This is a genomic window from Paenarthrobacter sp. FR1 (assembly GCF_051106045.1).
Lineage (GTDB): Bacteria > Actinomycetota > Actinomycetes > Actinomycetales > Micrococcaceae > Arthrobacter > Arthrobacter nitroguajacolicus_A.
Genome location: NZ_JBPFSF010000002.1, coordinates 229,937 through 286,808 on the forward strand (window position 1 = coordinate 229,937; position 56,872 = coordinate 286,808).

General features: G+C 63.2%; 52 protein-coding genes (2 of these 52 cut by a window edge). 22 read left to right on the forward strand and 30 right to left on the reverse strand.

The genetic code is table 11. The features are described from left to right. On the forward strand, positions 1–881 hold the 3' portion of the coding sequence (locus ACR30Z_RS05760; RefSeq protein WP_434371521.1) for a LuxR C-terminal-related transcriptional regulator. The gene continues 1,678 nt to the left of window position 1, outside the view; only the last 881 of its 2,559 coding nucleotides appear in the window; the start codon falls outside the window, past its left edge; it ends in the stop codon at positions 879–881. An 81-nt stretch (positions 882–962) separates the two neighbouring features. Next, positions 963–2,222: an APC family permease gene (locus ACR30Z_RS05765; protein WP_434371522.1), complete on the forward strand. Its 1,260-nt coding sequence runs from the start codon at positions 963–965 to the stop codon at positions 2,220–2,222. Here the strand turns inward: ACR30Z_RS05765 and ACR30Z_RS05770 are convergent. From ACR30Z_RS05770 to ACR30Z_RS05785, 4 genes are all read right to left on the reverse strand, one after another. Next, positions 2,185–3,444 carry an MFS transporter gene (locus ACR30Z_RS05770; RefSeq protein ID WP_434371523.1) on the reverse strand — a complete coding sequence of 420 codons (1,260 nt, stop codon included), beginning with the start codon at positions 3,442–3,444 and terminating at the stop codon, positions 2,185–2,187. The genes ACR30Z_RS05765 and ACR30Z_RS05770 overlap by 38 nt on opposite strands. A gap of 355 nt (positions 3,445–3,799) precedes the next feature. Beyond that, the gene (locus ACR30Z_RS05775; RefSeq protein WP_434371524.1) at positions 3,800–4,213 is read right to left on the reverse strand and encodes a hypothetical protein; all 414 of its coding nucleotides are present in this window, start codon (positions 4,211–4,213) and stop codon (positions 3,800–3,802) included. A 745-nt stretch (positions 4,214–4,958) separates the two neighbouring features. Continuing rightward, complete coding sequence (locus ACR30Z_RS05780; RefSeq protein WP_434371525.1) at positions 4,959–6,341, reverse strand: UDP-glucose dehydrogenase family protein; 1,383 nt, start codon at positions 6,339–6,341, stop codon at positions 4,959–4,961. Continuing rightward, positions 6,338–7,504, reverse strand: a complete 1,167-nt coding sequence (locus ACR30Z_RS05785) for a glycosyltransferase family 4 protein (protein ID WP_434371527.1) — start codon at positions 7,502–7,504, stop codon at positions 6,338–6,340. Before ACR30Z_RS05785 ends, ACR30Z_RS05780 begins: the two co-directional genes overlap by 4 nt. Before the next feature lie 158 nt (positions 7,505–7,662). Here ACR30Z_RS05785 and ACR30Z_RS05790 point away from each other — a divergent pair, with 158 nt between their 5' ends. Both ACR30Z_RS05790 and ACR30Z_RS05795 read left to right on the forward strand, forming a co-directional pair. After that, on the forward strand, positions 7,663–9,558 hold the full coding sequence (locus ACR30Z_RS05790) for an FG-GAP-like repeat-containing protein (protein ID WP_434371528.1): 1,896 nt from the start codon (positions 7,663–7,665) through the stop codon (positions 9,556–9,558). Positions 9,559–9,718: 160 nt separating this feature from the next. Then, complete coding sequence (locus ACR30Z_RS05795) at positions 9,719–10,324, forward strand: hypothetical protein (protein WP_434371530.1); 606 nt, start codon at positions 9,719–9,721, stop codon at positions 10,322–10,324. 109 nt (positions 10,325–10,433) lie between these two features. Here ACR30Z_RS05795 and ACR30Z_RS05800 read toward each other — a convergent pair whose 3' ends face one another. Further along, positions 10,434–10,916 (reverse strand): MerR family transcriptional regulator, encoded by a 483-nt coding sequence (locus ACR30Z_RS05800; RefSeq protein WP_306439352.1) that lies wholly within the window; start codon positions 10,914–10,916, stop codon positions 10,434–10,436. A gap of 140 nt (positions 10,917–11,056) precedes the next feature. Between ACR30Z_RS05800 and ACR30Z_RS05805 the strand changes: the two genes are divergently transcribed. From ACR30Z_RS05805 to ACR30Z_RS05825, 5 genes are all read left to right on the forward strand, one after another. After that, positions 11,057–11,479: an Hsp20/alpha crystallin family protein gene (locus tag ACR30Z_RS05805; RefSeq protein ID WP_144647774.1), complete on the forward strand. Its 423-nt coding sequence runs from the start codon at positions 11,057–11,059 to the stop codon at positions 11,477–11,479. A gap of 226 nt (positions 11,480–11,705) precedes the next feature. Continuing rightward, the gene (locus tag ACR30Z_RS05810; protein ID WP_434371531.1) at positions 11,706–12,107 is read left to right on the forward strand and encodes a J domain-containing protein; all 402 of its coding nucleotides are present in this window, start codon (positions 11,706–11,708) and stop codon (positions 12,105–12,107) included. Then, entirely contained in the window at positions 12,104–12,481 is a 378-nt protein-coding gene (locus ACR30Z_RS05815; protein WP_144647769.1) for a hypothetical protein, read from the forward strand. The genes ACR30Z_RS05810 and ACR30Z_RS05815 overlap by 4 nt, the downstream gene beginning before the upstream one ends. A gap of 128 nt (positions 12,482–12,609) precedes the next feature. Next, positions 12,610–13,647 (forward strand): VOC family protein, encoded by a 1,038-nt coding sequence (locus tag ACR30Z_RS05820; protein ID WP_434371532.1) that lies wholly within the window; start codon positions 12,610–12,612, stop codon positions 13,645–13,647. 301 nt (positions 13,648–13,948) lie between these two features. Next, positions 13,949–15,280, forward strand: coding sequence for a cell division protein PerM (locus ACR30Z_RS05825; RefSeq protein ID WP_434371534.1), 1,332 nt, complete (start codon positions 13,949–13,951; stop codon positions 15,278–15,280). Positions 15,281–15,290: 10 nt separating this feature from the next. On the opposite strand, the gene ACR30Z_RS05830 is transcribed toward ACR30Z_RS05825, so the two are convergent. Beyond that, complete coding sequence (locus ACR30Z_RS05830; RefSeq protein ID WP_144647763.1) at positions 15,291–15,740, reverse strand: hypothetical protein; 450 nt, start codon at positions 15,738–15,740, stop codon at positions 15,291–15,293. Between the two features lie 11 nt (positions 15,741–15,751). Here ACR30Z_RS05830 and purN point away from each other — a divergent pair, with 11 nt between their 5' ends. Continuing rightward, a complete protein-coding gene (gene purN, locus ACR30Z_RS05835; protein ID WP_434371535.1) occupies positions 15,752–16,321 on the forward strand; it encodes a phosphoribosylglycinamide formyltransferase in 570 nt (189 codons plus the stop codon). Between the two features lie 57 nt (positions 16,322–16,378). Here purN and ACR30Z_RS05840 read toward each other — a convergent pair whose 3' ends face one another. The 3 genes from ACR30Z_RS05840 to ACR30Z_RS05850 form a co-directional block, all read right to left on the reverse strand. Next, positions 16,379–17,731 carry an MFS transporter gene (locus tag ACR30Z_RS05840; protein ID WP_434371536.1) on the reverse strand — a complete coding sequence of 451 codons (1,353 nt, stop codon included), beginning with the start codon at positions 17,729–17,731 and terminating at the stop codon, positions 16,379–16,381. A 67-nt stretch (positions 17,732–17,798) separates the two neighbouring features. Further along, positions 17,799–18,758: an N-acetylmuramic acid 6-phosphate etherase gene (gene murQ, locus ACR30Z_RS05845; protein ID WP_434371537.1), complete on the reverse strand. Its 960-nt coding sequence runs from the start codon at positions 18,756–18,758 to the stop codon at positions 17,799–17,801. After that, positions 18,733–19,680 carry an N-acetylglucosamine kinase gene (locus ACR30Z_RS05850; protein WP_434371538.1) on the reverse strand — a complete coding sequence of 316 codons (948 nt, stop codon included), beginning with the start codon at positions 19,678–19,680 and terminating at the stop codon, positions 18,733–18,735. The genes murQ and ACR30Z_RS05850 overlap by 26 nt, the downstream gene beginning before the upstream one ends. Positions 19,681–19,855: 175 nt before the next feature. Between ACR30Z_RS05850 and ACR30Z_RS05855 the strand changes: the two genes are divergently transcribed. Both ACR30Z_RS05855 and purH read left to right on the forward strand, forming a co-directional pair. Further along, positions 19,856–20,779, forward strand: coding sequence for a hypothetical protein (locus tag ACR30Z_RS05855; protein ID WP_434371539.1), 924 nt, complete (start codon positions 19,856–19,858; stop codon positions 20,777–20,779). Positions 20,780–21,461: 682 nt separating this feature from the next. Then, positions 21,462–23,132 (forward strand): bifunctional phosphoribosylaminoimidazolecarboxamide formyltransferase/IMP cyclohydrolase, encoded by a 1,671-nt coding sequence (purH, locus tag ACR30Z_RS05860; RefSeq protein ID WP_434371540.1) that lies wholly within the window; start codon positions 21,462–21,464, stop codon positions 23,130–23,132. Positions 23,133–23,262: 130 nt separating this feature from the next. Here purH and ACR30Z_RS05865 read toward each other — a convergent pair whose 3' ends face one another. Together ACR30Z_RS05865 and ACR30Z_RS05870 are read right to left on the reverse strand one after the other, a co-directional pair. Beyond that, positions 23,263–24,369 carry a trypsin-like serine peptidase gene (locus ACR30Z_RS05865; protein ID WP_434371541.1) on the reverse strand — a complete coding sequence of 369 codons (1,107 nt, stop codon included), beginning with the start codon at positions 24,367–24,369 and terminating at the stop codon, positions 23,263–23,265. A 193-nt stretch (positions 24,370–24,562) separates the two neighbouring features. Then, positions 24,563–25,105 (reverse strand): hypothetical protein, encoded by a 543-nt coding sequence (locus ACR30Z_RS05870; protein WP_434371543.1) that lies wholly within the window; start codon positions 25,103–25,105, stop codon positions 24,563–24,565. 268 nt (positions 25,106–25,373) lie between these two features. Here ACR30Z_RS05870 and ACR30Z_RS05875 point away from each other — a divergent pair, with 268 nt between their 5' ends. Then, positions 25,374–27,593, forward strand: coding sequence for an NADP-dependent isocitrate dehydrogenase (locus tag ACR30Z_RS05875; RefSeq protein ID WP_434371544.1), 2,220 nt, complete (start codon positions 25,374–25,376; stop codon positions 27,591–27,593). Positions 27,594–27,660: 67 nt separating this feature from the next. Here the strand turns inward: ACR30Z_RS05875 and ACR30Z_RS05880 are convergent, their stop codons facing one another. The 5 genes from ACR30Z_RS05880 to ACR30Z_RS05900 form a co-directional block, all read right to left on the reverse strand. Beyond that, entirely contained in the window at positions 27,661–28,770 is a 1,110-nt protein-coding gene (locus ACR30Z_RS05880) for an FAD-dependent oxidoreductase (RefSeq protein ID WP_434371545.1), read from the reverse strand. 82 nt (positions 28,771–28,852) lie between these two features. Beyond that, positions 28,853–29,707, reverse strand: a complete 855-nt coding sequence (gene phnE / locus ACR30Z_RS05885) for a phosphonate ABC transporter, permease protein PhnE (protein ID WP_144647742.1) — start codon at positions 29,705–29,707, stop codon at positions 28,853–28,855. Next, positions 29,704–30,468, reverse strand: a complete 765-nt coding sequence (locus ACR30Z_RS05890; protein ID WP_434371547.1) for a phosphonate ABC transporter ATP-binding protein — start codon at positions 30,466–30,468, stop codon at positions 29,704–29,706. The genes phnE and ACR30Z_RS05890 overlap by 4 nt, the downstream gene beginning before the upstream one ends. Then, complete coding sequence (locus ACR30Z_RS05895; protein WP_434371548.1) at positions 30,468–31,382, reverse strand: phosphate/phosphite/phosphonate ABC transporter substrate-binding protein; 915 nt, start codon at positions 31,380–31,382, stop codon at positions 30,468–30,470. The genes ACR30Z_RS05890 and ACR30Z_RS05895 overlap by 1 nt, the downstream gene beginning before the upstream one ends. A gap of 42 nt (positions 31,383–31,424) precedes the next feature. Beyond that, entirely contained in the window at positions 31,425–32,678 is a 1,254-nt protein-coding gene (locus ACR30Z_RS05900) for a TIGR03364 family FAD-dependent oxidoreductase (RefSeq protein WP_434371550.1), read from the reverse strand. 127 nt (positions 32,679–32,805) lie between these two features. Here ACR30Z_RS05900 and ACR30Z_RS05905 point away from each other — a divergent pair, with 127 nt between their 5' ends. The 3 genes from ACR30Z_RS05905 to ACR30Z_RS05915 all read left to right on the forward strand — a co-directional run bounded on the left by ACR30Z_RS05905 (position 32,806) and on the right by ACR30Z_RS05915 (position 34,756). After that, positions 32,806–33,573, forward strand: a complete 768-nt coding sequence (locus ACR30Z_RS05905) for a GntR family transcriptional regulator (protein ID WP_434371551.1) — start codon at positions 32,806–32,808, stop codon at positions 33,571–33,573. Beyond that, positions 33,570–34,241, forward strand: coding sequence for a phosphonatase-like hydrolase (locus ACR30Z_RS05910; RefSeq protein WP_434371552.1), 672 nt, complete (start codon positions 33,570–33,572; stop codon positions 34,239–34,241). Before ACR30Z_RS05905 ends, ACR30Z_RS05910 begins: the two co-directional genes overlap by 4 nt. A 74-nt stretch (positions 34,242–34,315) precedes the next feature. Further along, entirely contained in the window at positions 34,316–34,756 is a 441-nt protein-coding gene (locus tag ACR30Z_RS05915) for a DoxX family protein (protein WP_434371553.1), read from the forward strand. A gap of 15 nt (positions 34,757–34,771) precedes the next feature. On the opposite strand, the gene ACR30Z_RS05920 is transcribed toward ACR30Z_RS05915, so the two are convergent. Then, the gene (locus ACR30Z_RS05920; protein WP_144647728.1) at positions 34,772–35,842 is read right to left on the reverse strand and encodes a Gfo/Idh/MocA family protein; all 1,071 of its coding nucleotides are present in this window, start codon (positions 35,840–35,842) and stop codon (positions 34,772–34,774) included. A gap of 267 nt (positions 35,843–36,109) precedes the next feature. Between ACR30Z_RS05920 and ACR30Z_RS05925 the strand changes: the two genes are divergently transcribed. The 3 genes from ACR30Z_RS05925 to ACR30Z_RS05935 are packed head-to-tail and all read left to right on the forward strand — an operon-like array spanning position 36,110 to position 39,116. Then, the gene (locus ACR30Z_RS05925) at positions 36,110–37,204 is read left to right on the forward strand and encodes a biotin/lipoyl-binding protein (protein WP_434371554.1); all 1,095 of its coding nucleotides are present in this window, start codon (positions 36,110–36,112) and stop codon (positions 37,202–37,204) included. A gap of 5 nt (positions 37,205–37,209) precedes the next feature. Then, complete coding sequence (locus tag ACR30Z_RS05930) at positions 37,210–37,938, forward strand: ABC transporter ATP-binding protein (RefSeq protein ID WP_144647724.1); 729 nt, start codon at positions 37,210–37,212, stop codon at positions 37,936–37,938. Further along, positions 37,935–39,116, forward strand: coding sequence for an ABC transporter permease (locus tag ACR30Z_RS05935; protein WP_144647723.1), 1,182 nt, complete (start codon positions 37,935–37,937; stop codon positions 39,114–39,116). Before ACR30Z_RS05930 ends, ACR30Z_RS05935 begins: the two co-directional genes overlap by 4 nt. Here ACR30Z_RS05935 and ACR30Z_RS05940 read toward each other — a convergent pair. From ACR30Z_RS05940 to ACR30Z_RS05965, 6 genes are all read right to left on the reverse strand, one after another. Continuing rightward, positions 39,094–39,786 (reverse strand): ABC transporter ATP-binding protein, encoded by a 693-nt coding sequence (locus tag ACR30Z_RS05940; RefSeq protein WP_434371555.1) that lies wholly within the window; start codon positions 39,784–39,786, stop codon positions 39,094–39,096. The two genes, ACR30Z_RS05935 and ACR30Z_RS05940, sit on opposite strands and share 23 nt — an antisense overlap. A 2-nt stretch (positions 39,787–39,788) precedes the next feature. Beyond that, positions 39,789–41,234 (reverse strand): ABC transporter permease, encoded by a 1,446-nt coding sequence (locus ACR30Z_RS05945; RefSeq protein ID WP_434371556.1) that lies wholly within the window; start codon positions 41,232–41,234, stop codon positions 39,789–39,791. Positions 41,235–41,516: 282 nt separating this feature from the next. After that, positions 41,517–42,614 carry a substrate-binding domain-containing protein gene (locus ACR30Z_RS05950; RefSeq protein ID WP_144647717.1) on the reverse strand — a complete coding sequence of 366 codons (1,098 nt, stop codon included), beginning with the start codon at positions 42,612–42,614 and terminating at the stop codon, positions 41,517–41,519. A 54-nt stretch (positions 42,615–42,668) separates the two neighbouring features. Next, positions 42,669–43,937 carry a multiple monosaccharide ABC transporter permease gene (mmsB, locus tag ACR30Z_RS05955; protein WP_144647715.1) on the reverse strand — a complete coding sequence of 423 codons (1,269 nt, stop codon included), beginning with the start codon at positions 43,935–43,937 and terminating at the stop codon, positions 42,669–42,671. Positions 43,938–43,981: 44 nt separating this feature from the next. Then, positions 43,982–45,538, reverse strand: coding sequence for a multiple monosaccharide ABC transporter ATP-binding protein (gene mmsA / locus ACR30Z_RS05960; RefSeq protein ID WP_144647713.1), 1,557 nt, complete (start codon positions 45,536–45,538; stop codon positions 43,982–43,984). Positions 45,539–45,667: 129 nt separating this feature from the next. Further along, positions 45,668–46,858: an ROK family transcriptional regulator gene (locus tag ACR30Z_RS05965; protein WP_144647711.1), complete on the reverse strand. Its 1,191-nt coding sequence runs from the start codon at positions 46,856–46,858 to the stop codon at positions 45,668–45,670. A 306-nt stretch (positions 46,859–47,164) separates the two neighbouring features. Here ACR30Z_RS05965 and ACR30Z_RS05970 point away from each other — a divergent pair, with 306 nt between their 5' ends. After that, positions 47,165–47,965, forward strand: coding sequence for a carbon-nitrogen hydrolase family protein (locus ACR30Z_RS05970; protein ID WP_144647709.1), 801 nt, complete (start codon positions 47,165–47,167; stop codon positions 47,963–47,965). On the opposite strand, the gene ACR30Z_RS05975 is transcribed toward ACR30Z_RS05970, so the two are convergent. The 7 genes from ACR30Z_RS05975 to alr form a co-directional block, all read right to left on the reverse strand. Continuing rightward, the gene (locus ACR30Z_RS05975) at positions 47,962–48,489 is read right to left on the reverse strand and encodes a hypothetical protein (RefSeq protein ID WP_144647706.1); all 528 of its coding nucleotides are present in this window, start codon (positions 48,487–48,489) and stop codon (positions 47,962–47,964) included. The two genes, ACR30Z_RS05970 and ACR30Z_RS05975, sit on opposite strands and share 4 nt — an antisense overlap. A gap of 2 nt (positions 48,490–48,491) precedes the next feature. Then, positions 48,492–48,803: a hypothetical protein gene (locus tag ACR30Z_RS05980; RefSeq protein ID WP_144647704.1), complete on the reverse strand. Its 312-nt coding sequence runs from the start codon at positions 48,801–48,803 to the stop codon at positions 48,492–48,494. Next, a complete protein-coding gene (locus ACR30Z_RS05985) occupies positions 48,787–50,100 on the reverse strand; it encodes a hypothetical protein (protein WP_434371557.1) in 1,314 nt (437 codons plus the stop codon). The genes ACR30Z_RS05980 and ACR30Z_RS05985 overlap by 17 nt, the downstream gene beginning before the upstream one ends. A 114-nt stretch (positions 50,101–50,214) precedes the next feature. Beyond that, entirely contained in the window at positions 50,215–50,931 is a 717-nt protein-coding gene (locus ACR30Z_RS05990; protein ID WP_434371558.1) for an ATP-binding cassette domain-containing protein, read from the reverse strand. Positions 50,932–51,001: 70 nt separating this feature from the next. Then, complete coding sequence (locus tag ACR30Z_RS05995) at positions 51,002–51,241, reverse strand: hypothetical protein (RefSeq protein ID WP_434371560.1); 240 nt, start codon at positions 51,239–51,241, stop codon at positions 51,002–51,004. Positions 51,242–51,406: 165 nt separating this feature from the next. Further along, the gene (locus tag ACR30Z_RS06000; RefSeq protein ID WP_434371562.1) at positions 51,407–53,017 is read right to left on the reverse strand and encodes a PucR family transcriptional regulator ligand-binding domain-containing protein; all 1,611 of its coding nucleotides are present in this window, start codon (positions 53,015–53,017) and stop codon (positions 51,407–51,409) included. Beyond that, entirely contained in the window at positions 53,007–54,239 is a 1,233-nt protein-coding gene (gene alr, locus ACR30Z_RS06005) for an alanine racemase (protein WP_434371563.1), read from the reverse strand. The genes ACR30Z_RS06000 and alr overlap by 11 nt, the downstream gene beginning before the upstream one ends. 194 nt (positions 54,240–54,433) lie before the next feature. On the opposite strand from alr, the gene ACR30Z_RS06010 reads away from it, so the two are divergent. After that, the gene (locus ACR30Z_RS06010; RefSeq protein WP_434371744.1) at positions 54,434–55,864 is read left to right on the forward strand and encodes an amino acid permease; all 1,431 of its coding nucleotides are present in this window, start codon (positions 54,434–54,436) and stop codon (positions 55,862–55,864) included. Then, positions 55,861–56,872, forward strand: the 5' portion of a protein-coding gene (locus tag ACR30Z_RS06015; protein WP_434371564.1) for a flavin monoamine oxidase family protein. 689 nt of this gene lie beyond the right edge of the window; only the first 1,012 of its 1,701 coding nucleotides appear in the window; its start codon is at positions 55,861–55,863; the stop codon falls past the right edge of the window. The genes ACR30Z_RS06010 and ACR30Z_RS06015 overlap by 4 nt, the downstream gene beginning before the upstream one ends.

Consider the following 56,872-nt stretch of genomic DNA (forward strand, 5'->3'; position numbering starts at 1 on the left):
GCAGCTACATTGCAGCACACGGATTGCTCTACCGCGGGCACTTCGAAGAGGTGGAATACCTCATGAGCAGCGTCTTCGCGATGGGTCGTCCCGGGTTCGTGGTCGACTCGCTTTACGATGCCATGCTGCGGCTCGCCGGGCTTCGGCATGCGGCGGCCGTTATTCCGCCGGCGTTGTCCATAGCAGCGCAAGCACGGACGGAAGTACCTGACGTCGGGCCATTGCCAGGCATCGGGAAGGGAGCCTACGAACTCGTCGCCCACAACAGCGCCCAACCTTCTACGTTCGACCGCAAGGCCACGAATCTCATCAGGCGGCAACTGAAGACCGGGTACGTCCTTGAGGCAATGATGACTGCCCTCCTCTGTACGTGCATTTGCCCGAGCCGTACGGTCCTGGACCTTCTGCAAAAGATTCTGCGGGACAGCGGAGTCACGGTTCACGACCAGCTGATTGGCATCGCCAACGCCGTAGTGGAAGGTGACCGTAAGCTGCTTGGCTTGCTCTTGAAGCACTATGAGCCCGACCCGGACACCTACCAGGTGGGCATGCTGCTCAGGGGTGCCCTCAAACGCCACGTCATCGAGGGCGATGCCGCCGCCGCAGATGCCATGGCACAAGCATCGGCGATGTTCGCTGACAGATTCCCTTCCGCAAACGAGCAGCTCTCCTTCAACTCGTTCAGAACTACGCCACTCACGGATAGAGAAACAGAGGTGGCCGTGATGGCCGGGCATCGCAGCAATGTTGAGATCGCGGAGTATTTGGGCATCAGCACCAGAACGGTTGAGAACCATATTTCCAACGCGCTTCGAAAGACCGGCGCAACGTCTCGCAACGGTCTTTTCCTGCTGGTGGGGAATTCACTTCCGCCCCGCTAAGCCGGGATAGGCTGAAACCACTTCCTTAAGCCGGTCTCGGGAGCGAACTATGAGCCCGGCCCCACAGCTTGAAGGGTTTCCGTGAGTAATTCCCCGGCTTTGGCCCGCAGGCTCGGCACCTTCGATGCCTCCCTTATTGGGCTCGGATCGATGATTGGCGCCGGAGTATTTGCAGCCTTCACGCCAGCCGCTGCCGCCGCGGGCTCGGGGCTGCTTGTCGGTCTTGTGGTGGCGGCCTTCGTGGCCTTCTGCAACGCGACCTCGTCTGCCCAGCTCGCGGCGGCGTACCCAACCTCTGGCGGGACCTATATATACGGTCGCGAAAGGCTCGGACCCTGGCCGGGATTCCTGGCTGGCTGGGGATTCGTCATCGGCAAGACCGCCAGCGCCGCAGCCATGGCCATGACGTTTGCCGCCTATGCCGCCCCGCAAGGCTGGGAGCGTCCGGTGGCGATTGCCGCCGTCGTAATTCTGACCGCTGTGAACTATCACGGGGTAACCCGAACAGCAGGGCTGACGCGCATCCTGGTCCTTGCCGTTCTGGCCGCCTTAGCTATTGCCATTGCAGCCACCTGGGGTGGGTCCGGTCCGGACTTCGGGAACATCGTGGGGGAGGGGCTGCTGGCCCACGGCTGGTACGGCATTCTGCAATCATCCGGCTTGCTGTTCTTTGCATTCGCTGGCTATGCGCGGATCGCCACCATGGGCGAGGAAGTCCGCGAGCCGCGACGCACCATACCCAGAGCGATCAGCATCGCGCTGGGTATCACCATCATCATCTATGTGGTGATCGCAGTGACCCTGCTGGCCGTTCTGGGCCCCGCGGGGATGGCGGACAGTCCGACTCCACTTGCCGACGCTGTGAGTGCAGGTTCACTGGCATGGGCCGCGCCGGTGGTTCGCATCGGTGCCGCCGTGGCGTCTTTGGGGGCGCTGTTGGCGCTCATTGCAGGGCTGGGAAGGACCAGCCTGGCGATGGCCCGCGAACACGACCTGCCGCATTGGCTCGCAGCGGTGCACCCCAAATACAAGGTCCCACACCACGCTGAACTCACGCTCGGTGTGCTGATCTGCCTGGTCATCGCCGTGGCTGACCTCCGGGGAGCAATTGGCTTCTCGTCATTCGGTGTACTGCTCTACTACCTGGTGGCCAACATCGCGGCCTTCACTCAACCCGCTGAGGACCGCCGGTATCCCAAGTTCCTGCAGGTGGCAGGTGCGGCTGCGTGCGTGGCGCTCGTCGCGACGCTGCCGCCGCTCTCTGTGGGGCTGGGTGTGCTGATGTTTGCAGTGGGCGGCGTCTTCAGGCTGCTCCGGCTCCGGCTGCGCCGCCAGGCTTAGCCAAACGAATCGGCAAAAAACGTCGAATCGCTACGGCCGAAACAACGGCGACCACAGCTGTGGCCAGCCACGGTGACGCTGCCGCCGTCGACGGTTGGTCCGCCAGTTCGTAAAGCGGTCCCATGATGGTGTTACCTACCAACACCATCACGCCACCGCAGCTGGCCAGGAGGCCGTAATACGCGCCGGTTGGCCGCGTGCCAGCGAAGTCCAAGACCAGCCGCATGGCAGTGGGAGTGGCGCACATGTTCCCCAAGCAAAGGCCCGTCACCAGGGCGAGGGACGGCAGCGCTTCAAAGTGCTGGATGGGCGGCAGGGTGGCCAGCACGGCGACGGACGCGAAAGCTGCTGCCTTGAGACTGAGTCCCAAGGTGAGGGCATTGCGCTCGCCAAACCTGCGCATGAGCCGCGCAATCGGCCACTGAAGACTGACGGTCAACAAGGAGGCATAGGCGAACACGAAACCCAGCGCGCCGGCGTCGAGGCCACTGCGTCGAAGTTCTACAGGAAGGCCGAAATACAACTGGTTGTGGGCCAAGAGACTGACGCTGAAGAAGCAGGCGAAAGCGACGAAGCGCTTGTCCCTCAGGCAGGCCAAGAGCTGATGGTTCTGATCCTCGGCGCCGGGGGCAGCGTGACGGCTCCCGCCTGCCCGAGGCAGGAATCGCCAGAAGACGATGGCCATTGCCGCGAAGATGCAGGAGGCGACGTAGAGGGACACATCGAAACCGAATCCCAGCAGCAGGCTGCCTAAGAGGGGCCCGGCCACGGCACCGAATTCACCAACGATCACCAACCAGGCGAAGAGGGTTGGCCGGTGTGGATTCGCTGCTGGTTCCCGCTTGGCTTCCGCGGAGGCAACCAAGCTCTCCAACGCCGGAGAAAACAAGGCACCGCCAACACCTGTAACAATCGCGCCCGCTAGGAAAAGAGCGAAGTTATCGGCGGCCGCGAGAAGCAGGTAACCGGACACACGAACAAGGCAACCGGCCACCATCGTGTAGCGGGCACCCCAACGATCAGCTATGGCGCCCCCTGCAAGGAACATCCCTTGCTGGGCAAACGTCCTGGCCCCCAGGACGAAGCCGATGGCCACCGCGCTCATGGCGAAGTCATTGGACATCGTGAGGGCGATGAAGGGCACCACTGAGTAGAAGCCGATGTTGAAGATGAGCTGGCTGGAAAGCAGGAGCCGCGCATTCGGTGCGGGGTGGGAAGGCATCCCCTCAGAAGTGACAGGTGTTCCCATGGAGCTTTTCGCGGAGTTCATGACCGGCTTTCATAGAGACATGCTGCGTCGAGATTATCAATAATCGTTCTCGTTAACCCGCGTGACGGCGCATTGGTAAGGCTGGGCACGACTCCACCTGGGGGTAGTTCGGTGGAGCCGTGCCGTAGTGCCTCCTACGCCTGGAGCGGGCGGGGCTCCCGCCGGACACCGGGATACCCGCTCCGGAGGCACATAAGGAGACTATGGTCGGTTTTCGGTCTCTAGGTGGCAGAAGGCTGCGCCTAGGTGGTGAATTCACCACAAATAGGGGCGGCCGGAATCAAAATAGGTGGTGGTTCGGAGGCACCTAGGTGTTCGCGCGGCGTCGAGCATTTCTACGTTCCACCGACTCCATGTAGGCGACGATGCTGGCAACGGTAAGTGCCAGGGAGCAGATGACGGCCAGCAGCGTAGGGGTTTCCTGAAACGGAACCACCAAGAGCGGACTGAGCATCATGGCATTGCCGAAACCCGACGCCGCAAACACAGCCGCTTTGAGAAGCAAACACCTGAGGGGATCTGCGATCAGCACGGCGACAGGTGCCACCACACCGAGGCTTATCGTCAGAACGACGGCGGTGGTCCGTAGGTCCGTAGGGTCAAGGACCACCAGACCTTGGGGTGGCGGCGCCGTTCCAAGGAGGGTGGCGGACACCGCCGAACAAACGGCCACTATGCAGGTGATGATCCGAAGGGCCGTTGGGTAGAAATGCGTGATCACTGGCAAGTCCTTGTCTTAGGTGGTTACCCCCTCCATAGAGGTAGTAGTCCGAACCGAGGACCTATGACGCCGAGCCTTCCACGCGCTTGAATTACATCTCGTGCCGTCATTCGGATCAAGAGTCAGATAACCTGACATCACCCGCAACATCACGCACATCATGGGGAACAATGAACGACCAGAACCTGCCGTCCGCGCCACCGCCGTACCCCTCCCAGCCTCCCCAAGCTCCGCCATACGGTGCAGCCCCTAGTGGGCATCCGCCCTATCAGCAGGGATACGCACAGGTTCATCCCACGTACGGTCAGCCACCCTACCAACAGCCGCTTCAGGGGCAGCCCGCCTACGGGTACAACAGCTACCCAGCCCAGCCGTTCAGACAGAGCGGCCCGCAGTCCTCTGGGTACCGAGTGACTGCCGGGATTGTCGGTATTGCGCTTGGAGTATGGCTGTTCTTCTCATTCGCCATCGGTGCGTCCCGAGGTCAGGGGGCGGAGCTCGTGTTAACTCTGATTGCATGTCCTGGTGCCATTGCTGCGGGCATTGTCCTTTTGGCGAAGCAGAGGGGCCGGGGCCGTGGTGCTCCGATCACGATGATCTGTGTTGCGGGCGCAGCGCTGCTCTTCTCGTTCGGTTCGCCTGGGCAGTTTCTATTTAGTTTGATGTTGAGCACGCCCATCTTCATAGTGATGGGCATCGGGCTGGCACGAGAGTCAAAGGGTTACTAACGCGGCGCCATCGTCCTTTAGGCCCGTGCGTGCTTCTTCCCTGCAACACGCACCGCCGCGTCGCCCTCGCCAGTCACGGAACCTCCGGTCCCCAACCCGCGGACCGTCCACCCCGCACTCCGCCAGGCCTCAGCGTCCAGGACGTTGCGTGCGTCCAGCACCAGCCGGCGTCGTACCAGCGCTCCAACTTCAGAAGGCGACAAAGCAACGTACTCGTCCCACTCCGTCAGCAAAAGCACCAGCTCCGCCCCTTCGAGCGCGCGTTTGGTGGAGGCTTCGAAGCGGATCTGGGGGTAGCGGATCCAGGCGTTGTTGATGGCTTTGGGGTCGGTGACGGTGACGTGGGCGCCCGCGGCGGCGAGTTGCTGGGCGACGTCCAGGGCGGGGGAGTCGCGGATGTCGTCCGTATCGGGCTTGAACGCTGCGCCGAGGATGGTCACCGTGCGGCCGGACAGGAAACCGCGGCACATTTCACGGGCCACCTCCACGGCGCGGGAGCGCTGGTCCAGGTTCACCGAATCCACCAACGCCATCCACTCATCCACGGACGGGACGGACAGTCCACGCGCCTGCGCCCGGAACGACCGGATGTCCTTGGGCAGGCAGCCGCCGCCGAAGCCGAGTCCGGCGTGCAGGTACCGGTTGCCGATGCGCGGATCCAGGCCCATCGCCTCGCTGAGCTCGCTCACGTCAGCGCCCGACGCGTCGCACAGCTCGGCCATCGCGTTGATGAAGCTGACCTTCGTGGCCAGGAATGCGTTCGACGCCGACTTGATGAGTTCCGCCGTCGCGAAGTTGCAGACCAGGCGCGGAATGCCGGCGCAGATCAGCGGCTCGTACACGGCGTCGAGAACAGCAGTGACAGGAGCACCGGCTGCGGCGCCCTTGCCACCCGGGACGCCGTAAACCAGCCGGTCGGGCACCAGAGAATCCTTCACGGCCGTGCCTTGGCGCAGGAACTCGGGGTTCCAGCCGAGCAGCACGTCCGAGCGTCGGGCCAGGACAGCGCGGAGCGTCTCCACCGTACCTACCGGCACCGTGGATTTACCGACGACGGCGGCGCCCTTGGCCAGGTGCGGCAGGAGGCTCTTCGTGGCGCCCATCAGGTAGGAGAGGTCCGCAGTGTCGGAGGTCTTGGACTGCGGGGTTCCCACGCAGAGGAAGTGCACCTGCGCATCTGCCGCCTGGGAGAAGTCCGTAGTGAAGACCAACCGGCCCGTGGTGCGGCCGTCCTTGAGGAGCTCATCCAAACCGGGTTCGTGGAAGGGTGCCATCGCCTTGTTGAGCTGTTCAACCTTGGAGGAATCGACGTCGATACCCACCACAGTGTGGCCCATGGACGCGAGCGTTGCAGCATGAACTGCGCCGAGGTAGCCGCAGCCGATCACGGAGATCTTCATGAGAATGGTCCTTTGCTTGAGGTGAGTTCGGTGGGGCCGGTTCCTTCAGGCACACCGGAGATGACTTCGGCGTAGTGGCGGACCAGATCGGCGCTGAGCACAGGCCACGTCCGTCCCTGGACCGAAGCGGTTGCTGCCGCCGCGAACGCGCGGCGCTTGGCGTCGTCGCCCATCAGGTCCTGCACGTATTCACGCAGTTGGGTGAGGTTTCCGGGCTCATACAGCCAGCCGGTTCGTGAGTTCTCCACGAGGTCCAGGGGGCCGCCGCGTCCAGTAGCCACCACGGGAACGCCCGATGCCATGGCTTCCTGGATGGTTTGGCAGAAGGTCTCGAACTCGCCGGGATGGACGAAGAGGTCAAAGGAAGCAACGGCCTCAGCCAGCGCATCGCCGCCGAGGAAGCCGGCAAAATGGGCGTCCGGCAGCTGCGCCTCAAGGGCCGCGCGCTGCGGGCCATCGCCCACAATTACCAGCTTCGTGTTGGGCAGATCAGCGAGCACAGCGAGGTCCTCAACCTGCTTCTCCACGGCGAGCCGGCCGACGTAGCCGATGATCCGGTGACCGTCGGGCGCTACAGAGCTGCGCCACGCCGTCGAACGTTTTGCGGGGTTGAAACGCGCGGTATCCACACCGCGACGCCACATGTCCACGCGCAGGATGCCGCGTCCGCGCAACTGGTTCAGCGCGAACGTGGACGGCACAAGGGTTCGGGTGGCCAGGAGGTGGATGTTGTCCACGCGGGTCCAGGCCCAGTTCTCCAGGAATGGCACGCCATAGCGGGCGGCGTAGCTGGGGACTTCGGTTTGGTAGATCGCCACAGTCGGGATGCCGAGTTGATGGGCGGCCTGCACGGCGCGCCAGCCGAGGACGAACGGGGAAGCGAGGTGCACCACGTCGGGCGAAAAATCGGCAAGGATTCGCTTGACCCGATTCACACCGCCCAACGCCACCCGCACATTCGTGTAACCGGCCAGCGGCACCGAGGGAAGCCGGTGCACATATGCACCCTTCTCGACGCTCGAAACATCAGTGTCCGACGTCGACGGCGCGATCACCATCACCTCATCCCCGCGCTCCTGCAGATGCTCCAGCACCCGCAGTATCGAGTGGGTTACCCCATTCATCAATGGCAGGAATGATTCGGCGACGATTGCGATCCTCACGCCTTCAACGGTGGTCGGGGCGGTTGGCTTTGCGGGTTCGAACGGGTGGCCTGTGGAGGAAGAGTTGGTTAACAGGTGGGGCATTAATTTGTCCGAGCCCACGCGTAGACTTCCTTTATCCGACGCGCTGGGCGTCTAAAGTTCTGGGGGTTTCAAAAATGGGTGCTGTTGTTGATGTTTCGCGCGCGCTTGGGGGAGTAGGCGTACGACGACGGCGCCGGGCAGCGGCGCGATCAGTCGCCGTCGGCTTGGGCCTGGCACTGTTGCTGGGAACCGTTGGTTCCCCGGCGTCTCCCGCAATAGCGGACGCTGTGACGGATTTCGTTCCCGTCGGCGAACGGCCGGGATCAATCGCCGTCAACCCGGTCACGAACAAGGCCTATGTGGCCACCTTCGAAGGCGTGTCCGTGATCAACGGTGTGACCGCTTCAGGCACCCTGAACGTCGGCGATATGCCCTGGGACGTTGACGTCAACAGCGTCACCAACAAAATCTACGCAAGCCAGATCGGCGGGACCGTCGCCGTGGTGGACGGGGTCACGGAGACCACGACGGCGACAGTTACCGTTGGCGCTGATCCGTACACAGTGACGGTCAACGAAACGACCAACAAAATCTATGTAGGCGTCAAGGGCGGCGTCACCATTATTGACGGTTCCACCCTCGCCACCTCGTTCGTGCCGCTCGCCGGCGGTGCGCAGGACATCGTGGTGAATCCTGCGACTGGCAAGGCCTACGTATTGTCCAACGGAACCATCAAGGTCATTGGGGCGAGTGGGACCGTAACAGGAAGCATCGCTCCTGGCGGGACTCCCATCCTCGCGCTGGCAGTGAACACCGTGACCAACAAGGTTTACGCTTCGACGCTCGCCAACCCTGCGGCCACCCTGCTGGTGATTGACGGCGCAAGCGACACGATCACAGCAACCCTCCCGTCCTCCACCAAGCTGGGGATCGTCGCCGTCAACACTGCCACCAACCGGATTTACGTGGCCGTGGACGGCGCGTCCGTCGACGGCGGCGTGAAAGTCTTCGACGGTGCAACCCAGACCGAAACCACCATGATCAACGCGACCTCCCGTGTCAACGAAGTCGTGGTGAATTCCACGAACAACAAGATTTACGCTGCTTCCTACGGAGGCGGAACCACCGTTATCGACGGACGGGATAACAGCAGCTACGTCGTCTACACAGGGAACCAGCCTGTTGCTGCCGCCGTCGACACCACCACGGACAGGGTTTACGTGGTCAGTTACGCACGGACCTCCGTGGGTGTCATCGACGCACGGGTGGAACAACCAGTCAAGAACGACTTCAACGGTGATGGCTTTGCTGACGTCCTGGCTCGGGAATCCTCGGGCGTGCTGTGGCTTTACCCGGGCAACGGTTCAGGCGGTTGGCTGTCACGAGTCCAGGTTGGTCAGGGTTGGAATGTCATGAATGCCCTGGTCGCTCCCGGTGACTTCAACGGTGACGGTAACGCCGATGTCCTTGCCCGTGATGGCGGTGGGCTGCTGTGGCTTTACCCGGGCAACGGTTCAGGTGGTTGGCAGCCGCGTGTTCAGGTTGGTAGCGGCTGGGCCGGCATGACCGCGATTGAATCGATCGGCGACTTCAATGGAGACTCCTTCGTTGACGTTGCGGCCAGGACCGCCTCGGGCGTGTTGTGGATTTACCGCGGCAACGGCTCCGGTGGTTGGCTGTCACCTATCTGGGTGGGGACTGGTTGGAACGGCATGACCGAGATCACCGGCGTGGGCGATTTCAACAGCGACGGCACCCCCGACCTCACTGCCCGCGACTCTTCCGGTGTGCTGTGGCTCTACCCCGGCAACGGGTCCGGCGGCTGGCTCCAGCAGCGCGCGATCGGCCAGGGCTGGAACGTCATGAACTCGCTGGTTGGTCCCGGTGACTTCAACGGCGACGGACGTGCAGACATCCTCGCTCGGAACTCCGCTGGCGAGCTGTGGCTGTACGCGGGCAGCGGCGGAGCAGCGTGGCCTACGGGATCCCGTATCGGCACGGGATGGAATGGGATGACGGCGATTCTCTAAGGTGCGCATGCCACCGATGCATCTTTGCGGCGGCGCCCGGGGTGGGCGCCGCCGCATTCTTGCGGTCTGTCATTCGCCCCTCGTATGACGTGAGATTATCTAGGCATCATTCGCATCATGCACTAAATGGGGTTCTCCAAAAATGAATACAAAAAGATTGATGTCAGCTCTTGCTGTGATCACCGCGCTGGGGCTGAGCCTTTCCGCGTGCGCCGCAGCAAGCCCCAGTCCGGCGGCCACTGTTTCAGTGGAACCTCTAACGCCCAGCACGCCCAGCCCGACGGCCTCGACGGCCAAGTCCCCGCGAGGCAACTTCGTCAAAGAAGTCGGAAGCTCGGCCGGCATTACCAACAAAGACTCAGATCGCATCGTTACTTTCACCGTAAACTCACTTACTCCGGATGCTCCCTGTACTGGGCCATACCCCCAGCCTGTGGTGAATGGGCACGTCGTAATCCTGGATGTTTCCATTGAGACTTTCCCGGAGTTGGCAGACCCTAACGGCGGCTACTCAGAGTTCGACATGAACGCTGGGATGTTCAAGTTCGTCGGCACCAACGGGACCACCTTCAACGGGGATCTCAACACCCAGGGCGCGTACATGTGCTTGGCTGACGAAGAAAGTATCAGCCATAACGGGCGGGGAATAGGTCCTGCAGAAAAGGTAACCGGCAAGATTGCGCTGGACGTGCCCGAGCCCCATGGAACGCTGATCTTTAGGAGTCACCTCACGTCCGGTAGCACCGGTTGGGAATGGACCTTCTAGCAATGAGCGCGGATGGTTTCTGCTGGGAGTCGTTGATGCTGTGACGAGGTAGAACGTGCAATTTCCCGAATACTAAAGCGTGGCTACTCCTCAGGGAGTGGCCACGTTTTTAGTCCATGTTCCTATTCTGTGGCGCCTTCTGTGGCGCCGGAGTTACTCGGTCTCGGCCACCCCGCGCCCGCTTCAGATCCTTCCGCAGCCCACGATTGTCTTCCCGCAGCCCTTCGTTGTCCTCAGCCAACCCACGGTTGTCCTCGCTTAAGCCCCGGTTCTCCGCTTCCAACTCCAGCACCAGCTTCACTCCGGCCAGGTTCAACCCCTCGTCCAGCAACACCCCGATCCTCCGCAAAGTCGCCAGGTTCCGTTCGCTGTAACGGCGGGTTCCGCCGTCGGTCCTCTCGGGAGTGAGCAGCCCTTTCCGCTCGTACAGCCGAAGGTTCTGCTGGCCGGTGCCCACGAGCTCGGCAGCAACCGAAATCGCATAGACACCCAACCCCTCCCGCTCGACAGCCGACGCAGAGCCGCCGTCGCTCGCTGAGGCGCCCTGTTCGCCGTCGTACTCCCCAGCAACAGGGCTCCGTGAACCCGCCATCAAGAACCTCCAAAAATCTTCGAAAACCTACTTGCACCACTCTCTCGCCAGTGCTATAAAAAATCTATACCAGCCACCACAGATCAGGAAGGGCTGGGACAACAACAAATCAGCATCAAGACCAGAGGAGTGAGAACACAATGCTGATGCGCACTGACCCGTTCCGCGAATTCGACAGGCTCGCCCAACAGGTTTTTGGCACAACAGCACGCCCTGCCGGCATGCCCATGGATGCTTGGCAGGAGGGCGAGGAGTTTGTCGTCGCTTTTGATCTGCCCGGTGTGAATCCTGAGACCGTTGACCTTGATGTCGAGCGCAACGTCCTCACGGTGAAGGCAGAGCGCAAGTCGCCCGCTGGCGAGAACACTGAGTTGATCGCCGCCGAACGACCCCAAGGCGTCTTCAGCCGGCAACTGATCCTTGGCGACACCTTGGACACCGAGGGCGTCAAGGCCAGCTACGACGCGGGCGTGCTGACACTCCGCATCCCCGTCGCCGAGAAGGCAAAGCCACGGCGCATCGAGATCACGTCCAACGGACAACGGCAGGAAATCAACGCATAAACCGTCCGCTCCGCTGGAGGGTCCGCCCGGGGGTGGCCCACCAGCGGAGCGCCGGACCGGGAGCCTCCGATCGGCCGCAGCATCGGAAAGAGGGCGCAGGCTTCGTGCCACGCCACAGCGCTTGTCGCGCAGAGGAATAAGCGGTCCCTGACGTCGTCTCCCGATCGATGGCCCTCGGCTCACGCCGGGGGCCATCCCCAATCCACGGCACCCCAACGGACCAGCAGTGAACAGCCAACCTGACTACTACGCCACCCTCCATGTGCCACCCGACGCGACAGCCCGCGACATCGCCCGCGCTTATCGCCGCTTGCTGCGGACACGTCACCCTGACACGCGTCAAACGGCGGACGGCGACACCACTGGTGCGTACGACGCCCAGGAACTGCACGCCATCATGCAGGCGTACGTCGTTTTGTCGGACCCAGGAAAGCGGGCGGCTTACGATCGTGCGCGCTCTGGCTTGCCTGCCCCTGCGCCGGGAACGCCGGTGAAGGTCCGTGTCCACGGCCACGAACCGGGAGCCGACAAGCAGGCAGCCACCGGGAAGCAAGCGCCGATTTCGTTCGGGCCACCCCGATGGGAACCATCACCCGGAACCCTCAGAAACCCAAGGAGTCATCCATGAGTGCCTGGCGTCCATACGACGGCCACATCATCCCCGCCTTCTACGAACGGTTTGAGAAACGCTGGGGGAGGGGGACGGCCCCCTTCCTGGACCCCGAAGTCCACGAACAGCCCATGCCGCGGGCGCAGTGGATCAACCCGGACACGGGGGCGGCAGTCGCCGTCGTCCCCATCTGGACCGACGACCCCGAACACCGTTCCTTCGGAGTCTTCTACCTTCCGCCCGCAGGAGACATTTGGATGCTCCGGCCCGGCCCCACCGCATTCCTGGAACCCGGCGAGGGAGCGAGCAAGCAACAGGTGACGCTCCGCAACGACGCCTTCCGGAAGGCCGTTGACCACGCCAAGGAGTTCATCTACGGGCCGCAGCCCTGAGGGACGTCCTTGAGGGGCGGGACCTCGAGTGGAGGAGTTCCGACGTCGGCGAGGTAAATCGCGGACCAATCCTGACCTCGAACGGTCATAGGCTGAAGCCACTGAACCCCGAGGAAGAGGACACAGCCATGACCGCGGCAAACCCGAGTATCAGCACCGTCCCTACCGGCTACTCCAGCGTCAGTCCCTGGCTCATCACACGTGACACCAACGCCCTCTTCGAGTTCATCACCGCAGCATTCGGCGCAGAGGAGATCGACCGCGTCGTCGGGGAGGACGGCACCATCGGGCACGCGGAGGCGCGGATCGGCGACTCGGTAGTCCTCGCTTTCGACAGCCGACCGCACTGGCCCGCAACGCCGTCGTACCTCCGCCTGTACACGCACGACGCCGATGCCGCCTTCAACGCCGCCCTCACCGCGGGTGCCACGGTGGTTTCGGTCCTGGACAACAGTGCCTGGGGCGATCGCGGTGCCAGGATTCAGGACCCGTTGGGGAACGTCTGGTGGATCATGTCGCATATGGAGGACGTCTCCGACGACGAAGCCGCCAACCGTTGGCAAGCACCGGAGTACGCGGCGGGGATGGCGTATGCCATCGACTCGCTTCACCGGCACATGACTGGCCAAGAGGACGCGCCTGTCCCGGGCGAGGTCAAGGCCATGGCCCCGCCGCTACGTGCTGAAGGAGTCAGTGCCGTGCCTGTCGGCTATTGTTCCGTTGAACCGTGGATCATTACGCCCAGCACGCCTGAACTCCTTGAGTTCATCGCCGCCGCGTTCGGCGCCCAGGAAGCGTTCCGAGTGCCCATGGAAGACGGGTCCATCGGCCACGCGGAGGCGAAGATCGGCGATTCCAACGTCCTCGCCTTCGACTCCCGCCCGGACTGGCCTCCGACTCCGGCGTTCCTTCGCGTCTACGTCGACGACGGCGATGCCGCCTTCGCTGCTGCGCTCGCCGCCGGTGCCACGGCAGTGACGAACATGACGGAGATGTTCTGGGGCGAACGGGTGGGCAGGGTCCGGGACCCCTTGGGGAACCTTTGGTGGATCCACTGCCGGGAGGCTGAGCTCACCGAGCAGGAAGCCTACGCTCGGGCGGGTGATCCGAAGTTCGTGGAGGCCATGGAGTACGTGTCGGGCGTCGACTTCTTCGCGAGGGGTTAGCCCCGGAAAGCAAAAAGAAGGCTGGTGCAGCCTAAGGAGAGAATCCCAAGGCGGCTGCACCAGCTGCTAGTACGACTTTCTGCTATGAGTTGTGACACCTATCCATTGGCCGCTCCTAGTTCCCGGCTTCGATTGTTTCCGGGCCTTGCAATGTCAGCTGGGGGCGATCATGGCGTTCGGCATCCGCCCCGTGAGAACACCTCCAATCTTACGGCGACCCAAGGGAAAAAGCGCAGGGATTCGCGGTATTTCAGGGGCGCCTGCCGGGGGAGTGGGGCCCACCGTGGCACGATAGATCACGATGAAACTGCGCGCTGATCAGACCGGAAACCGTGGCCTCCCCATGCCCCTTTGGCTGCAGGGCGGTTTGGAAGCGGCGCAGGCAGCCTTCATTTCAGCCATCGTTGTGGTGTTGCCGCTGGTGGGAGTGTGGGCCACGGACGGTTTCCAGGACCGGAACGTGGACTCCCTGGCTCGCCTTGCCGGTCAGGCTTGGTTGCTGATTCACGGCGTCCCGTTGGAACTCGCCCAGGTCAACCTTGGTACGGCTGCCCAGCCGGGCTCGGGCCTGCTGTCCCTGATTCCGTTGGGCCTGGCGCTCATCCCGTTCATGTTGGCGTGGCGGGCCGGCCGTCGACTCGCCCGCGCCTCCTATACGGACCAGCTCTGGCAGGCCTTCCTCGGCGCCTTTGTTGTGTACGCCGCGTTCGGCGCAGCCACGGGCTTCGTGTGCCGCACCTCTGAAGTCGTCATAAATCTCTGGTTGGCGATGACCATCCCCCTGATCTCCTTCGGTCTGGGCATGATCGTCGGTGCACGGCGCGAAGCGGGCTCCTGGAGCCGACTGATCGGCGTCGACGCCGTGGCCTGGCTCTCAAAGACCAGCCAACACTCCCGCTGGGCAGGCTCCTACGTTGGCTCGGCGTTGAAAGCCGGCTTTGTGGCCGCGGTGGCAGCTGTTTGCCTGGCCGCAGTGCTGCTGGCAGTGACCATCGTGTGGCATTGGACGGACATCATCGCTGTCTACGAAGGGATCCAGGCGGGCGCTTTGGGCGGTGCAGTGCTCACTATCGCCCAGCTCGGTTTCCTGCCGAACCTGGTTGTTTTCGCGTTGGCGTGGTCCTCAGGGGCGGGCTTCTCGCTCGGCGTCGGATCGACCGCTGGACCGCTTGGTACCGCAGTAGGACCACTCCCGGCAGTTCCCATTCTGGGCAGCCTTCCCGCCGGGCAGCTCGAGTTCGGTGCCATGGCCCTGGCGCTCCCCGTCGTCGCCGGCATCCTTGCGGGCTGGTGGTTCCTGCGTGAAGGAGAGAACCACTTTGACGAGTGGCTCTCCATCAAGATCAAAGCCCGCTGGTTCACCGCCACCGTTTCCACCCTGTTCCTGGGCGCGTTCATCGGCATCGTCGCGGGCCTCCTGGGTGGTGCGTTGGCCTGGATCGCACGCGGTTCGGCCGGCATTGGACGGCTCACGGAAATCGGACCCCACCCGCTGTGGACGGCAGTCTGGCTGGCCGCGGAGGTGGGTATCGGCGTCGTGATTGGCTACGCAGTGGGGCCGTGGCTGGAACGCCGCCAGAAGCTCCGCGAGGCGAACCTCGACGAAGTAGCGTACGACGACGAACACGCCTGAGCGGGTCCGGCTACCGCAGCGGACCAGGCATCGAGTTCTCAAGCTGCGTAAGGCACTGTGTCTTGGCGGATTCCGTCAGAGCGCCCCGCGAGCAGTCCTGGTAGGTGCTGACCTGTTTGAAGAAGAGCACGGACGTCAGGATGAGCAGGCACATTATCGCCGTGACCACCAGGCCGGAGATCGTCCCGAACAACATCAGCCGCGGGTGCTTGTACTTCAGCGTCCGCACCAGAACCACGATTCCCAGCACCAGACCGGCAAGCGTCAGGATGGCGCTCAACCACACATAGTTCACGTTCAGGGAGAAGACGAAGAACGCGCCCAAGGCCGTCAAGAGGAAGGCGCGGAACAGGATTTGGGTCACGCCGAGGGCGGACTTTTCGGCCTCGGAGCGGGGTTGCTGGCTCGGCTGGGGACCGACGTCGGGATTCATGTTTTCCAGCCTACGCGAGCCGCCCATAAGCTAGTGCAATGCGCATTGTTGTCCTCGTCTCCGGTACCGGTTCCAATCTTCAGGCAGTCATCGACGCCGTGAAGTCGGGTGAGCTGGATGTCGAGATCGCCGCTGTAGGCGCAGACCGTCCCGATACCTATGGCGTGGAGCGCTCTGATGAGGCAGGGATCGAAACCTTCGTGATCAACTTCAACTCGTTCGAAACCCGCGCGGAGTGGGATTCCGCTTTGCGGGACAAGGTCTTGTCCTACAAGCCGGACGTGGTGGTTTCCTCCGGTTTCATGAGGATCGTCAGCGAGGACTTCATCAACGCTTTCGACGGCAAATACGTCAACACCCACCCTGCGTTGCTCCCGTCCTTCCCAGGCGCCCACGGGGTCCGCGACGCCATGGCGTACGGCGTGAAGGTCACGGGCTGCACCGTTCACTGGGCGGACGCTGGGGTGGACACGGGACCCATCATCGCGCAGGAAGCCGTGGCCGTTCTGCCCAACGACTCCGAGGAATCCCTCCACGAACGCATCAAGGTAGTGGAGCGCCGCCTGCTGGTCCAAACCCTCGCAGACCTCGCCGCCGCACCCAAGTAGCTCGCATTTGTGGTTGTTCCCAGGGCTGGGAACAATTACAAATGCCAGTCAGTTGGGTTAGGAGAGTTCGCGCTGCTTGGTTTCCGGGGCGAAGAACGCCATCCACAGCACGGACAGCAGCACCAGGCCACCGGCCATCGCGAACGACTGCGCCAGCCCGAACTCCGGCCAGAAGAATGAGGCAAACACCAGGGGCCCGAAGCCTGCGCCGATGCGGGAGAACGTCGATGCCCAGCCGAAGCCCGATCCACGGAGTTCCGTCGGATACAGCTCGGACACATAGGCGTACAGGACCGGGATGGCCACCTGGACCACGAAGCCGAACACCAGCAGCCAGAACACCGCGGCTGAGGGAATGTCCACCACGAAGGCCACGATCACCAGCGTCAGCGCAGACAACGGACCGGTGACAGCAAGGATCCACTTGCGGCCCACTCGCTCCACCAGCAGCGCTGCGACCACCACGCCCAGAAGTCCGACGGCGGCCATGCTCGCCGTCGTGACAAACGCCTTGTACTCCTCGAAACCAGCACCGATGAGGATCCGGGGCATCCACGTCAGTGACAAGTAGTAGACCAACAGGATGCTGAAGAACAGGGCCCAGGCAGCGGTGGTGATCTTCCAGTTGAACGTCCAGATATTGCGCAACTGCGTCCAAGCGCTGCCGGGCGAGAGACGCGGAGCGGCCTGCGGTTCGGGGAGGCTGTATGCCCGGGGCTCGGCACCGGTCGCCTCCACCAAGCCATCGATCACCGCAGCGGCCTCCGCCCGGCGACCCGCTCGAATCAGGAACAGCGGCGACTCCGGAACCGAACGACGAACCCAGAACACCAGCAGCGCCGGCAGCACCATGATGAGCATGGTGAGCCGCCAGTCGCCGAAGGCAGCAACAAGCCCAGCTGAGATGAAACCACACAGCGCTGCACCAATCGGCCACCAGCCGTCCATGGCAGTGAGCACCTTGCCCCGTTGCTTGCGGGGCGTGAACTCACCCACCAAGGCGTAGTCCACGGGGATGCAGCCGCCCAGGCCGAAGCCGGCCAGGAACCGGAAGATGCAGAACCACACAATGTCCGGGGCGAAGGCGCCCATGACTGTGAAGATGCTGAAGATGAGGAGGGTGGCAGTGAACGCCTTCTTGCGCCCGATGGTGTCGGCTATGGTGCCCCACGCGAACGCACCCACGGCCATGCCGATCAGGTTGGCCGTGCCGATCCAAGCGGCGTCAGCGGGCTGCAGGGACCAGTGCTTGGACAGCAGCGGAATGAGGATGCCGTTGAGCGTGACATCCCAGGCGTCGAACATGAAGCCGAGCCCGCCGATCAGGAAGATCCTGCCTTGGACCTTCCAGCGCCACGGCAGTTCCTGCACAACTTGCTCGCCGCTGGGCACGGCTGTGTATGTATTCATTTGCCCTCCTGCATGCAACTTTATGCGCTGGGCACAGTACCCGAAGCCGCCGGTACCGCCGTTCGGGTTACTTCTGGTTCTCGATGGCCCTGCGCAGGAAACCGCCGGCTTCTTCCAGGGCACTCTTGGCCTGGCCGGCATCGATGCCCGTCAGCAGTACCAGAATGGCCGCCTTCACCGAACCTCCAACCGAGTCCAGGGCGGTTGCTGCTTCCTGGGCAGAAACGCCGGTTGCATGCTGCACGGTCCTCTGCGAACGGGCCAGCAGTTTCTCGTTCGTCGCCCGCAGGTCCACCATGAGGTTCCCGTAGGTCTTGCCGAGCTTCACCATCACCAAGGTGCTGATCATGTTGAGGACGAGTTTCTGGGCCGTGCCTGAATTCAGTCTGGTGGAGCCCGCGATGAACTCCGGACCCACCTCAATCTCGATCGCGGCATCCGCCACATGACTCACGGCCGAGCCCTTGTTGCAGGCCAGCGACGCCGTGAACGCACCCCGCTTCCGGGCTTCCTCCAGCGCCCCAATGACGTACGGCGTCCGCCCCGAGGCAGTAATACCCACGACGGCGTCCGCTTCGGTCACGTTGATATCGTGCAGGTCGCGTGCCCCGGCAGTGGCGTTGTCCTCGGCGTACTCCACCGGTTTCTGGATCGCCTGCACACCGCCGGCGATCAGTCCGACGACGAGTCCCGGCGGGGTGCCGAACGTCGGCGGGCACTCACTGGCGTCGAGCACGCCCAGCCGCCCTGCCGTCCCGGCTCCCACATACAACAGGCGGCCACCGCGCTGAAGCCGCTCCGCAACGGCGTCGACGGTTTGAACAATCGCGGGGCTGGCTGCCTGGACGGCGGCGTGTACCCCTGAACTGTGGGCAAGCATGGCCGCGACGAGTTCCTCGGTGCCCAGGATGTCTAAGTTGTCCAGGCCCTCGGCTGTGGCTTCTGTCTGCAGTCCGGCAAGTTCCGTGCGCAGGCCCGCGAGCTTGTCCGCGTCCGTGGGGCTAGTCGGGCCAGTTTGTTCCGTCACGGTGGATGTACCTTTCCTGGATGAGCCCGCGGCGCGTCGCAGCGAGGGCAGCACCGTCCAAGCCATCGCCGAGCGGGGCCACCACCTCAATCCCAGCCGAAGCGAGGGACTTCCGCAAGAGCGAGGCAAAGAACTCCGATCCCACGACTCCGCCCAGCATCGCCACCCGCCGCGACGCGCCCTCCCCGCCGGAGGCGAGCTCCACGGTGCGGGTCAGGATGCGGCAGGCCTCGCCGATGATGCCATGCGCGACGGCGTCACCTGACTCCGCTGCCTGCAGAACCAGCGGCGCGAAACGGGCCATCGCCCGGTAGGGGTTCTCCTGTTCGGCCAACCAGCCCGGAAGGAGTTCCGGCGACTCGACCAGCGCCCCTGCCGCGGCCGACAACGACGTGGCAGGGCCGCCGTCGTGCGCTTCCAGAACTGACTGAAGACCTTGCTGACCGATCCACCGGCCGCTGCCGCGATCACCCAGATACGGTCCCCAGCCGTCGGCCCGGTGCAGGACCCCGGCTTCATCAAAGCGGAAGGCAACGGCGCCGGTGCCCACGATCAACGTGGTGCCGGGTGCGCCCTGGAGAGCGCCGAGCTGTGCTGCGGTGGCGTCGGACAGGACGGCTGCGGGGACGCTGAATCGCTGGGACAACATGGTGGCGAGTTCCTGCGACTTCTGGACGGATGCTTCAACACCGGCCACGGCGGCGCCAATTCCGGTCAAGGTGCTGACCGGAAGCCCGGGCGGCAACAAGCTGACCGTCTCAAGGAGGAGGTCGAACGCGAGGGTGGGGCCGTTGTCCACGTGCACTCCGGGGAAGCCGTGCTGGTCGGCGGCGCCCAGCAGCTCGTCACCGCTGCGCAACTCCACGCGGCAGCGGCTCTTCCCTACATCGGCAACAAGAACTACATTGTTGGGCGCTTCCATGGCTCAACCCTATGTTGCGTGCGTGTCGTTGTGGGGCCAGCTTTGCGTGCCATTGTTGGGATATCGGGCGCAAACCGGGCCTCACAACGCCCTGTGGAGGAGGGGTCGCCTCCGCTCTAGGGGTGAATCTGTGGATAACTGAATGTTGAATATCGTTTTTGGGGAGCATGGTTGAATGCGAAACCCGACACCCTTGCCAGCTTCCCTCGATCCTGGTGGCTTCCTCGTGGAAGACGCCTACGCCGCGGGAGTCCCGCGATGGCGCCTTCAGACCGGCGACCTCATCACGCCGAGCAGGGGCCTACGAGTGCCGAGAACCGGCGAGCCTGACCTTGAGTCGCTGGGCCGGTTGCACTCCTCAGTGACGCCACGTTGCGCCGTGAGCCATGTGACCGCTGCGCTTCTGTGGTCCATTCCGCTGCCCCTTTATCTGGAAGAGGAAGGCCGCAATGGCCTGATCCATGTCACTCGACGCCAGGAGATAGGCCGCGTAAAACGTCGGGGAGTGGTTGGGCATCGGGCTCCACTCCTGGCCAGGGATGTCCGGGTCTTCAAAGGCATGACATCTCCGGAATGGACGTGGGTGGATCTCGCGCGACACATGGGGCGGGCTTCCCTCGTTGCCTCCGGCGACTACTTGCTGGCGCGGAAGAATCCGCTCGCTTCCATCGATGCCATCCAGGAAGTCATTGATCGGCGCCCAAAGGTTAAGGGAATCCGGATGGCACGGGAGGTCTTGCCGCTGTTGCGCCCAGGTGTGGACTCACCGCAGGAGTCCCGCTTGCGCGTGATGATCGACGACGCCGGTCTGCCGGAGCCGGCGGTTACCCAACCGATCTTCGACGAGCGTGGAATCTACATATCCACGCCCGACCTGCAGTACAAGGAGTACAAGATCGCTCTCGAATATGAGGGTGATCATCATCGGAGTGACCCGGTGCAATGGGGTAAGGACATTGAACGTGATGATCGGCTCCGAGCCATGGGGTGGATCGTGCTGAGGTTCTCGCAGGTCCAGATGAATGCTGGCTGGGCACATTCCGAACGGAAGATCAGGGATGCCCTGAGTTCGCGCGGCTGGCTGCGACCGCCGTCGTGAATTTGTGGGGCCTGGTGTGCGTCCCATGTGGGAAGGATGGCGTGTAGAGCGGGCCCCGCAACGGGGGTGTCGAGTTTGTGGGGCCTGGTGTGCGTCCCATGTGGGAAGGATGGCGCGCGGAGCGGGCCCCGCAACGGGGGTGCCGAGTGTGTGGGGCCTGGTGTGCGTCCCAAGTCTGAAGGATGGCGTGCGGAGCGGGCCCCGTAACGGGGTGTCGAATTTGTGGGGCCTGGTGTGCGTCCCATGTGGGAAGGATGGCGCGCGGAGCGGGCCCCGCAACGGGGTGCCGAGTGTGTGGGGCCCGGTGTGCGTCCCATGTGGGATGGATGCGTGCGGAGCGGGCCCCGCAAGGGGGTGTCGAATTTGTGGGGCCTGGTGTGCGTCCCAAGTCGGAACAATGGCGTGCGGAGCGGGCCCCGCAACGGGGGTGGCCGAGTTTGTGGGGCCTGGTGTGCGTCCCAAGTCGGAACAATGGCGTGCGGAGCGGGCCCCGCAAGGGGGTGCCGAGTGTGTGGGGCCTGGTGTGCGTCCCAAGTCGGAACAATGGCGCGCGGAGCGGGCCCCGCAACGAGGTGCCGCAATCCAGGAGCGAAGACGCAAAAGCGGGGTGCCAACGAAACACGATAAACTCTCCGTATCCCCACCACCCGCGACATCTACGCGAACTAAGACGGAGACTTTTGTGAGCTTGACGCAGCTTGACCGTGTTCCCATCCGCCGTGCACTGATCTCGGTTTACGACAAGACGGGACTGGAGGAGCTCGCGAAGGGCCTGCACGCAGCAGGCGTCGCCATTGTTTCCACCGGCTCCACCGCCAAGAAGATCGCCGCCGCAGGCATCCCGGTCAAGGAAGTCGAAGAAGTCACCGGCTCCCCGGAAATGCTGGACGGCCGGGTCAAGACCCTGCACCCGCGCGTGCACGGCGGCATCCTGGCCGACCGTCGCGTTCCGGCGCACATGGACACCCTTGCCGGCATGGAGATCGAAACCTTCGACCTCGTGGTGGTGAACCTGTACCCGTTCGTTGAAACCGTGAAATCCGGTGCAGCGCAGGACGACGTCGTCGAGCAGATCGACATCGGAGGCCCCGCCATGGTGCGTTCGGCCGCGAAGAACCACGCCGCCGTCGCCATCGTCACGGACCCGCACTTCTACGGCGCAGTTGTGGACGCCGCAGCCCACGGTGGCTTCGACCTGAACACCCGCCGCCGCCTGGCCGCCAAGGCCTTCGCGCACACGGCCAGCTACGACAACGCTGTAGCCACCTGGACTGCCAGCCAGTTCCTGGACGAAGACGGCGACGGCGTCATCGACTGGCCCGCGTACGCCGGACTTGCCCTGGAGCGTTCCGAGGTCCTCCGCTACGGCGAAAACCCGCACCAGCAGGCCGCGCTCTACGTGGACAAGGCCGCTCCGGCCGGCATCGCCCAGGCTGACCAGCTGCACGGCAAAGCCATGAGCTACAACAACTTCGTCGACGCCGATGCCGCCCTCCGCGCAGCGTTCGACTTCGCTGAGCCCGCAGTCGCGATCATCAAGCACGCCAACCCCTGCGGTGTGGCTGTCGGTTCCGCCGACGCCGCCGATCCCATTGCGGATGCCCACGCCAAGGCCCACGCCTGCGACCCCGTCTCAGCTTTCGGTGGCGTCATCGCCGCGAACCGCACGGTCACCGCCGGAATGGCGCAGACCGTTGCCGGGATCTTCACCGAGGTTGTCATCGCACCGGACTTCGAGCCGGAAGCCGTGGAGATCCTCTCCAAGAAGAAGAACATCCGCCTCCTCGCCCTGCCTGAAGGCTACGGCCGCTACCCGGCCGAAATGCGCCAGGTTTCCGGTGGTGTCCTGGTCCAGATGTCCGACAAGGTTGATGCCGACGGCGACAACCCCGCCAACTGGACCCTCGCGGCCGGCGAAGCCGCTGACGATGCAACCCTCGCGGACCTGGCTTTCGCCTGGACCGCTTGCCGCGCTGCCAAGTCCAACGCCATCCTGGTCGCCAACCACGGCGCCGCGGTGGGCATTGGCATGGGCCAGGTCAACCGCCTGGACTCCTGCCGCCTTGCCGTGGAGCGCGCCAACACGCTGGGCGTCACGGTGGAGTCCGACGTCGAAGGTGCCGGCGGTGCCTCCAACGCCAGCGGTGCCAACGCACCGGAACGCGCACGCGGCGCGGTTGCAGCCTCCGACGCGTTCTTCCCGTTCGCTGACGGCCTGCAGATCCTGATCGACGCCGGTGTCCGCGCCGTGGTCCAGCCGGGTGGCTCGGTCCGCGACGAGGAAGTCATCGCCGCAGCCAACGCTGCCGGCATCACGATGTACTTCACCGGCGCACGCCACTTCTTCCACTAGTCCCCACCGCCGCCCTAACCTCGCTGCGCTTCGGCCAGGGAACCCGGGCGGCGTGGGCCCACAACGAAACGGCGGCCGCCCCCGGAAGGGGACGGCCGCCGTCGTCGTTAACAGGGACTTGCTACATCGGTTACGAAGCCGCCGCGGTGTTGTAGGTGGACTGGATTACGGTGCCCCAGTACGGTCCGTACATGCTGGTGGAGTTGCTGCCGTAGCCGTAGCTGTTGACGGAGTTCTGGAAGCCGGTGGAGCTGTTGCCGATGAACCACGGACCGCCCGAGGAACCACCGGTCATGTTGCAGGGGATGCCCTGGCTGTTGAACTGCGGGTTGTAGGGATCGTTGGTAGCGGTGCCCGAGCAGCTCTTGAGCGATTCGCCGTTGAAGGGCGAGCCGGCCGGGTAGCCGAAGGCCTTGTAGCTGAGGCCGCGGGCGGCGTTGAACTGGACTCCGGAGGAACCAACGACATCTGCGAGCCGCTGACCGTTGAGGGTGTTCATGACGGCGAAGGCGGTGTCGTACTGCATGTTGCCGTTGGAGGCCCACTGGGTGGGGGCGTACAGCGCCTTTGCCGTCCACTTCCCGTAGGGTGCTGCGCCGTTGAGGTAGGCCGGAACGAAGACGAAGTTGGTTGCGTAGGCGCCCGGGCCTTCGTTGAGGCAGTGGCCGGCGGTGGAAACGGTGCTCTTGTTCGCCGCGGTAACGGAGTTGCCGGAGCAGACGTAGTTGGAGCCACCCAGGGTGAAGAAGATCTTGCCGATGTGCTTGACCGGTGTTTCGCTCTGGTTGACCTTGCGGTCGATGGTCTTGGAATCGGTTGCGGCCTGCTGGCCGGCGATGCTGCTGATGGCGCCCGGGGCTTCGGTGACCGGGGCTTTGCCGAGGTTGAGGAGCTTGCCGCGATCCAGTGCCTTGGCGGCCAGGATTTCGCCGGACTGCGCGGACTTCATGCGTTCCGGCGTCCAGTAGTCTGCAGCGCCGGTGTCCGACACTACGTGGCTGCTGACCGCTGCGCCGCTGGTGTCTGCGTCCTTGGAGGGGGCCGCGTTGGCGCTGGTGGTTCCAACCAACGCCAGGATTGCGGCAGCGGACAGACTCAGCAGGCTTGTGGCCAGGGTCTTGGTTTTTGTCACGTTGTTCCTACCTATCGAGGGAGTGAGGCGGCCAGTGATGGCGACCGCCGACTGACGGAATTGAAGGTATCGAACGTATGACAACTTTGTAAAGAGATGTTTCACAGTTTGTGATAATTTGCTGTCACTTCCTTGTTAAGTGACGAGGTTCCTTTGGCGAGCTCAGTGACGGTCCGTGGCAGCGGTCAACCTGAAGTTCACAGCGCCGTATGCCATCCGAACATCAGCTACGTGCAGGCCCTCAGTGGTCTTTGACCGTGACTCTGTCAGGGAGGGGCTTGGGTGTGACGCCAGGCCATTAACCGTCCCGTGAGAGCAGGGATAGATTGCGCTCGCCCTCGGGATCGTCGGCGCTGAGCGGGATAATGATGGTGTTGTGCTGCGAAGGAGCCGAGGGCTGTCCGCCCATCCAGGCTGATCCCACGCCTGCAGTGGTGAGGTCGAAGAACGGCTCCCCGTCAGCGGTTCGGGCGCTGATCTGAATCTGGGTGTTGGGCATGTAGCCCTCGCCTACAGACCAAACGTTCCGGACGATGTAATCGACCAGCAAATCTCCGTAAAGAACGGTGTAACCGGGGTCGATGGCTAACTCTACGGAGTATCCGGTGTTGCCCTTCACATTGGGTGGACCTCCTCCGGCGAAGCCGGTCACCGAGATTCCGGGGACGGCGTCGATTGCCTCGCGGGCTTCGGCAATCGTCTGGCCAGTGTCGGCGTCGTGCGGGATGGTCTCCCGGGGTGTCGGCGCCGGGACAGCGCAAGCGGTCAGCGCGAGGAGAATCCCGGCCGTCGAGACGGTCAGCCAGGCAGCTAAGGAGGCTGGTCGAATGATGCGGGTCATGACTTCACTATGTTCGGTTTCGCTGTGAATGAGATGCTGACGCGCCCGGGACCAGATATTTGCCACAGCAGCCACCTTGCGGCAACCAGCCCTCCACAACCAGGGTCCGACGGCGGCGGGCAGCAGCGGCTGTCCGGCCGCCGTCGGGCGTTCATCACCATGGCGGGGTAACGAACACGTGATCCCGGACACGAAGGGCCGCCAAAACGGTCTACTCGGGTAAGTTAGAGATGTTGAAATCTGCAGACTTTCAGGGAGAACCCCGCCAATGGCCAAGATTATCTATACCCACACAGACGAAGCGCCGATGCTGGCAACTTACTCATTCCTGCCGATTGTGGAAGCGTATGCCTCGACCGCAGGTGTAGAGGTGGAGACCCGCGATATTTCGCTGGCCGGCCGCATCATCGCCGTCTTCGGCGATTTCCTGACCGAAGAGCAGCGCACGGGCAACGCCCTTGCTGAACTTGGTGAGCTGGCAAAGCAGCCGGAAGCCAACATCATCAAGCTGCCCAACATCAGCGCCTCCGTGCCGCAGCTCAAGGCTGCCATCGCCGAGCTCCAGGCCCAGGGCTTCGCCCTCCCGGACTACCCGGACAACCCTTCCTCGGACACCGAGACGGACATCCGCTCGCGTTACGACAAGATCAAGGGTTCCGCTGTGAACCCGGTGCTGCGTGAAGGCAACTCTGACCGCCGCGCACCCCTGTCGGTAAAGAACTACGCCCGCCAGAACCCGCACTCCATGGGCGCCTGGACTCCCGAGTCCAAGACCAACGTTGCCACCATGGGCGAGAACGACTTCCGCTCCAACGAGAAGTCCGTTGTCCTCGAGGCCGACGATTCCCTGAGCATCCAGCTGGTCCGCGAAGACGGCACCACCAAGGTCCTCAAGAAGGACTTCCCCGTCCTGGCCGGCGAAGTTGTTGACGCGACCGTCCTGCGCGCCGATGCCTTGGACGAGTTCCTCAAGGCACAGGTTGCCCGTGCCAAGGAAGAGGGCATTCTCTTCTCCGCGCACTTGAAGGCCACCATGATGAAGGTCTCCGACCCCATCATCTTCGGCCACGTGGTCAAGGCTTACTTCTCCGAGCTGTTCGACACCTACGGCAAGCAGCTCGCAGCCGCAGGCATCAGCCCGAACAACGGCCTCGCTGCCATCCTTAGCGGCCTGGAAGACCTGCCGGAAGACGTCCGCGAAGGCGTCAAGGCGGCCATCACCAAGGGCCTCGAAGACGGTCCCGCGCTGGCCATGGTGGACTCTGACAAGGGCATCACCAGCCTCCACGTTCCCTCGGACATCATCGTTGACGCTTCCATGCCGGCCATGATCCGCTCCTCCGGCCACATGTGGGGCCCGGACGGCAAGGAAGCCGACACCCTGGCCGTGATCCCGGACAGCTCCTACGCCGGCGTCTACCAGGTTGTGCTGGACGACTGCCGTGCCAACGGCGCGTTCGACCCCACCACCATGGGCACCGTTCCCAACGTGGGCCTCATGGCACAGGCGGCCGAAGAATACGGCAGCCACGACAAGACTTTCGAGATCCAGGCAGCCGGCACCGTCCAGCTGGTGGACAGCAAGGGCAACGTCCTCACCGAGCACCAGGTCTTCCCGGGTGACATCTGGCGCGCATGCCAGACCAAGGATGTCCCGGTCCGCGACTGGGTGAAGCTGGCCGTCACCCGTGCCCGCGCTTCCCAGACCCCGGCCGTTTTCTGGCTGGACAAGGGCCGCGCGCACGACGCCAACCTGATCGCCAAGGTCAACGAGTACCTGAAGGACCACGACACCGGGGGCCTGCAGATCGAGATCCTCTCCCCGGTTGAGGCCACGGCCTTCACCTTGGAGCGCATCCGCAAGGGCGAGGACACCATCTCCGTCACGGGCAACGTGCTCCGCGACTACCTCACGGACCTGTTCCCGATCCTTGAGCTCGGTACCAGCGCAAAGATGCTCTCCATCGTTCCGCTGATCAACGGTGGCGGCCTGTTCGAGACCGGCGCCGGTGGCTCCGCTCCCAAGCACGTCCAGCAGCTGGTCAAGGAAAACCACCTCCGCTGGGACAGCCTGGGCGAGTTCCTTGCCCTGGCAGTGAGCTTTGAGCACCTTGCCACCACCACGGGCAACGCCCGCGCACAGGTCCTTGCCGACACGCTGGACCGCGCAACGGGTACGTTCCTGCTGGAGAACAAGTCCCCGCGCCGCAGCGTCGGCGAGCTGGATAACCGCGGAAGCCACTTCTACCTGGCCACCTACTGGGCCCAGGAACTGGCCAAGCAGACCGAAGACGCCGAGTTGGCCAAGGACTTCGCCGCAATTGCGGAAGCCCTGACCTCCAACGAGGAGACAATCGTCGGCGAGCTCGCCGCAGTCCAGGGTCCCGCCGTCGACCTTGGCGGTTACTACCGTCCGGACGCCGCCAAGGCTGCCGAGATCATGCGCCCGTCGGCTACGTTCAACAAGGTCCTCGCGACCCTGAAGTAACCTCGAGTTTGTGTACAGCTAATGCCCCTAAGACACCGTCTTGGGGGCATTAGCTGTACTAAAACTCCTAGCGCTCGGCGTGGAACCGCCCAGGTGCCACGCCGCCGTCGACGATGTCCTTCAGCACCCGCCCAATAGCCGGCGTGAACTTGAAACCGTGGCCGGAGAAACCAGCGCCCACCACCAGCGGACCGAAGCGGTCCAGCACAAAGTCCTCAGTGGGCGTGGTGGTGTAGGTGCAGCTGATGGGAACCGCGGTGGAGGGGTCGACGCCGGGAAGCCACTCCTCGGCGTACCGCACCAACGCTTCGAGCTGGTGGGGAATGGGCTCGAACGTGCGCTCGTCGGGGTCCATGACGGGGCCGACACCGTGCCAGCCGGCCTTGACGCCCTCGCCGGGGGTGAGCATGCCGTACACGGGGCTGTACCAGTACTCATACAGTTCGTTGTTCGGATCGGGGTCCGGGCTGTGGTTGAGGCTCGGCCACACCAGCGTGTTGTCCGTGGGAGTGAAATGGGCCGGCTGCTCCTGCGTCACGACCAACGCGGGCAGGTCCGTGAGCTTTCCGATGAGCTTGGGGGTCCATGCACCGGCGGTGACCACCACACGATGGGCTGTGTATTCGGTTTCCTCGGTGACCACCACCACTGATTCGCCGCCGGTGACGCGGATGTCGCGGACCGGCGTCGAGTATTTGAAGACCGCGCCGTGGGACTCGGCGGACTTCCGCAGGGCCACCAGGGCATCTGCCGAGCGGATCCGGCCCGATCCCGGGACGAAGAGCACGTCGGTGGCAAAGTTCATGCCCAGCCAGCGGTTGGCGGCTTCGTCGGCGGAGATGAAGTAGCTATCGATGCCGCGTGCCTCGTGGGCTTCGCGGACTTGTTGCAGCCGGGGTAGGTTGCCGTGGTTGGCCAGTCCCACCATGTCCAGGAGCGGCGCGCCGTGCTCGGCGGCGAGCTCGTCCCAGAGTGTCTTGGACTCTGCCAGGAGGTCCAGGTAATCGGCCTCGACGTAGGCGGTGTTGAAGTTGCGGGTGGCGCCATGGGAGGCGCCGATGTGGTGCCCGGCCTCGAACTGCTCCAACAGAACCACCGATCGGCCGGACCGGGCGAGTTGCCATGCGGCCGCCGATCCCATGGCTCCTCCGCCAACAACTACAACGTCAACCTGCATGCCTGCTCCATCCACAACGTCCGGGACTCAAACCACGGCCCCAATCAGGGCCACCTCCCATTCTGCCCCCGAAGCCTGAAGGTTACGCAGCCAGGCGCCTGCGGATCCACGCGGAGAACTGATCCACCACGATGATCAGCACCAACACGATCAGGATGTGCGTGAGCATGGAGTCGAACTGGAACGACTTGATGGACTGGTTGATCAGGAGCCCGATACCGCCAGCGCCCACCAGGCCCAGGACCAGCGAGGACCGCACGTTGACGTCGAAGCGGTAGAGCAGCAAGCCGACGAATTGCGGAACCACCATGGGCAGCGTGGCATTGGCTACCTGTTGGATCCGGTTGGCGCCCGCTGTTCGCAATGCTTCCTGCGGCCCGGCGTCGATCTCTTCCATCGATTCCGCCCACAGTTTCCCCATCACGCCCGTGTTGTGGCAGATCAGGGCCAGCACGCCCGCGAATGGACCAAGGCCCACGGCGGTCACGAAGATCAGCGCGAACACGATGTCCGGGACGGCACGGAAGAAGGACAACACGGCACGCGCGGCTTGGTACACCAGCCGGTGCGGGGTGGTGTTCTCCGCGGCAAGCGCTGCCAGGAGCAGGGCAAACGGTACAGACAACGTGGTGCCCAGCAGGCCGATCCACAGGGTCACCAGCGTGGCTTCGAGGCCGGGGCGAATCGTGCGGTCCCAGCTGAGGTCCGGCGGGAAGGCATCGCCGATGAAGGCGGCCATGCCTTTCCAGCCGTCCACCAGCAGTTCGGGTTTGAAGTCCGTCCCTTCGATGGCCACGGCATGCAGTCCGACGACGGCGGCAACCACTGCCGCCGTCGTGATCCACCGAAGGGGCTTCTTCGGGCGGATCAGTGCCACGCGGGCCTTGCTGCTTGAGTCCCGGCGCGCGACGGCTGGGTTCAGGGTATGGGGTGTCATGCTGCGATGTTCCTGTCCGGGGCGTACAACGTGTCGAGGTGATCGGCCGTGATCTCCGTGGAGGGGAGGTCGAAGGTCATGGAGCCTTGGAGCAGCCCGATGGACCTGTCGGCGTAGCGCAGCGCGAGGTCCGGCTGGTGCAGCACCGCGGCTACGGCCAGCCCTTCCGAGTGGGCGAGTTCGCGCAGCAAGGCCATGACTTGCTCGGCGGCGTGCGGGTCCAGTGCGGACACGGGCTCGTCGGCAAGTACGACGTCGGCCCGCTGGCAGAGTGCCCGGGCTACGGCCACGCGCTGCTGCTGTCCGCCGGAGAGGCGGCCGACGCGGTCGAAGGCACGGTCTGCCAGGCCCACGCGGTCCAGGCAATCAAGGGCTTCCTGCTGAACATCGGCAGGGAACAGCATTGGCGTCAGTGAACGGACGGTGGGAATGCGGGCGAGGGCGCCGGCGCACACGTTGTCCAAGGCTGTGCGGCGGGGGATGAGGTGGATCTTTTGGAAGATCATGGCCATCCGTTGCCGGGCCTCCTGCAGATTACGGCCTTGCAACGAGTCCAAGGCGGTTTCCGCGATGCTGATGGTGCCGGCGTCCGGGGCGGTGATACCCATGACGCAGCGGAGGGTGGTGGACTTGCCCGAGCCGTTCGCGCCGAGGAAAGCGACCACTTCGCCTGCGGCGACGGAGAAGTCCACGCCCTTCAGGACGGTCCGGCCACCGAAGGACTTGCGCAATCCTTGGACGGAGAGGAGTGGGTCAATCACTACAGATCCTTCTCGGTAAGGCCCATGGTCTCGGCGAGCTCGAACAGCGGCGTGTAGTTGTCCTTGGTGACCTCCAGCAGCGGGCCCGGAGGGGTGACGTCCAGGAACTCGCCCACCTTGGCCACATCCGCGGGGTCCAAGCTCAGGAAGGCGTCTTTCACCGCGGCCTTGAACTCAGGTGCGGCATCTCCACGGACGGTAATGGGGTCGTTCGGGATGGGCTCGGAGGTCCACACCTGCCGGAAGTCGTCCTTGGTGAACGTGCCCGCTGCGATGGCTGTGGCCAGCGTCTGGGAGTTGATCTGGGCAGCGTCCACCTTGCCGTTGGTTAGTGCCAGGAGTGCTTCGGGGTGGCCGCCGGTGTAGTCCATGGTGATGTCGGCGTCGGCGATTCCGGCTTCACGGAGGCCGAAGCGCGGGAGCACATCGCCCGACGTGGACCCGACACTGCCCAGTGCCAGCGACTTGCCCTTCAGGTCTCCGATGGCCTGGATGGTGCTGTCCTTGGGAACCCAGATGCCCGCGGTGTACGAGCTGAGTTCCTTCTCGGCGGTGCCGAAGGACACCAGCGGCTCGGCGCCGGCCTTGGCGTCCGCGAACACGTAGCCCAACGGACCGAACTGGCCCAGGTCCAGCTTGCCGTTGCGCATCGCCAGGACCTCGGCAGCGTAGTCCTCAACCACCTGGACGCTGACAGGGCATTCAAGCTTGTTGGCGAGGGCGGCGGCGAGGACGTCGTAGGCGGGCTTCAACTTGGCCGGGTCCTCATAGGGCTCGATGCCGAACTTGATCTCGCCGTTGGGGCAGGTGGCCGAGGTCGCCTCAGGAGAGGATTGGGCTGAGCCGCCACAGGCTGTCAATGCCAGGACGGTGGCCAGGGCAAGCGCGGAACCGGTGAAGAGCGTGGTTTTCATGGGAATCCTTATGCGAAGGGAGGGCGGGGAGAACGGGAAAATTCAGGACAAGCGCGACACGTTGCGGTGTGCCAGGCCGAAGGACAGGGTCATGCCGACGCCGGAGGTTACGGACACCACCATGACGCCTGGCTGGATTTCGCGGACCAGGATGGGCGCGATGGCAGAAGATGCGTAAACACCCTGCCAGCGCTGGATGATCTCCAGCGGCTCGCCGATCCTGCTGGTGATTTCTGTGTTGAGGGTGGTGGTGACGGCTTCATCCAGGAACGGATCGGCCGTCCGGTGGTAGTGGTGCGAGTCGCCCAGGATGATGGTCCCGTCGGGGCGCTGCGTGAACATGACGTTGGCACCGATGTCCAGCAGTTCCGGCTGGTTCTCCAACACCTCGGAACGGAGGGCGGCAGCGGCGGGCATATCCGTGAAGGCCGGGTAACGGAGCATGGAGGTTGCCGTGAGAACGGCCGGTGCAAAGTCGGCGCCAGCCGGTTTGGCTGCCAATGACATCTGCAGCGCGCACCGCTGGATTTGGTGTTCAGCGGCCAGATCAGGGAACAGGTAGTCCACATCGTGGCCGACGCACACGAACACCTGCTTTGCACGCAGCTCGCCGCGCGAGGTCATCACGGTGACGCCGTCCGCGGCTTGGCTGAAGCCCAGCGCCGCAGTGTTCCAGTGAAGTTCTACGCCGGACTGCTGGCTTAGCCATTCGGCCAACGTTGCGACCGTGGTTCGGGGGTCGACGCGGAGGTCGTCCCGGAGGAAGGCGCCACCTACGAGCCCGGGCCATCCTGCGCCCGAAGTACCGGCGTCGTCGTGCGTCTCGCCAGCGACTGAAGCCGAAGAACCCAACCGTTCGCGTGTCTCCTTCGGCGTAAGCAGCTCCACCTGGCCAGGCTCGCGGACGGCGGAGAGTTCGCGGAGGACGTTCATCTCGGCTTCGGTGCGGGCGAGCACGACGGCGCCGGCCTCCGAAGCCCAGAAGCCGGCCTGCTCGGCGAACTCGAGCCAATACTTCCGGGAGGTCTGCGCGAGCTCGTACAGTTCGCCGGACTGGGCGGTGATGCAGCAATGACCGAAGTTGCGGACGGAGGCGCCGGCGGCGTGGTGGTCACGGTCAACGATGGTCACGGTCAGGCCGTTGGCAACAGCGTGCGCGGCATGAGCCAGGCCAACAATTCCAGCGCCAACAATCACGACGTCGGTGGGCTGGCTGGCGCTGTTGTTGAAGGGTGTGGGGGAGGTGCTTGGGTTGTTCACACCATTGAGATTGGCTGCTGGATCGAGGGGAATCAAGCCAAATTGGCACTTGTATATACAAGTTAACCTGATTTTAACTTCTGTTCATTTGAGTTCATGCCAAGTTCATCTCCAGCCTTTCAAATCCAGTGTTTCCATCACCCGAGACTTGTATTATCAACTGGTGAGCACTCAGCAGAACACACCCCTTCACGTCAGGCTTAGCGAAGAATTCATGCGCCGAATCACCAACGGTGACTGGCCTCCGGGTTTCCAGCTGCCCAGCGAGGCCGAGTTGTGCCGCGAGTTCGGAACTTCCCGCGGACCCATCCGCCAAGCTCTTGCGTTCCTCCGTTCCGAGGGCGCAGTGACGGGCGGCCGTGGGCGTCCCCCCATGGTGCGTTCGTCCGTGCCGTCGCAGTCGTTCTCCACGTTCAACTCCTTCACCGAGTGGGCCCGTGGAATCGGCAAGAAGCCCGGCCAGCGGACCCTGGAGGTAGCCCGCCGCGAAGCAAGCCCGGAAGCTGCCGAGGCCCTGGGGCTGATGCCGGGAACCACCGTGGTGGAGGTCCTCCGCGTCCGCTACCTGGATGAGGCGCCGGCCATGATTGAACGGACCACGTTCGTCCTGGAGGTGGGCCGGAAACTGTTCGACTTCGATACCGACTCGGGGTCCATCTTCGCGTTCCTCAAGGAGCAAGGGGTTGATCTGCACAGCGCACGCCACACCATTGACGCCGTGGCGGCCAGCGACGAGGACGCCGAACTGCTGGAGCAGCCCGAAGGCATTCCGCTGTTGCGCGAACGCCGCATCACCCGATCCGGCGATGGGCAGCCCCTCGAATATTCAGAGGACCGCTATCTGCCGGCACTGACCAACTTCACCATCGACAACACCGTGGAACGCAGGGCCGCGCTGGTCCGCATCCACACCGAAGGAGCCACCCCATGATCCAGCTTGTTGCCTGCGATATGGCCGGAACCACCATCGACGAACACGGCGACGTCTATGTTGCCCTGGCCCGCTGCGTTGAAGAGACCGGCGTAGCCACCACCCCCGAATCCGTGCAGGAATGGATGGGTGCTGACAAGGTGGAGGCCATCACGGCGCTCATCAAAGCCGGAGGTGGAACTGTGGACCAGGCCACAGTGGCTGCCGCTTTCGTCCGGTTCAAGGAGTTGCTCGTCGAGTTCTACGACGCCAACCCGCCTGTGGCGCTGGACGGCGTCGAGGACGCGTTCCGCGAACTCCGCGGCAAGGGAGTCAAGGTGGCACTGACCACGGGCTTCTCGCGCGACGTCGCCGAGCCGCTTTTGGAACGCCTGGGCTGGCGAGTCGACGACGACAGCCTGCTGGACGCCGTCGTGTGTTCCGACGACGTAGCCGCCGGCCGGCCGGCGCCGCACATGATCCATCGCGCCATGGAACTGACCGGGGTGCAGGATGTCCGCGCCGTGCTCGCCGCAGGCGACACCGTGAACGACCTCGCCGCCGCCAACAATGCGGGCGTCACGGCCGTCGGCGTCCTGACCGGGAAGCTGGGCCGCGCCGACCTCGCCGCGCACCCGCACCACCACATTTTGGACGGCGTCAAGGACATCCCGGGGCTGCTGTCCTAGCAAGCGGGGGTGGCTGCGGTCCTTGTGGCACCGTCCGTTTGGCTGGAAGCGCCCGGCATGGAAGATTGGGACGGGTGAAATTCCTTCACCCCTCACCCAAGTCCTCCGCCCGCGGCGTCACCATCCTGCGCGTGGTGTTCGGCGCGCTCCTCATGGTCCATGGCTTCCAGAAGCTCATGGCCGGTCATGCCGCGTTCGCCGCGTCGGTCGCTGCCATGGGTGTGCAGAAGCCCGAGATCGTGGCCTGGCTGGTGATCGCGGGGGAGCTGGGCCTTGGCTTGTTGCTGGTTCTCGGCGCCCTGACCCGCGTGGCCGGGTTCATTGCGGCGATCATGTTCGCCGGCATCTGGTTCGTAACGGAGGCGGGCAAGCCGCTGCTCACGGACAAGGCAGGAGTGACCGCCGAACTCCTGATCATCTACGCCGCCATCTCCGTGGCGTTCATATTCCTTGGCCCTGGAGCGCTCTCTTTGGACCGAAAGCTCGCACGGCAACCGGCCCGCCAAGGTCGTTAACGCACCCGAGTTAATTCACCGTGCGTCGTTCGGGTAGCGGATGCCCAATTGCGACCTGACGCCATCGAACAGGCGCATGACGTTGACGGAGTCCTCCAGCGGCATGACCGGGCTTTCGGTCAATCCTTGCTGTACGCACCGCGTCACTTCACGAAGTTCGTACGTGTAGCCAATGCCCACCACGTCGAAGCGTTCGTGGCGGGGCTCATCCCAGCCAACACGGATCATCAGTTCGCGCGGGTTGTTCACCGAGCCAACTGTTTGCAGGAAGCCGAGTCCGCCCGCGACGGTGGCGGTCCTGGGTCCGTGGGCCATCAAGGACGACGTCAGCTGCGCCTGCGCGCCATTGGCGTACCCCAGGGTCAGTGCGTTCTGGGTGTCCACGCCGTCCTCGTTGAGCGTGCCGATCGCCGTGACCGACTGCGGGAATCCCAGAGTTCCCAACGGCCACAGCAACGGGTAGACGGTCAGGTCCAGGAGGGCGCCCCCACCGTCGTTGAGTGCCCAGATGCGGGCTGAGGGGTCGTACGGTGCGGGGAAACCGAGGTCGGCGCTCACCCATTGGATCTGTCCGAGCTCCCCGGACGCGGCGATCGCGAAGGCCCGCTGCATGCTCGGCAGGAACCGGCTCCACACGGCCTCCATGAAGAAGACTTTGTTTTCCCGGGCCAGTTTCACCAGTTCGGCGGCTTCACGGGCGTTGATGGTGAGCGCTTTCTCGCACAGGACATGCTTGCCGGCACGGAGGGCAGCCGCGGCGATCTGGAAGTGTTGGGCATGGGGAGTGGCCACATAGACCACATCCACAGCGGGATCGTCGAACAACCGCTGGTAGCCGGGCACGTCGCCGTCGTCGCCGTAGCCCTTGGTGAACCCGGCCGCACTGGCGAACGCGTCCGCGGCAGCCTGGGTCCGGGAGCTCACGGCGTAGAGCTCGGCATCTTCCAGCAAGGACAGGTCCTGCGAAACACTGTTGGCGATGTTGCCTGTAGAAACGACGCCCCACTTCAAACGGCGGCCAGTAGCTGCTCGGGGATCCTGGTTGGTTTGGGACGACAGCCACGGCTTGGCGATAGGAAGGGTCATGACTGACATCCTCTCATTTCTCGAAAGCGAGTCTTAAGGCTTTGGCAGCGTCGTTTGGAAAGCGGCCGGGGAAGGTGGAAACGGGAGGCGGAAGGCCTTCAGTGGGTCCGCGAAGTGCTTCGATGACGCTCGGCTCGCTCTGGAATCCCGACACAGTAAGCATTCTGTCAAGTCACAGGAATGCCCGGCGCCATGAAATTCCTCGCTTAGGCTTAGGCAATCATCCCTCGCAGAGGTTCTGTGGGGAGTTACCGAAATGGAGCAGGGATGGGTACTTTTCGGCGTGTCATTTTGCCGGTTGCCTGGTTGTTGGTGTTTGCGATTATCGCCGTGGCTCTGGTCAAGATCGCTTTTGTGGATGGCCTGGAATCGTCCGCCTCGGAGCCGGCGCCGCTGGCCCAAGTGGACATTCCTGTGGTCCCGGCGACGCGGGCTACCGTCACCAACACCGTTGAAATCAAGGGCACCGTCCAGAGTGACGCCGCCGAACCGGTCCGGAGTACTTCGGCCGGCAAAGTCATCAAGGTCTTCGTAGAGCAAGGTGCCACGGTGGCGAAGGGCGACGCCCTGTTCCAGGTCAAGGCCGAGCGGCCAGTCACCACCACGCAGACGTCCAAGGACGGCATACCAACCGCACCGAAGCCTGTGTACGACTACTTCAACATCGTGGCTCCGAGCGCTGGAACGCTGCAGTCCTTGACTACACTCATAGACCAGCAGGTCACCGTGGGCGAGTCCGTGGGCAAGATCGACCCCGGAACGTACACCGTGGCTGGCTCTGTCACGGCGGCGCAGCAGTACCGCCTGCTCGGCAAACCGGGTCCAGCGGAAATCTCTTTGGTGGGTGGACCGGCTCCGTTCCAGTGCACGGAAGTGACGCTCAAGAACAATGCGTCCGACGACGGCGGTGCCGCCTCGGGTGGTTTGGCCGCCACAGGCGGAGGTGCAGGAATGGGCGTCGGCGCAGCGTTGGCAGGCCCTGGTGGTGGAAGCCAACCCGAAGAGGGCGGTTCTCCCACGGGCACGCTTAGCTGCGCAGTCCCTGCTGATCAGGAAGTCTTTGCCGGTCTCGGTGCCACCATGACGGTCAGCGCAGGTGTCGCACCCGACGTGGTCACCGTCCCCCTGACCTCGGTCAAGGGCAGTGTGAAGGACGGAATCGTGTGGATTGCAGGTCCGGGAGGAGCGGGTGCTGCGCCTGAGCAGCGCACGGTCCAGCTGGGACTCAATGACGGAAACGTTGTGGAAGTGACCTCCGGTCTCGCCGAAGGTGAGCAAGTCCTCGAGTTCGTGCCAGGTGCCCCTGCTGCTCCCAACCCCATGATGGGTCCGGGCCAGGTCGCCTTCGCTCCGGCGGGTTAGAGCTAATGCAGCAATCTTCCAAGGAAACCCTCGTCAGCCTGCGGTCAGTCACCCGGTCTGTCACGCTGCCGGACGAGCAACAGCTGCATATCCTCCGTGGCATCGACCTTGAGGTCTACAGCGGGGACCATACAGCCATCGTGGGCCGCTCCGGTTGCGGTAAATCCACGCTGCTCAACCTGCTCGGCCTGCTGGATGTCCCAACGTCGGGTGAGCTCGAGTTCCTGGGCCAACCGGCGGACCGGCTGGGCAACAATGCCCGTGCACGCCTACGCGGTTCCACCGTGGGCTTCGTCTTTCAGCAGTTCAACCTGTTGCCCGGCCGCAGTGCGCTGGACAACGTGATCACTCCGCTCTTCTACGCCAAGGGCAAAGAGTTCTGGCGTCGCCGTGAGATTGCCATGGACATGCTGGACCGCGTGGGGCTGGCCGCCCGGGCCAGCACCATGCCCAACATGTTGTCCGGTGGTGAGCAGCAGCGCGTGGCCATCGCCCGGGCTTTGGTCCGCAAGCCCAGGCTTATTCTGGCCGACGAGCCCACCGGTGCACTTGACGTCGAAACCGGCCAGTCCGTGATGGCACTGCTGGACACCGTTGCGACGGAGACCGCTGCAGCCCTGGTCACCATTACGCACGACACCAACGTGGCCGCCCTGGCAAGATCCTGTTACCGGCTGGACTCCGGAGTCCTGACCGCATTGTCGGTACCGCAAGCAGCAGGAGTCAGGGCATGACCGGTTTGGTCTCCACCCTCGTCGAAGCGTGGCAGGAACTCCGCATCAACAAGGTACGCATCCTGTTGGCCCTACTTGGTGTGGCCTTGTCCGTCGCCGCTCTAACCTCCGTGGTGGGCGTCGGGAATTTGGCCCGCGAGGGCTACAAAGTGCAGTCTGAACGAAACGGCGGCCGCGTGGCAACGTTGTCGTTGAGCGTCAACGGACCAACCACGCCGGACCCGGCCAAACTCGAGAAGGCGTACCAGGGGATCCAGCAGCGCTACGGTATCACCACCTCCACCCACGTCGGTCAGACGCAAGCCGGCTTTCAGTTTCCCCGTGGTGTGACCGCCGTCAGCATGACCATCGTGGACGTTGGCTACGGCATCATCCATCGCGTGCCACTTCAGCAGGGAAGTTGGTTCGCCGCCGATGACGGTCACAGGCTCGCACCCGCCGTCGTGGTTTCCGAGGCCTTCTACAACCAAGCCGGCAGGCCGAACCTCACCACCCATCCAACCGTGAGAATCCCCGGTGACCAGCCGGCCACGGCGGTGATTATCGGCGTCGTCCCTGATGCCTACCCGGACACGCCGCCGTCCGCGTTCATCCTCAGCGAGGGTGCGGCAATGACGGGGATGGAAGCGCAAATGTCCCAGTTCAAGATGTGGGTGGGCGAGGAGCAGGCCGACGCACTCAAAGCAGCGATCACCGCCGACCTCCAAGGCCAGTTCCCCGGCTACTACGCCCAAGCCGACCGCATGGACTACGCGGCCTGGGGCGATCCCTTGGCTCCCGTGCAGTTGGTGGTGGGCGGCGTAGCCGGGTTGGTCCTGTTGCTCGGCGCCGTGGGAATGCTGAACATCTCCATGGTCACCGTGCGCTACAGGGTCCGGGAGATCGGCATCCGTCGCAGCTTCGGAGCAACCTCGGGCCGGATCTTTGTTGGCGTCATGATGGAATCCGTGGTGGCCACCGCAGTAGCCGGCGTGGCCGGTGTCATGCTGGCGGTCGCGGTGGTGAAGCATCCATGGATCGAGTCGAAAGTAGCGCCAGGCCTCACCGAGTACCCTGCCTTCCCCATCGATGCCGCCCTGATGGGATTCGGTGCCGCCGTCCTGGTGGGCGCACTCGCTGGAGCCATTCCGGCGCTCGTGGCGGTGCGCGTCAAGGTCATTGACGCGATCCGGTTCTGACCTCCTCCGTGAGCCTGCCTTGCTGAAGGCGGAAGCAGCGTTCGGTTTTCCGGGCCAGGCTGCGGTCGTGCGTGACCACCAGGATGGTGGTGTTGTGGTCTCGGCTCAGGGAACTCAGCAGTTCGATGATGTGCTCGCCGGTCTGCTCATCCAGGTTTCCGGTGGGCTCATCGGCGAGGATCAACTTGGGCTCGTTGGCCAGCGCCCGGGCAATCGCCACACGCTGCTGCTCTCCACCGGACAACCGGTTGGTCCGCCGTGACTGCTTCTCCGGATCCAGCTGAACCTGCTCCAACAGCTCCTTGGCCCGCTTCAACCTGGCCGCCTTGCGGACACCGGCGAACTCCATGGGCAGCATCACGTTGTCCACGGCGCTGAGGTTGGGGATCAGGTTGAACTGTTGGAACACGAAGCCGATGTCCCGGCGACGGTACTCGGTCAGCTTGCCATCCGGCAGTCCCGCCAGGCTGACGCCATCCACGACGACGTCTCCCGAAGTGGGTTTGTCCAGCGCACCCAAGAGGGACAACAGCGTGCTTTTGCCGCTGCCGCTCTTGCCGACGATGGACGCCAGCGAACCCTTTTCGAGTTCGAAACTCACGCCGTTGACGGGTTTGATGGTCCGGTCACCGGACTTGAACTGACGGACCAGGTCCTTGACTTCAATCACGGCTATTCTCCTCGGAGTACTTCGATGGGACGGATGCGGGCAGTCAGCAACGCAGGGACAAGCGCGCCGATGATGGCCACCGCGAACACCGCGGCGATACCTGCGGCGAGGACGCCGGGGGAGACGCTCGCCGTGACGGAGGTGAGTAGCTGGGAAGCGCCACCGAACGGACCACCTTGGCCGCCGCCGGGCATGCCACCGCCGGGGACTGCGCCGTTCGGCATGGCCCCTGCGAGCCCCCCACCGCGCTGGGTGGTGGGGGCCGCCGTCGTGCTTGTATTTGAACTGATGAGAGCGGAAGCGATGCCGCCGCTGGCCAATGAAGCGATCACCGCACCCCCTACGCTGCCCAGGGCCACCAGAACCAACGACTCGAGTACGAACTGCAGTCCGATGGTCCGGTTCCGGGCGCCGATGGCCTTCAGGACGCCGATTTCGCGACGGCGCTCGCGGACCAGCATCACCATGATGAGCAGGATGATGATTCCGGCCGTGGCGAGGGCGGCGATGAACGCGATCATGGAAATGTTCTTGACGCTGTCGAGGGAGCTGACCGCGGTTTCGAGGTTGCGCTGGCCCTGCGTGACATCGGCCTTGTCCGTGCCAAGCGCCTCCTGGACGGCGGTCTTGGTGCTGTCCACGTTCTCCATGCTGTTGACCGTGACAATCATGGTGGAAAGTTCATCGGGGGTTTCGGCCAGTGCCTGGGCCTCGGGAAGGGTGACGTAGACGGCGTTGTTGCCGAACGTGGTGCCGGCGTCGAAGATTCCCGTGACGGTAAACGTCTTGTCCTGAATGGTGAAGGTGGAGCCGACCGTCAGGTTGTTCTTCTCTGCCAGCGAGGTACCTACCAAGGCCTTCGCTTCAGAGGTTGTGTAGTCGCCCAAACCGGTGCCGCTGGTAATCTCCAAGGCCTTGCCGGTGCTGTCCACCTCGGCGCCAATGCCCGTCGCGGTGATCGGGAGCGTGCGTGCGGGTTGGGCTCCGGTGGTGCCGCTCGCGTTGTTGCGGTTGCCCAGCGTACCGGCGTCCACGGCAGCAGTCAGGTTGGTACTGACCGTCGCCTGCTGGCCTCCCGGACCGAAACCGCCGCCAGGGCCCTGCTGGGTGCTGCCGGTTGTTGAATCCGTGGTCCCCGTGGTTGCCGTCTGGAGACGGAGCGCCTTGGTGCCCACCACGGAGGTCACGTTGGCGACCGACGCCGCAGTCTCAGCTTCCGCCGTCGTGAGTGGTTCGCCGCCGCCTTCGAATCCCTGGCCGCCAGCCGGGTTCACCGTCAGCGTGGTTCCCACGGAGGCATTGAGCTCCTGGACTTTGGCACCTACGGCCTGGTTGGCCACCAGCATTGCCAAGGCCAGGCCGATGGCTACGGCCAGCACGGCCACGACCGCCGCCGTTCTGATGTTGTTGCGGAAGGCATTGCCTACGCTTCGGGCAAGGACGCTCACGTTTCTCCTTTGGACCTGCAAGATTGTGTGCCCACAGGACGTGGGTTGCAGATCCAAGACTGCGCAGTGCTGCTGTGCGGCACACCAGCCAAAGCTATGCGTGGGCTGTGAAAGCCTGAGATCACGAATTCTGCTGGATCATTCACTTTCGCTGTTATCCGGAACCCCGAATTCCGGAGTTCTGGCCCGCACCGGGGCTCGATGATCCAGCAGAACCGGAGCAAGCGAAAGCCCCGGCCCGCAAGATGCGGACCGGGGCTTGCTGTATTGCTGGGTGATCAGTTACTTGGTGATCGGGCCAAGTACCGGATCGTCAACGTAAGCCGTCTTGACGTTCTCCAGGGTCACGATCTGCGGGGGCAGGAGGTAAGCCGGGACGGTCTTGACGCCGTTGTTGTAGGAGTCCTTGTCGTTGATCTCCAGTTCCTTGCCGGCCTGGAGGTCCTTCACCATGGTGATGGCGTGCTCAACGAGCTTGCGGGTGTCCTTGTTGATGGTGGAGTACTGCTCGCCGGCGATGATCGACTTCACGGACTCAACTTCGGAGTCCTGGCCGGTCACGACGGGGAGCGGCTTTCCGGCGGCCTTGACGGACGTCAGCACTGCACGGGCCAGGGTGTCGTTCGGGGAGAGGACGCCGTCCAGGGAAGCGGTGCCGTAGCTGCCGGTGAGCAGCGTGTCAGCGCGACGCTGGGCGTTTTCTGCCTTCCAACCCTGGGTAACAGCCTGCTCGAACGAAGTCTGGCCGGAGACAACCTTGAGGGTGCCGTCGTCGATCTTCGGCTTCAGGACGCTCATGGCGCCGTCGAAGAAGACCTTCGCGTTGGCATCATCCGGGGAACCGGCGAAAAGTTCGATGTTGTACGGGCCGGAGGCCTTCTTGGCCTTCATGCCGTCCAGCAGTGCCTGGCCCTGCAGCTCACCAACCTTGAAGTTGTCGTACGCCACGTAGTAGTCCACGTTCTCGGTGTTGAGGAGCAGACGGTCGTAGGCGATGACGGTGGCGCCGGAGTCCTTGGCCTGCTGGAGCTGTGTGCCGAGCTGCGCACCGTCGATGGCACCGACGATGATGACCTTGGCGCCCTTGGTGACCATGGCGCTGATCTGGTTCTGCTGCTCGGAAACGCCGCCGTTAGCGAACTGTACGTCGGCCTTGAAGCCGGCGCCCGTGAGGCCGTCGTTGAACAGCTTCTCCGCCAGGACCCAGTTTTCACTGGTCTTCTGCGGAAGTGCGACGCCGATCAGCGAGTCCTTGGGGAACGCTTCCCCGCCTGCTGTGCTGCTGCTTGAGCCGCTGTCAGTGCGGCCGCAGGCTGTCAGCGCCAGTGCCGCGATGGCAGCGACTGCTGCTGCCTTTCCTGCTTTACCAAACATTCGCATATCTTGGTTCACTTTCTGTGTGGGTGGGGTGGAGCGAGTCTGTCAGGAAGCGGATTACGCTTCCTTGGAGATGACCTCTTTGGTGGAGGTGGTTTCGTCGGGCTTGATTTCGTTGTTGCGCTGGAAGTTCTTCATCAGCAAGCCCGTGATGGACCGCTTGCCCTGGGACTTGTTGTAGACATCGAAGGCAACGGCTGCCAGGAGCACCAGGCCCTTGATGATCTGGGTGAGGTCGGCGCCTACGCCCAGGAGCTGGAGGCCGTTGTTCAGGACAGCCATGACCAAGCCACCAACGATCGAGCCGATCACGGTACCGACGCCACCGGTAACGGCAGCGCCACCAATGAAGACGGCTGCAATGGCATCCAGTTCCCAACCGACACCATCGAACGGACCCGAAGCAGTGGAACGGCCCACGAAGATCATGCCTGCCAGGCCAGCCAGGACGGACATGTTCATCATGACCAGGAAGTTGACCTTCTTGGACTGCACGCCAGACAGCTCAGCAGCGTGGCGGTTGCCACCCACGGCGTAGACATGGCGGCCGAGGACGGTCTTGTCGGCGATGAAACCGTAGATGAGGACCAGCACGGCCAGGATCAGGCCTGGGATGGGGAAGGAAGTACCGGGGCGGCCGGTGGCGAACAGGTATGTGGCGTAGAGGATGGCGCCGCAGATCAGGACCAGTTTGGTGACCTCTACCCACAGCTCGGGGACGTCGGCGCCCAGTGCCTTGTTGGTGGCGCGGGCGCGCAGGGACATGATGATCACGAAAGCCACAGCGATCAGGCCGAGCAGCAGGGTGAGGTTGTTGAAGCCCGTGTCCGGTCCGATTTCCGGCAGGTAGCCGGAGCCCAGGAACTGGAACTCCTTGGGGACGGGGATGGTGTTGGACTTGCCGACGAACTGGTTGAAGCCGCGGAACAAGAGCATGCCGGCCAAGGTCACGATGAAGGCGGGTATGCCCACATAGGCCACCCAGAATCCTTGCCAGGCGCCGATCACTGCCCCCAGGACCAGGCCGAAGAGGACACCTGCCCACCACGGGAAACCCCAGTCCCGCATGGCCAGCGCCACGAAGACGCCCACGAAGGCGGCGACGGAACCTACGGAAAGGTCGATGTGCCCGGCGATGATGACCAGAACCATGCCGATGGCCAGGATCAGGATGTAGGAGTTGCCGTTGAACAGGTTGATCACGTTGCCGGGGGTGAGGGTGCGGCCCTCGGTGAAGATCTGGAAGAAGACGATAAGTGCCACCAGGGCGAAGATCATGCCGAACTGGCGGGTATTGCCACCAAATAGCTTCTTGAGCGCGTTCATTGTTTTGGTCCTTGTGTCAGGAAGGGGCGAGGCTGGGCCAATGGTCAGGCGGTTTTGCGGGCGGAAGTCATGAGCTTCATGAGGCTTTCCTGGCTTGCTTCGTTCTTGTCCAGGACGCCGGTGATGGCGCCTTCAAAGATGGTGTAAATACGGTCGGACAGGCCCAGGAGCTCCGGGAGTTCCGAGGAAATGACAATCACTCCCTTGCCCTGGTTTGCGAGCCTCTGGATGATGCCGTAGATCTCGTACTTGGCACCAACGTCGATTCCGCGGGTGGGTTCGTCCAGGATCAGGAGGTCGGGATCGGTGAACATCCATTTGGCCAGCACTACTTTTTGCTGGTTGCCGCCGGAGAGCTTGGCTACGCCTTCCTCCACCGACGGGGTCTTGGTCCGCAGCGACTTCCGGTACTCCTCGGCAACGGAGAATTCCTTGCGGGTATCCACCACCGAGTAGTTGCTGATTTTGTTCAGCGCCGCAGAAACAGTGGTGGTCTTGATGTCATCCAGCAGGTTCAATCCCAAAGACTTACGGTCCTCGGTGACGTAGCCCAGGCCGGCGTCGATCGCAGCCTTGACGGACCTGAGGTTGACCTGCTTGCCGTCCTTGTAGACCTGGCCCTTGATGAAGCGACCGTAGGAGTGTCCGAACAACGAACGCGCCAGTTCCGTACGGCCTGCGCCCATCAACCCGGCGAACCCCACGATTTCACCGCGGCGTACGTAGAAGTTGGAGCCTTTGCAGATCAGGCGGTCCTGGATCTGCGGGTGGCCCACTGTCCAGTCCTTGACCTCGAAAAACACTTCGCCGATCTTTGGTTCGTGGTCCGGGAAGCGGGACTCGAGCGTGCGGCCAACCATGCCCTTGATGATGCGGTCCTCGTCCACGCCGTCACGCTTGACGTTCAGCGTCTCGATCGACTTGCCATCACGGATGATGGTGATCTCGTCGGCAATCTGTTCGATCTCGTTGAGCTTGTGGGAAATGATGATCGAGGTGATGCCCTTGCCTTTGAGGCCCAGGATCAGGTCCAGCAGGTGCTGGGAGTCGGACTCGTTCAAGGCCGCAGTTGGCTCGTCCAGGATCAGCAGGCGTACGGACTTGTTCAGCGCCTTGGCGATTTCCACCAGCTGCTGCTTGCCGACGCCGATTTCCTTGATGGGGGTATCGGGATCCTCCCGCAGGCCAACACGGGCCAGGAGTTCCAGGGAACGCTTGCGGGCTTCAGCCCAGTCAATGACTCCCCACTTGGTGGGTTCGTTGCCCAGGAAGATGTTCTCCATGATGGACAGTTCCGGGATCAAGGCCAGTTCCTGGTGGATGATCACGATGCCGGCCGCTTCGCTTGCGCGGATGTCCTTGAATTGCTGCGTTTCGGCTTGGTACACAATGTCGCCCGTGTAGCTGCCATACCCGTAAACGCCGGACAGGACCTTCATAAGCGTCGATTTACCAGCGCCGTTCTCACCACAGATGGCGTGGATTTCGCCGGCCATCACGCGCAGGCTCACATTCGACAAGGCCTTCACGCCTGGGAATTCCTTCGTGATCGAGCGCATCTCCAAGAGGATGGGATCACCTTGCGTGTCGAGGGATGTCATCAGCCCTTACGCCTCCAATGCATGACTTCGTTGTCGGCCCCGCAATGGCGAGGCTGTCTGATGAAAAAGTAAACTGGATCACCTATCTTGTCGTCAAGACTTGAACACAAGATCCAGCTAACGATTTCGTTACCTACCGGTAATACCGGCGTGTTGGAACACCAGGGCGGCCGCTCCAAGGGCCTCTGCGCGTGCTCCCAAGGAGGACATTGCGAGGTGCGTTGTCTCGCCTACCACGGGCACTGCATGCCGTACCAGGCCTCTGCGGATGGGATCCAGCAGGAGGTCGCCAAGCCCTGCCAGGGGACCACCAACCACGATCACTTCCGGGTTGATCAGGTTGGAGACATTTCCCAGTGCGCGGCCCACCGCCAGTCCGGCGTCGTCCACCACGCGCTGGGTGGCGGAGTCGCCTGCAAGGCAGTTCCGGACGATGTCCTGGGGCGTCAGCAGCGTCTCCTGGCCGCGTCCCAACAACTCGATCATGGTGGTGGTGGACGCTATCGTTTCGAGGCAACCCCTGTTCCCGCAGCGGCAAACGAGTCCGTGTTCATGAATGGTCGCGTGGCCGATTTCGCCCGTGATTCCCACGTTGCCGTAGTAAGGAAAGCCATTAAGGATCAGGCCGGCGCCGATGCCCGAACCGATCTTGAGGAACATCAGGTTGGAGACTCCACTGTGCGGTCCCCACGTCACTTCGGACAAGGCCCCCAGATTGGCGTCGTTGTCTACGAAGACGGGGCAGTTGAGGGCTTCTTCCAGCCGATGGAGGATGTCGATTCCCACCCACTCCGGCAGGATGGCGCCTTGCGCCACGGTGCCGGTTCTGCGGTCGATGGGGCCGGGGATGCCCGCTCCGGCACCCACGACGGCGGTGCGGTCGATGCCGTTCTCCTGGAGCAGCTTTTCCAGCAGCCGAACGGCGGCGGCGATCCCTTCTTCGGCGTGATGGCCCAGCGGCAACTCGATGTAATCCTCGGCAATCACGTGATAGCCCAGCGAAGCGAGGACCACCCGCAGGTGGCGACGTCCGAAGTCGATTCCGACGGCGACCGCACCGTTGCTGTTCAGCCTCACGTTGGTAGCCCGGCGGCCGGAGCTGGTGGTGGGTTCCGTGGACACCAGGCCGGCGTCCTGCATGATCTTCACGATGTTGGAGATCGTGGCAGTGGAAAGCCCGGTCTGCCGGGAGAGCTCAGCCTGGGTGGACGGCCCGCTGAGCAAGCACTCGATGATGCGTTGCTGATTCAGGTGGCGGAGCGCTGACTGCGAGCCGGGTTTTCTGGGGTGGCTCTTCGTTGAGCGCTGCGTAGCGGGCATGACAAGAAGATTGCCCCACAATCGACGTTGTAGTCAAGAAGTGAACACAACGAGTCAACCTTGCCAGAGATAATCCAACGCAAGGACACTCTCTAAGTACCCCCTGTGAGGCCCGCTATGCGCCCTAAGATCCCGGGTTGGCGCGCAGAGTGGGCCCCGCAACGGGAGGTGCCCGTGCATTGTGTCCTGCTTTTGGGGTGCTCGGGTCCAATTGCCTCATCTTTACGGCACCACCCGCGCCTAGGCTTGAACCAAGAAGATTTCCCATGCCCGCCGACGGCAGGGATCAGGTGAAACAAGGTGGTAATGATGCTGCTCGCAATCCTGCAGGCGAACGCCTCCGTCATGGACGTGGACGCCAACCTGCGCACAATCGAGGACGCAGCCCAGCGTGCTTCCAGCGCCGGAGCTGCTCTGCTCCTCACGCCCGAGCTGTTCACGGTTGGCTACGCGCCGCTGCGCCTGCATGCCGAACTGGATCCGGCCACCCTCCCGGATATCCGCGAACGATTGGCCGACATCGCCCGCAGGCACGGCATCGGCCTGGTGTACAGCCTTCCTGCGGTTGCCAGCGACCAGAACGCCTGGCACATCACGGCTACTCTGGTGGACGCGTCCGGCGCCGAGATCCTCAACTACGCCAAGGTTCACCTCTTTGGCCCGGAGGAGCACAAGGCGTTCGTCGGCGCTCAAGAACCTCCCGCCGTCGTGGACTTCAAGGGAATCCGTACGTCGATGCTGATCTGCTACGACGTCGAGTTCCCTGAAGCTGTCCGTGCGGCCGCCACGCGCGGTGCCGAACTCCTCCTGGTGCCAACAGCCCTTTCCGCGGGGTTCGACAACGTACCTCAGGTGCTCATCCGGGCCCGCGCCCTGGAGAGCCAGCTCAACGTTGCGTACGCAAACCACTCGGGCCACGAGGATGTCTACACCTTCCTGGGCGGCAGCGTGGTTGCCGGACCGGACGGATCGTTGCTCGCAGCAGCGGGGGAGGGAGCTGCGTTGTTGTTCGCCGAAGTCGGGACGGAGACAGTACGGGCAGCACGCAAAGAAGTGCCGTACCTGCAGGAGCGCAGGCCGGAACTTTACCGGGAGTGGGCGAACTAAGAGTCCACCTGAAGCAGTTGTACTTGCCCCCGCCACGTTATGAGACCCTTGACCAGGCTTCTGCCGTCGCCGAACAGCGGCAACAAGAATAGGGAGTGCAGGAAGAACCACCAGTGAAATGCGTACTCAGGCAATGCCAAAGCAAGCGGTAGCCCTGAAACACAGGCCGCCAAAGGGCCAGCCAGGGCGATAAGTGCCGCCTGCCAGCCCACGAGGCTTCCCATCGGAATCACGGAGAAACGAAGCAGTGTGCTCGCAAAGACGACGTGGGTAATTCCTGGGGCCAACTTGAGGCCGAGGACGTGGGACGCCTCGTGAATGACGAAGCCGATCAGCAGGCAGGATGCATGGATCAGCAGCCAGAGAGCAGGCGGCAGGATCGCGGGAACGCCCGCGACGGCGCAGGCTACGCAGACAGCGAAGCCGGCAGCCAGCGCAGCAGCAGGAACCCGGACGGACCCCAGCAGGCTTCTGATGGCCAGCGTCATACTGACATCGCCTATGGGAACAGGGTTGAGCTTCACCGCTACTGTGTTTGCAGAAGTTGCTTTTTGCGGAGCTTGAGTTTTTCAAGCATCACAGTGACCGCCAGGCAGAACAAGAAACCTATGCCGAAGATGATCGCAATGGGTGTGCCGTCAGCAACCCCAATCTCCATGGCCGTGGCACCGCTGGGCTGCTCGTGGGCCTCGAAGAAGATGGCGCCGAAAAGCCCAAACTTTCTGACACCCGCGTCCATTGTGGAAAACATGGCCATAATGAAGCCTGCGACCACCATGGCCATGGTGATCACAAATGACACGGAAAATGCGATAACAATTCTAAGAAGCCACTTCATGGCGTCGAATCCTTTCCATCCTCTGCATGCCAAGGATGCTGTATGTCACAACCAATATGTTGAGAAATGAATAAACTACTGCACTCATCGCGGGCTCGAGGTTGAATACATTGAGGCCGAGCGCAATAGTCAAAATCACGATGATAGCCAGCACTGCGCCAACCAGGACGGTAAACGGGTTTCCCTTCTCGGGTGGGAACGCAATGCCTATCAGGGTGGAGATGAGAATATTGCTGAGGCAGAATCCTGCCACGGGCAAGCATGCAGAAATTTCAATCCCTTGAGCAAGGCTTCCTGCGACGACCGGGACCGCGATTGTCACCCAGAGGATTACTTGCGAGCCAACAATGCTCAGGTAGTGCGTCCATGCGCTGACGTGCAACGTTGAGATGCGTCGCAATGGTTCAGAATTTACGTATGCGTACACGCCCTGAAATGTAATCAGCGCTAAAACGTAGGGCGGCAGAACAATGTGCTGCATCCACGCAAAAAGTGAGAATGCAAAGACGAAGATGACGGCAACAAGAGTCTCGAAGCTGCGGAACAAGACCAGCGTGTAGGCCCCGAGCCTCCATCTTGCAATCTTGGAAGGAAGCAGGATGATGAAGCGGCGAAGGGGGACGTAGGCTCGGGGAGCGGCTGCCACGATGCCTGCAACGATTGCCATGGATGCCGCGACAAAGACCAGAAATGCGAACCACAGACCGACGTTCTTGTCGAGCATGGAGTACACCAACAGCGGTGAACGGTAGTCACGCCCATCGATGAAGCTCTCGGCAATCACGGCTGTCTGCTCATTTGTGTAGGGAAAAAGAGCTGAAAGACCCAAAGCCAGGACCATCGGCACCAGTAGTCCTCGGAGCCGTGCCAACCTCATCATGAAGAGGCCGCGTTCCAAAAGATAGTAGGCCAGGCTGAGTAGGAGATAGACAGACGCCACGGGAAGCCAAATGGACACCAAAATCTTCGTGATGAAAGCCGGTCCCTCAAGAAGAACGGTCGATATCGAGAATGCACCGAAAACGAAAACAGTCATCACCGCCACCACCGACGCTTCGAACAAGGCGAAAGCCAGCGTTCGTTCCTTGTTGGTGGCAGGAAGGTTGAAGGTCAATTTTAGAAGCTCGTCCGCCTTCATGAACAGGACCCGAATCAGCGTGTAGGCAATGAGAACCCAAAATCCCACCGAAATGTTGGCGATAGCAAGGATGGGTTCGAACAAATCAGTTCCGCCCAGATACTGGCGCATCACCGTGTAGCTGAGCACATTGAACCCCGCAAATCCGATGATCACCACCAGAGTTCCAGCGATTCGCATCGTTCTCGAGGCCAGAAGCCCCCGTCCCAGGACTCTTCGGAGAATGAATGTCCAAAAGAGCCGAAACAACAGGACAATACTCTCGAGCCGCATCTACTCGACTCCCACGGATTGGATGTACTCAGACGCAAGAACCGAGAGATTGCCGTAGTCTTTGTTGACTGACCCTAGGTCTCCTTGGAACACCAGGACACCCTGGATGAGGACAGCAACATCATCGGCTACGTTCTCGAGGACGCCGAAGTCATGGCTGCACAAGAGTACAGAACGCCCATCTTTGGCGAGACTTCGAACATCCTTTTCGAAGATTTTCACTGATTCGATGTCCACTCCGTTGAGTGTCTCATCTATAACAGTCAGGCGACGTTCCAGCATGAATGCGGCAATGAGCTGGAGTTTCTTCCGCATTCCGTGAGAGTAGTCCTCTATGAGGTCGCGGTGACGGCCGCCCATGGAGTAACGGTCAAAGTGACCAACAAGGACCTGCATGTCGAGAGGCTCAGCGTAGAGGCCGTGCATGAATCGGATGTATTCCTCGCCGGTAAGGAACTCCGGCAGGTAGTCATTGCTGGATAGGTAGATTGACGACATTTTGGCGCTTCGGGTGGAGTTTTTTTGTCCGTCGATACGGATGGTGCCACCCTGCGTTTGCAGAAGGTCGAGGATGACCTTTATGAGTGTTGATTTGCCGGATCCGTTGGGACCGATAAGTCCCATGATGGTGTTCTCGGAAATGCTGAGTGAGACGTCATACAGGACTGGCTTCTGAAAGCTGTACGCATAATCGACGTGGTCGACAGTTAGTGGCATTGGGCTTCGGCTCCATGCTCTGGCTGTGGTGGCATCCCGCGGAAATGCCACCACAGCGGTTATCCGATGACTAGACGCACTCGACCCACACGGAAACGCCCCACTGGCTCCAACTCCAGTTGCCGACGAATCGTCCACGGCCGGACGTCAGGCACCAGATGGCCATGGCGCCCAGAATCGCGAATGCGAGGACCATAAGAACAGCGAGCAGGACGAGGAACCAACCGTCGTAACGGATGACCATATCGTCGATTTTGCTCCTGATTGCCGCCATGGTGCTGGTGGCCTGTACTGCTGTTGTAGCGAGCATAATTCCCCCTCGGAATGATGATCTGTACGGCGCCGATGACTTTCGGCACCCACGAGGAGGCTAGGTACCTTGAGCAGCCACCTAGTTGCTTCCAGCCAAACTAGGTGCCGAAAAAGAGCAAAAATGAGTGGTAGAAAAAGCTTGCACAGACGAAATCGCCTTCATCTAGGTGGTGCCGCCCGTCTCTGCCGGTCCCACCAGCTCGTCCACGTACTGCAACGCGAACCACAGCTCGGCGCGGACCTGGGCCTGGTTGAGGTCCATCTCCAGGAGTTCACCGAGCACCCCGATCTGCCGCCGCACGCTGTTACGGTGCAATCCCAACGCCTTGGCCGAGCTGTCCCAGCTGCCGTTCTCGCTGAGCCACCCCCGCAGGACGGCCAACAGCGGATCCCTCCGATCAACTTCCAAGGACAGGACCGGCGCAAGGAGCCGCCCGGCCAGCATGGTCCCGGCCTCGCGCCCCAGCAGTCCGGCAACGGACCAGGTCACCTCATCAACGCGGGCGCTCTTGCCGGTGGAGAGAACCCGGCTGCGCAGCGAACTGGCGCGTTGGTAGGCGGCTGTGAGCCCCAGGAGTTCGGTCGGTTCGCCGATCACGAGTCGCCAGCCCAGTTTCTCTACATCGGCCAACAGTGAGTCATCTACCTTGAGCCGTGTAATGGCCGCGAAACCGTACTCGGTGATCTCCACCAGCTTGGTGTCGAACAGGCGCCGCCATTGCAGCACCTCGCGGACGGGTCCGTCGTCGGCCGCCCCATCTACCCTGACACCCTGCACCACCCGCATCTGCGCCGACCTGGTGGACGACAAACTCTGTGCCAGCAGGTCCTTGAGGCCGTTGACGTGCTTGGTCCCGCCGGTTGCCAGGGAGTCCGGATGCAGCAACACCGCGGTGGCGAGCTGGCTCGGAGCCAGGGATCCACTGGTCCGTTGCCGCACCAACAACTCCAGCAACCCCACGGCCGACTGCACCACATTGTTCTGCGCTGGCGACAACGGCGCATCCGAGCCGAGGATCAGCGCACCGAGGTTCGCATCCTTCGTACTCCTCAGCGGGTGCCCGAACACCAGCGTGGATCCCGGCTGGTCGAAACCGTCCATCTCCACGCGCGGTCCGCTGCCGGACAGCAGCCGCTCCAGCATCGGCGCCAGCAAGGAATGTTCGACGCCGGTGCTGCCGCCGGCATTGTGCCCGCGGGCCCGGACCCGCCCGTCCGCCCCCACGAGGACAGCCCACACGGGCACCCGCTGAACCAAAGCTGCGAGTAGCTCGTGTTCCGGCCTGGGGGAGAGGACCGCCCGCATGAGTTGCCGGTTGGTGTCCGCCAGTTGCCGGAACACGCGGGCGTTGTCCGTCTCCAGAAGCTGTGAGAACTCCAGTCCGATCGCGGCGAACGGCAACGACTCCGGCACCTCGAAGAGGGTGAGGTTATGTATGCGGCAAGCGTCGAGCAGGACGTCCGGGACGGCGTCGAAATAAGGCCTGATGCCGAACCCCAGGGCAGCCACCTTCGCGTCAACCAGCCGCTGGACATAGGCATCCACCTTGGCCGCCGAGCCGCCTTCCCCGAGGAAAGGCAGCCCGGCGGTCAAGAGGAACTCGCCCTCCGGCAGGTACGGCGTAGGGTCCTCGAGCTCACTCGGCTCAACCCACCGCAGCAGCGAGGCGCCGCTGCCGCCGTCGTGAAGCATTTTCAACTCCGGCGGCAGCTGCTCCAGGAACTGCTCAAGCGTGACAAAACTCAGGCGGGCGGTGGCGGGCTCAGGCGACATTGCCCTGCCCGGCGGCTGCCGGCTCCTGGTAGTCGGGGCACTGGTAAGCGGTAGTGGCGTAAGCGCGGGGGAGTCGGGGTGCGATCCTGTTGATGATTTCGTCCCCGTGGCTGCCGATCGCTGCGCCCCAGTCGTCGGCGCTCGCGGCCCCGCTCGCGGGGTCACCGAACAGCACGGCGGTGTCTCCGACGCCGATTCCCACGGCATCCGGGCCCAGGTCCACCATGAACTGGTCCATGCAAACCTTGCCGATCACAGGAACTGTGCGGCCCGCGATGTTCACCACAGAGCGGCCGCTGATGCCCTTGGGGATGCCGTCCGCGTAACCGAGCGGGATGAGGCCCAGGTACCGGGGTTCGTAGGTAATGGCCTGGTGTTCGTAGCTCACGCCTGTGCCCGCGGGAACCTTCTTGACCATGACCAGTGGCGCCGTCACGCTGAGTGCTGGGCGCAGGCCGAAGTCCGAAGGGTCCAGGTGATCCGCTGGGGCGAGGCCGTAGATGGCCAGCCCTGCCCGAACCATGTCGAAGTGGAATTCGGGCCGGTCCAGGATATTGGCGGAGCTGGAAACGTGCCGGAGTTCCGGGGTCAGGCCGGCGTCGCGGGCTTCACGGACGGCGTCCTCAAACTCGGCGACGGCGGCCGCGTTGCCGGGGTGGGCGGGGACATCGGCCCAGGCCAGGTGGGTCCAGAGGCCACGAACGCGGAGGGTCCCGTCGATTTCGGCTTGCCGTGCCTGGGCCACAAGTTCGGGCCAATCCTCCTTGCGTGCGCCGCCGCGGCTCAGGCCGCTGTCCAGTTCCAGGTGCACGACGGCGGGTCGGCCCAGACGCCCGGCGATGCCTACCAGCGCCTCCAGTTGGCCGACGCTTCCGAGGGAAACGTCGATGTCGTTTTCGAGGGCCTCCAGAATGGTGGCACTTGTCTGGGATGCCAGATACAGCCACGAAAGAATGGGCACGGTGATGCCCGCCTTCCGGAGGGAGATGGCTTCGGTGAGCTGGGCCGTTCCCAGCCAATTGGCACCGGCTTCTACAGCAGTACGGGCTACTTCGACCAGCCCGTGGCCATAGGCATTGCCCTTCACCACGGCCATAAAGAATGGTGCCTCAGTGCGCTTTTTCAGTGCGGTGATGTTGTCTGAAATCGCGGACAGGTCCACGGTGACCTGTCCCGAAAGGGCTGCCGGAGCGGCCTCTTGATAGTGTGCATTACGTCTCATGGTTGAACACTATAGGTCATTTTGCACCGTGGTGAGAGGTGGCTCACATGCCAGTCTTGTGGAGGGGAAATCGAAACTACTTGGAAGGGACGTCAAGGGTGACTGTGCCTGTGAACACCAATAATCCGGCGGCGGCGAGCGTCACGAGGCCGAGCCTCGGCGCTCAGCTCCTGCGCCGCAAACCCATTGGCCAGATGGTCAGCGAGGCCGGGAGCGGCGAAGGCGGAACACCGCTGGTCCGCAGCTTCGGCGTGCTTCAGCTGACCATGATCAGCGTTGGTGCCACGCTTGGCACCGGCATTTTGGTCATCCTCGGCGAATCCGTGCCGCTGGCGGGTCCGGCCATTTGGATCTCGTTCGTCATCGCCGGACTGGCTGCGCTGCTCTCTGCTGTGTCCTACGCGGAGATGGCCGGGCTGGTCCCGGTGGCAGGCTCCAGCTACTCCTACTCTTACGCCACCATGGGTGAGGGCATGGCCTGGATTTGTGGCTGGTGCCTGGTGCTGGAGTACGCGGTCTCCGTAGCGGCGGTCGCCGTGGGGGCGGGGCAATACGTCAACGAAACGTTGGCAGCCTTCGGGCAGGTCCTTCCCGACGCCGTCAGCCAGCCGCCCGGAGATGGCGGCGTGGTCAACGTCCCTGCGATGATCATCGTGATTCTGGCCATGGTCCTGCTGGTTCGCGGCGCCCGTGAAAGTGCATGGATCAATACCGCGATTGTGGTCATCAAGGTGGGCATTCTGCTCTTCTTCTGCGCAGTAGCCTTCACCGCGTTCAACGCCGGCAACTTCGAGCCCCTGCTTCCCATGGGTGCCGCAGGAGTATCCGCCGCTGCATCCAGCGTCTTCTTCTCCTACATCGGCTTCGACGCCGCGTCCACCGCGGGTGAGGAAGCCAAGAACCCCAAGCGGGATCTTCCCCGGGCCATCATGCTCTCCATGGTGATCGTCACCAGTATCTATGTCTTGGTTGCTGTCGCCGCCATCGGGGCCCGGCCCTGGGGTTGGTTCGATGGAACCGAAGCTGCCCTGGTGCAGATCCTCCACGAGATCACCGGACAGCCGTGGATCGCCCTGGTCTTCTCCGTGGGCGCCGTCCTCGCCATTGCCAGCATCGTACTGACTGTCCTTTACGGCCAGACCCGCATCATGCTCTCCATGTCCCGCGACGGCATGATGCCCAAAGTCTTTGGCCGCGTCTCCCGCCGAACCGGCACCCCCGTTGCCGGGACGCTGATCGTGGGTATCGCCGTCGCCCTTGCCGCGGGCTTGGTCCCACTGGGTGCGCTGGCCGACGCCACCAGCATCGGCACCCTCTTCGCGTTCGCGTTGGTCAACGTTGCCGTCATCTACCTGCGGCGCAACCGGCCCGATCTTGAGCGCAGCTTCCGGGTTCCGCTGTACCCGATCACTCCCATCCTGGGCACGCTGATGTGTGCCTACCTGATGATCAATCTTGGCGCCGACACCTGGATCACCTTCGGAGTGTGGATGCTCGTGGGCATCGCCATCTACTTCGGCTATGGACGCCGGAATTCCAAGGTAGCCGCGCTCAGCGAGCAGGACTACCGTGAACTAACCACCAGGGCCGTGAGCCCGGAACCTGTGAAAGCAGCAAACTCATGACCATCGCCACCGAACTCCCGCTCATCGAGGAACCAGGAGCGCCTGCCGCAGGCGCACCGATCACCATGCTGAACCCGGACTTCCCCTTCAGCTACGACCACTACCTGGCGAATCCGGCCGGGTTGGGCTCAATTCCAGAAGAGAAGTACGGCACCGAAGTGGCCGTCATCGGCGCCGGACTGTCCGGGCTGGTCACTGCCTACGAACTCATGAAGCTCGGCCTCAGGCCGGTCATCTATGAGGCAGACCAAATTGGAGGCCGTCTGAGGACCGCGAGCTTCCCGTCTGCACCCGGTGTTGTGGCCGACCTCGGCGGTATGCGGTTCCCGGTTTCCGGCAAAGCGTTCTACCACTACGTGGACTTGCTCGGCCTGGACACCCAGGACTTTCCCAACCCCATGGCACCGGCAACGTCCAGCACCGTGATTGAACTCGCGGGCAAGAAGCACTACGCCACTACTGCAGACGAGCTGCCGGAGTTCTTCCGCGAAGTCGCCGATGCCTGGAAGGCCGCGGTCAACGACGGCGCCGCCTTCGCCGAGATGCAGGAAGCCATTAAGGCCCGCGACACCAAGCGCATCAAGGACCTGTGGAATGCCCTCCTGCCGGAGCTGGACGAGCAAACCTTCTACGGCTTCATCGCGGCCAGCAAGTCCTTCAAGGAAGCGGGCTTCGCGCACCGCGAGGCGTTCGGCCAGGTTGGCTTCGGCACCGGCGGCTGGGACACCGACTTCCCCAACTCCATCCTCGAGATCCTCCGCGTGGTCTACACTGACGCGGACGACCAGCACCGACTCATCACGGGAGGAGCGCAAAGGCTCCCCGAGGCACTTTGGAACCATGCGCCGTCGGGCCTTAAGTACTGGCCTGAAGGCACCTCCTTGGCGTCGCTGCACTCCGGCTCGCCGCGCGGAGCCGTAGACAACATCCGCCGCGCGGAGAACGGCGACCTCCTGGTCCGCGAGAACTGGGGCCGCGAGGCCACCTACCAAGCCGTAGTGACCACCT

Bases quoted from the DNA above. Each gene is read 5' to 3' on its own strand.
- ACR30Z_RS05990 (WP_434371558.1), bottom strand. From the start codon at position 50,931: ATGCCACTAACTGTCGACCACGTCGATTATGCGTACAGCTTTCAGAAG.
- ACR30Z_RS05805 (WP_144647774.1), top strand. From the start codon at position 11,057: ATGCTGATGCGCACTGACCCGTTCCGCGAATTCGACAGGCTCGCCCAA.
- ACR30Z_RS05995 (WP_434371560.1), bottom strand. From the start codon at position 51,241: ATGCTCGCTACAACAGCAGTACAGGCCACCAGCACCATGGCGGCAATC.
- ACR30Z_RS06010 (WP_434371744.1), top strand. From the start codon at position 54,434: ATGGTCAGCGAGGCCGGGAGCGGCGAAGGCGGAACACCGCTGGTCCGC.
- ACR30Z_RS05930 (WP_144647724.1), top strand. From the start codon at position 37,210: ATGCAGCAATCTTCCAAGGAAACCCTCGTCAGCCTGCGGTCAGTCACC.
- ACR30Z_RS05870 (WP_434371543.1), bottom strand. From the start codon at position 25,105: ATGACCCGCATCATTCGACCAGCCTCCTTAGCTGCCTGGCTGACCGTC.
- ACR30Z_RS05815 (WP_144647769.1), top strand. From the start codon at position 12,104: ATGAGTGCCTGGCGTCCATACGACGGCCACATCATCCCCGCCTTCTAC.
- ACR30Z_RS05830 (WP_144647763.1), bottom strand. From the start codon at position 15,740: ATGGGCGGCTCGCGTAGGCTGGAAAACATGAATCCCGACGTCGGTCCC.
- mmsB (WP_144647715.1), bottom strand. From the start codon at position 43,937: ATGAACGCGCTCAAGAAGCTATTTGGTGGCAATACCCGCCAGTTCGGC.
- purN (WP_434371535.1), top strand. From the start codon at position 15,752: ATGCGCATTGTTGTCCTCGTCTCCGGTACCGGTTCCAATCTTCAGGCA.
- ACR30Z_RS05850 (WP_434371538.1), bottom strand. From the start codon at position 19,680: ATGGAAGCGCCCAACAATGTAGTTCTTGTTGCCGATGTAGGGAAGAGC.
- ACR30Z_RS05795 (WP_434371530.1), top strand. From the start codon at position 9,719: ATGTCAGCTCTTGCTGTGATCACCGCGCTGGGGCTGAGCCTTTCCGCG.
- ACR30Z_RS05980 (WP_144647704.1), bottom strand. From the start codon at position 48,803: ATGAAGTGGCTTCTTAGAATTGTTATCGCATTTTCCGTGTCATTTGTG.
- phnE (WP_144647742.1), bottom strand. From the start codon at position 29,707: ATGACACCCCATACCCTGAACCCAGCCGTCGCGCGCCGGGACTCAAGC.
- ACR30Z_RS05770 (WP_434371523.1), bottom strand. From the start codon at position 3,444: ATGCCTTCCCACCCCGCACCGAATGCGCGGCTCCTGCTTTCCAGCCAG.
- ACR30Z_RS05935 (WP_144647723.1), top strand. From the start codon at position 37,935: ATGACCGGTTTGGTCTCCACCCTCGTCGAAGCGTGGCAGGAACTCCGC.
- ACR30Z_RS06000 (WP_434371562.1), bottom strand. From the start codon at position 53,017: ATGTCGCCTGAGCCCGCCACCGCCCGCCTGAGTTTTGTCACGCTTGAG.
- ACR30Z_RS05800 (WP_306439352.1), bottom strand. From the start codon at position 10,916: ATGGCGGGTTCACGGAGCCCTGTTGCTGGGGAGTACGACGGCGAACAG.
- mmsA (WP_144647713.1), bottom strand. From the start codon at position 45,538: ATGACATCCCTCGACACGCAAGGTGATCCCATCCTCTTGGAGATGCGC.
- ACR30Z_RS05970 (WP_144647709.1), top strand. From the start codon at position 47,165: ATGATGCTGCTCGCAATCCTGCAGGCGAACGCCTCCGTCATGGACGTG.
- ACR30Z_RS05920 (WP_144647728.1), bottom strand. From the start codon at position 35,842: ATGACCCTTCCTATCGCCAAGCCGTGGCTGTCGTCCCAAACCAACCAG.
- ACR30Z_RS05840 (WP_434371536.1), bottom strand. From the start codon at position 17,731: ATGAATACATACACAGCCGTGCCCAGCGGCGAGCAAGTTGTGCAGGAA.
- ACR30Z_RS05925 (WP_434371554.1), top strand. From the start codon at position 36,110: ATGGGTACTTTTCGGCGTGTCATTTTGCCGGTTGCCTGGTTGTTGGTG.
- ACR30Z_RS05910 (WP_434371552.1), top strand. From the start codon at position 33,570: ATGATCCAGCTTGTTGCCTGCGATATGGCCGGAACCACCATCGACGAA.
- ACR30Z_RS05790 (WP_434371528.1), top strand. From the start codon at position 7,663: ATGGGTGCTGTTGTTGATGTTTCGCGCGCGCTTGGGGGAGTAGGCGTA.
- ACR30Z_RS05820 (WP_434371532.1), top strand. From the start codon at position 12,610: ATGACCGCGGCAAACCCGAGTATCAGCACCGTCCCTACCGGCTACTCC.
- ACR30Z_RS05965 (WP_144647711.1), bottom strand. From the start codon at position 46,858: ATGCCCGCTACGCAGCGCTCAACGAAGAGCCACCCCAGAAAACCCGGC.
- ACR30Z_RS05950 (WP_144647717.1), bottom strand. From the start codon at position 42,614: ATGCGAATGTTTGGTAAAGCAGGAAAGGCAGCAGCAGTCGCTGCCATC.
- alr (WP_434371563.1), bottom strand. From the start codon at position 54,239: ATGAGACGTAATGCACACTATCAAGAGGCCGCTCCGGCAGCCCTTTCG.
- ACR30Z_RS05780 (WP_434371525.1), bottom strand. From the start codon at position 6,341: ATGAAGATCTCCGTGATCGGCTGCGGCTACCTCGGCGCAGTTCATGCT.
- ACR30Z_RS05875 (WP_434371544.1), top strand. From the start codon at position 25,374: ATGGCCAAGATTATCTATACCCACACAGACGAAGCGCCGATGCTGGCA.
- ACR30Z_RS05855 (WP_434371539.1), top strand. From the start codon at position 19,856: ATGCGAAACCCGACACCCTTGCCAGCTTCCCTCGATCCTGGTGGCTTC.
- ACR30Z_RS05880 (WP_434371545.1), bottom strand. From the start codon at position 28,770: ATGCAGGTTGACGTTGTAGTTGTTGGCGGAGGAGCCATGGGATCGGCG.
- ACR30Z_RS05895 (WP_434371548.1), bottom strand. From the start codon at position 31,382: ATGAAAACCACGCTCTTCACCGGTTCCGCGCTTGCCCTGGCCACCGTC.
- ACR30Z_RS05825 (WP_434371534.1), top strand. From the start codon at position 13,949: ATGAAACTGCGCGCTGATCAGACCGGAAACCGTGGCCTCCCCATGCCC.